Source organism: Pseudomonas zeae, from assembly GCF_014268485.2.
In the GTDB taxonomy this organism is placed as follows: Bacteria; Pseudomonadota; Gammaproteobacteria; order Pseudomonadales; family Pseudomonadaceae; genus Aquipseudomonas; species Aquipseudomonas neuropathica.
The window spans coordinates 2,500,786-2,558,456 of sequence record NZ_CP077090.1; the positions used below are offsets into that span (position 1 = coordinate 2,500,786).

The window sequence follows — 57,671 nt, forward strand, 5'->3', positions numbered from 1 at the left end:
CCACGCTCCACGGTTGCCTAATTTTGAAGTTCAACCGTTTCTGGGGGACGCATGCTGCAGAATATCAGGGACAATTCACAAGGCTGGATTGCCAAGACCATTATCGGGGTCATCGTTGCACTGATGGCTCTGACCGGTTTCGACGCCATTTTCAAGGCCACGACTCACAAGAATGAGGCGGCCAAGGTCAACGGTGATGAAATCAGCCAGAACGAGCTGAGCCAGGCCGTTGATATGCAACGCCGTCAGCTGATGCAACAGTTGGGCAAGGACTTCGATGCTTCCTTGCTCGACGAGAAAATGCTGCGCGAATCGGCCCTCAAGGGTCTGATCGATCGCAAGCTGCTGCTGCAAGGTGCAGAACAAGCGAAATTCGCTTTCTCCGAAGGCGCACTGGACCAAGTGATCCTGCAGACACCTGAATTCCAGGTGGACGGCAAGTTCAGCTCCGACCGTTTCGACCAGGTGATCCGTCAACTGGGTTACAGCCGTATGCAATTCCGTCAGATGCTGGCTCAGGAAATGCTGATCGGCCAACTGCGTGCCGGTGTGGCAGGCAGCGGTTTCGTCACTGACGCCGAAGTGCTGGCATTCGCCCGTCTGGAAAAACAGACCCGCGATTTCGCGACCCTGAACGTCAAGGCTGACCCGGCGGCGGTCAAACTGACCGACGACGAGGTCAAGGCTTACTACGACGAGCACGCCAAGGAGTTCATGACTCCGGATCAAGTGATCATCGATTACGTAGAACTGAAGAAGTCTTCGTTCTTCGATCAGGTTGCCGTCAAGGACGAAGACCTGCAGGCGGCGTATCAGAAAGAGATCGCCAACCTGTCGGAACAGCGTCGTGCCGCGCACATTCTGATCGAAGTGAACGACAAGACCACCGAGGCTCAGGCCAAAGCGAAGATCGAAGACGTTCAGGCGCGTCTGGCCAAGGGCGAGAAGTTCGAAGCGCTGGCCAAAGAGTTCTCGCAGGATCCGGGTTCGGCCAACAATGGCGGCGACCTCGGTTATGCAGGCCCTGGCGTTTACGATCCGGCGTTCGAAAAAGCCTTGTACTCCTTGTCGAAAGACCAGGTGTCCGAGCCGATTCGTACCGACTTCGGTTATCACTTGATCAAGCTGTTGGGTGTGGAAGCGCCTGAAGTGCCGACCCTGGCCAGCCTGAAAGACAAGCTCACCCGCGAGCTGAAAGCCGCTCAGGTCGAGCAGCGTTTTGTCGAGGCGACCAAGCAACTGGAAGACTCCGCGTTCGAAGCCTCTGACCTGGCTCAGCCAGCGGCGGATCTGAAGCTGACCGTGCACACCTCCAAGCCGTTCGGCCGTGAAGGTGGCGAAGGTGTTGCGGCGAACCGCGCCGTGGTTACTGCTGCGTTCAGCACCGAAGTGATCGACGAAGGTGCCAATAGCACCGCCATCGAGCTGGATCCGGAAACCGTGATCGTGCTGCGTTCCAAGGAACACCTCAAGCCTGCGCAACTGCCGCTGGAAAACGTGAGTGCGGCGATCCGCACCCAGTTGACCAAAGAGCACGCCAGCGCGGCTGCCAAGACCAAGGCCGAGAAGCTGATCGCGGATCTGCGCGATGGCAAGGCGCCGTTGGACAAGGCGGTTGAGGGTCAGAACTGGAAAGCTACCGAAGCGGCCACCCGTGGTCAGGAAGGTGTTGATCCGGCGGTGCTGCAAGCGTTGTTCCGTATGCCGAAGCCGGCTGCCAAGGACAAGCCGACGTTCACCAGCGTGACGTTGCCGGATGGCAGTCTGATGATCGTGCGTCTGAATGGTGTTAACGAAGCGGCGGCGCCGACGGATGAAGAGAAGGTTCAGTACCGTCGTTTCCTTGCTTCGCGTGAGGGGCAGCAGGACTTTGCTGCTTATCGCAAGCAGTTGGAAGCTCAGGCGGACATCAAGCGGTTTTGATGGTTGACTGAGATGTGATGAGAGCCCCGGCCTGAATAGGTCGGGGCTTTTTTTTGGGCTTTGGGGTGGGCGTGGCGGCCTTTGGGCCGGCCATGTTCTTGGGGTTTTGGGTGAATATCCGTTGCTGCGGGTGTTGCCGCTGGCGGTTTCGCCCTTACGGCGAGTCCCTTTGGCAAACGCCCCAAAGGAACCAAAGGTCTTTGCCCTGACGTTCGGCCCACTCGCTAAAGCTCGGGGTTCCTTCGCTGCGGGATTGATCCGGGCGCAGCGTCTCCGGTTTGCTTCGCTGCACCTACTCCCGCTGTGTTTGGCTTCGCCAAACGGTCGCTGCGCTCCCACGCCCGGATCATTCCCTCCACTCAGCCTGCCGACGGGCCTTCAGATCAAGATCAAGATCAAGAGCTGCAGCCGAGCTAACGCTCATCCTGTTGAGTGGTGAGGAGCAGAAGCAGCATGCGTTCTGCTGTTGCTCTTCTTTGTGCGAGCCTGCTCGCGAAGGCGGCCTGACAGCCGAGCTGTTTTTTGCGGATGTACTCATTCCAATTGTAGGAGTGAGCCTGCTCGCGATAGCGGTCTGCCAATCGACCCATTTTCCGTCGTTCATGAGCCAGCATCCATGTGCAGAGTTGACGAGGCTCAAGGCCGTTTGCGTCGCGTGCTTGATACGCATCTGGAACACACCGGACAGTTCTGGGTCCTATGGCCATCCAGTCGCCATGCCACGGCAAAGTTGCGCGTGTTCATCGATCATCTGGCATTGCGACTTTTTCCCGCAACTGAAGGTCGATAGAGTTGTAACTGCTTTAAGACACTAATCCATGCGCCGCCGGGGCGTGATCTGTTGCACAATACGCCCCGGACTGTTTTCTCTCAGGATGTTCAATGTTGATTTCCACTCCCATGCGTGTTGTCGGGTTGGCGCTGTTGTTGACCGCTGTTGCCGGCTGTTCGAAAGACAAGCCGATGTATGAGCATGAGAACTTCGATGACTCCGGTACGTTTTCGCGCAATTACCCGGTGACCGACGCGGTCAGTTGCGAAGCGGCGCGCCGTGCATTGCTTAGCCAGGGCTACATCATCACCAGCAGTGACCCGAAACTGGTCAGTGGCCACAAGAGCTTCCAGCAAACCGGCGACACCCACATGGAGATCAGCTTCAACGTGGTCTGCGCCGATGACGGCAGTGTCGGGCACCATGCGACGATGTTCGCCAACGCTTTGCAGGATCGTTATGCGCTGAAGAAGACCAACAACTCGGCCAGCCTCGGCGTGGGTGTGTTGGGCTCGGTGTCGATGCCGATCGGCTCGTCCGACGATTCGATGGTCAAAGTCGCCAGCGAGACGGTGACGGCACAGAAGTTCTACGAGCGTTTCTTTACCCTGGTCGAGCAGTTCCTGCCGACGGATGCGAAGAAAGCTGCGCACATTGAAGAGAAACCGAAGACTGACCTCGGCGTGCCTGAGGCGAAGCCTGCTCCGGCAGCGCTGGTGCCAGCGCCGACTCCAACGCCTGCGCCCGCCGCAACCCCGGCGCCTGCAGCGGAGCCCGCTCCCGCACCTGCCGAAACCGCACCCGTGACGTCTGAACCGGTTGCGCCACCGGCAGAGGCCGCGCCGATCACTCCGGCGCCGAGTGCAGAACCTGCACCGGCGACCGAAACCATCACGCCACCGGCCAACCCGGATATCCCCCCGCCATCCGAGCCGATTCCGGCGATGCCAGCGTCTGGCCAATAATCCAGCCTCACCACAACCTCTGTGGGAGCGAGCTTGCTCGCGAAAGCGTCGGAACATTCAGCACGCATGTGACTGACTGGCCGCCTTCGCGAGCAAGCTCGCTCCCACAGTAGTTTTTGGGGGGGCTTAAAATCTCGTTACATTCCCCTGACAAAAATCCTGCGATAAATTCCTGACCACCTGCTACGTTTTATTCATGAAGGCCGGGTTTCACTTTTCCTTCATACGAGCACGTTAAGCTCGAGGCACTGGGCATTTGCTCAGGCCCATTCAAGAGAGCAGCAGGGGGATTACACGATGGATGAATATCAAGAAGAGCTGCTCGAATACCAGGCCTTTGAACTGGACCAACCCGAGCCAGCCGAAGACGCCACCGAGCTTTAACTTGCAGATTGCAGCTTATAGCTCGCAGCTGCTTTCAGGCCGTTTTGCGGTGACTGCGGCGGAATTCGCCTGGCGTCTGACCGCTCCAGCGTTTGAAGGCGCGCTGGAACGCTTCGGCTGAAGCAAAACCCAGCAGGTAGGCGATTTCACCGAATGCCAATTCGGTATCGCGGATGTAAGTCATCGCCAGGTCCCGGCGAGTGTCATTGAGGATTGCGCGAAACTGCGTGCCTTCCTCGGCCAGTTTGCGCCGCAACGTCCAGGTCGGCAGCTTCAGGCGTGCCGCCACTTCTTCCAGGTCGGGTTCCCGGCCACCATTGAGCAATGGCCCCAACAGTTGAGTGATGCGTTCACGCAGGCTGCGGGTGCGAGTCAATTGCTCCAGCTCGCGTTCACACAGTTGCAGCAGATGCCGCCAGGTACTCGGGCAATGCTCGGGATTGCGCTGTGCGAGGCTGTTCAGGCTCAGGCGCAGTTGATTGCCCTCGGCACCGAACTGGATCGGGCAATCCCCCAGCAAGTCGTACGCCTCGCGGTAATCCGGCTCATCGAATTCGATTTCAATGCGTTCGGCGGGCAGCGGTTCGCGGCTGACACTGGAGAGCTGATGCAGCCATCCGGCAATGATCGAGTCCACGACAAAACGGTTATAGGCGTTGTACGGGCTGATCGAATAGAAACGCAGCCACGCGCCATGGGCATCTTCATGGAAACTGGACTGACCGCGATAATTGGAACCGTACAACGCCTCGAAACGGATCAGACAGCGCGCGGCTTCGCGCACGGTTGGCGCCTGTGCGGCGGTAACGCCGGCCAGCCCGGCCTGACTCAGGCGACTGAGCTGGCCCATGCGCAGGCCCAGCGCCGAATCGCCGGTCAACTGAATCGCCGCGTGGCCCAGGCGCATATAGCGCGGAATCGACAAACGCGCCCCGGCCTCGGCCAGTCGCGCGGCGTCCAGACCATATTGCTCCAGCAACGACTGCGGATCCGCCCCATGACTGCGCACGGCGTCGGCGAGGCTGTGAACAAAGCCTACCGACAGGTCCCCGAGGCGCATCGGCAGGGGCTTCATGGCTTACAACCAGATGTTCAACAAACGCGCGCCCCGGGCATCGCCATCGGCGAACTGCTGACCGTTGCTGCTGAGGAAACTCTGACCGGCACTGGCCTTGTCCCAGAACTGCCCGCGCAGGAACACACTGATGCCGGCAATCGCTCGACTGCTCGGTGGTTGCGCGGTCAGTGTCAGTCGATGCCAGGCTTGTCCTTCGGTGACTTCACCGGGTTTTAGGCTGACCGACCCCGGTGTGCTTGAACCTTTGTAACCGCGCCATGGCTGATTCCACGCACCTTGACCGAATACCTGCGCCGGTACCGCGACCAATTGTGCGTTTTGCTCGTCGAGTTTGCGGTAATTGTCGGGGTACCAACTGTCGCTACCAATCAATACGCCAAGGCGTCCGGCCGGGGTGTCGACCACGTTGAGCGCGTGTTTGTCTGCGCTTTCGATCACTTCACGTTGATCGAACACCGGGTGCATCTGCCGTTGCGGCTGGCCCAGCGGCACGCCATCGCGGCCGAACACCACGCTGCTGTTGAACAGGGCACCGCTACCGGGTTTGAGCTGGCCATCGCGAACGCTGGGTTCCGGTAACACGATCGAGCCGGCCACCAGGGTCACGTGAAATTCTTTGGCCAGACCACCGAACAGCGCCTGGTAATCCTTGGCCATCGCCTTGGCTTTCATCCGCAGATACGCGTCGTTGAGGCGGTCGCTGCCGTTGGCGCTGAGCCAGGCGCGGGCGAACAGCAAGGGATTGCTCGCCGCCAGCCAGTTCATTGCTTCGGCGAGGGACGGCGCCTGGTACAACTCGTCTTTCTCGCCGCTGAGCAGCAACCAGGTGCCGACGTTCTCCGGCAATACCACGACGGTTTTGTCGTTCAGCAGGCCTTGATCCTGGGCTTGCTGCAGATAGGCTGCGAGTTTGCGGTGCAAGCGCTCGGTGCTTTGATAATCGGTGGGAAACAGCTCGGGCTGGATGCCCAGCAGATTGCCACGATCGGCGGGGATGCCCTGATCGACCGCCACTTTAATGCGTAAGTCCGACAGGTAATGGCCCGCCGGCCGGTCCGCCGCCCACATGGCGTAGGTGGTCAGGGCGGCGACGAGGGCCATGGAGAAAAACAGGTACAAAAGTTTGCGCATGAAAACCAACAGCTACCGGGTACAGGGTATGGCGACTAGGGTAGGGCCCATGGAGCTGATTGCCAAGGGGCGCTGCGCATTTGGATCAATAAGTTGTCAGTTACGGTCATTGAGTGACAGCGATGCGACTCTTAGTCTGTCGAACATGACTGACGGGAGCCGCAGAGCGCCCGCAACTTTTCCGTGATTGCTTGTTGTGGAGTTACCGATGACCGCCGCTCACTACCCGCACCTGTTGGCCCCGCTGGATCTGGGATTCACCACGCTGCGCAACCGCACCCTGATGGGGTCGATGCACACCGGCCTTGAAGAAAAACCGGGCGGTTTCGAGCGCATGGCGGCGTACTTCGCCGAACGTGCCCGTGGCGGCGTTGGCCTGATGGTCACCGGTGGTATCGGCCCGAACGACGAGGGCGGCGTGTACTCCGGGGCGGCCAAGCTGACCACCGAGGAAGAAGCGCTCAAGCACCGGATCGTCACCCGCGCGGTGCACGACGCGGGCGGCAAGATTTGCATGCAGATCCTCCACGCCGGGCGTTATGCCTACAGCCCGAAACAAGTCGCGCCAAGCGCGATTCAGGCACCCATCAACCCGTTCAAGCCCAAAGAACTGGACGAGGAAGGCATCGAGAAGCAAATCAGCGATTTCGTCACCTGTTCGGTATTGGCGCAGACCGCCGAATACGACGGCGTCGAGATCATGGGCTCGGAAGGTTATTTCATTAACCAGTTCCTCGCCGCACACACCAACCACCGCACCGACCGCTGGGGCGGCAGCTACGAAAACCGTATGCGCCTGCCGGTGGAAATCGTTCGTCGTGTGCGCGAGGCGGTAGGGCCGAACTTCATCATCATTTTCCGTCTGTCGATGCTCGACCTGGTCGAGGGCGGCAGCACCTGGGACGAGATCGTTACCCTGGCCAAAGCCATCGAGCAGGCCGGCGCAACCATCATCAACACCGGCATCGGCTGGCACGAAGCGCGGATCCCGACCATCGCCACCAAAGTGCCGCGTGCGGCATTCAGCAAGGTCACCGCCAAGCTGCGCGGTTCGGTGAAGATTCCGCTGATCACCACCAACCGTATCAACACCCCGGAAATCGCCGAGCAGATTCTGGCTGAAGGCGATGCCGATATGGTCTCGATGGCGCGGCCGTTCCTCGCCGACCCGGACTTCGTCAACAAGGCCGCTGAAGGCCGCGCTGACGAAATCAACACCTGCATCGGTTGCAACCAGGCGTGCCTCGATCACACCTTCGGCGGCAAGCTGACCAGTTGCCTGGTCAACCCGCGTGCCTGCCACGAAACCGAACTCAATTATCTGCCGGTGCAGCAGATCAAGAAAATCGCTGTGGTTGGCGCCGGCCCTGCCGGTTTGTCCGCCGCGACCGTGGCTGCCGAGCGTGGCCATCAGGTGACCCTGTTCGATTCGGCCAGCGAAATTGGCGGCCAGTTCAACATCGCCAAACGCGTGCCGGGCAAGGAAGAGTTCTTCGAAACCCTGCGTTACTTCAAACGCAAGTTGCAGACCACGAATGTCGAGGTGTGCCTGAACACCCGCGTCGATGTCGCGAAACTGGTGGAAGGCGGTTACGACGAGATCATCCTCGCCACTGGCATTGCACCGCGCGTGCCGGCAATTCCGGGAGTCGAGAATGCCAAGGTGCTGAGCTACCTGGACGTGATCCTTGAGCGCAAGCCGGTCGGTAAACGCGTGGCGGTGATTGGCGCCGGCGGTATCGGTTTTGACGTCTCGGAATTCCTCGTTCACCAAGGCGTGGCCACCAGCCAGGATCGCGCCGCGTTCTGGAAAGAGTGGGGCATCGATACGCAACTGGAGGCCCGTGGGGGTGTGGCGGGGATCAAAGCCGCACCGCACGCGCCGGCCCGCGAAGTGTTTCTGTTGCAGCGCAAGAAAACCAAGGTCGGCGATGGTCTGGGTAAAACCACTGGCTGGATTCACCGTACCGGTCTGAAGAACAAGCAGGTGCAAATGCTCAACAGCGTTGAATACCTGAGCATCGATGACCAAGGCCTGCATATCCGCATCGGCGAAACCGGCGAGCCGCAAGTGCTGGCGGTGGACAACATCGTGATTTGCGCGGGGCAGGATCCGCTGCGTGAATTGCATGACGGTCTGGTGGAAGCGGGGCAGAACGTGCACCTGATCGGTGGTGCCGATGTCGCGGCCGAGCTGGATGCCAAACGCGCGATCAACCAAGGTTCGCGCTTGGCGGCTGAGCTATAAAATACGCCGCTTAACCTGTGGGAGCGAGCCTGCTCGCGAAAGCGCAGTGTCAGCCAATACACATGTCGACTGACACGACGCCTTCGCGAGCAGGCTCGCTCCCACAGGTTTTTTGTTGTTCTCAGATTCGGTGAGCACCACAAACCAATGTAGGAGTGAGCCTGCTCGCGATGGCTGCTTGTGAGCGATTAGAATACTGGCTCTGTCCAGATCGAATCGCCGCTCATGCTTTTGCCTCCCACCGATTGGCTACCCCAAGCCCCTCTCGAACACCTTCACCTCGACTGGCTCGCAACCGCCGGCATTGAAGTGGCCATCCTGCGCCTCGACCAGATCGACCCGCTGATCAGCGGCAACAAATGGTTCAAACTCGTCGAACACCTCAAAGCCGCCGACCGTATGGGTGCCGAGGGCGTCATCAGTCTCGGTGGTGCGCACTCCAATCATCTGCACGCGTTGGCGGCGACGGGGAAACGGCTGGGCTTCCAAACCGTGGGGCTGCTGCGCGGGCATGCGCAGGAAACTCCCACGGTGCTGGATCTGCAGGCGTTCGGCATGCAATTGCATTGGTTGGGTTATGGCGGTTATCGCGCGCGCAACGAGCCGGGATTCTGGCAACCCTGGCACGAGCAATACCCCAATCTGCAAGCGGTTCCTGAGGGGGGAGGTGGACTTGCAGGGGCGCTCGGCTGTGCAGCCATCAAGGAACAGGCGCAAGCGCAATTGCCTACGCTGGGCTGGAGCGACTATCACGGTTGGTGGCTGGCCTGCGGCACCGGGACAACACTCGCCGGGCTGGTCCTCGCCGAGGCGGGTGCGCACCGGGTCTATGGCGCGTTGGCAGTCCCTGAGGATCACGGCGTGGCGCCGCAGGTCGAGTCGATTATGCGGTCAGCCGGACTGGCCACTGCCGACTATGAGTTGATCGATGCCAGCCGTGGCGGTTTTGCCAAGGTCGATCCGCTGCTGCTCGCGTTCATTGAGCAGACCGAGCAGGCCAGCGGCGTCCCACTGGAGCCGCTGTACACCGGCAAGGCGTTGCTGGCGCTCAAGCAGCAGGTGGAGGCAGGCAGGTTCGCGCCCGGCACGCGGCTGATCTTCATTCATACCGGAGGCTTGCAGGGCCGGCGTGGGTTTAGCGCCAGCCGCTGATATTCAACCGCGCTTGGGCATCATCCGCAGCAGCGTGTTATCGCCCACCACATAGTGGTGATAAATCCCCGCCAGTGCATGCAGGCCGATCAACCAGTAGCCGATCGTGGCGATCAGCACATGCCAGTGTTCGACCTGCTTGGCGAAGGCTTTGTTTTCCGCCACCAATAGCGGTAGGTCAAAGCCATAGAACATCACTTGATGTCCTTCGGCGCTGGTGATCAGCCAGCCCAGGATCGGCATGCTGATCATGAACAGGTACAACGCCCAGTGCATCAGCCGCGCCAGCACGGTTTGCCATTGTGGTGAGGCGGGGAAGATTTTTGGCGCCGGACCAATGCTGCGCGCGAGCAGGCGAAACCACACCAGCACAAACACGGTCAGGCCGAGCATGTAATGCACTTCGCGGATCAGCGTGCGCCCGCCACTGCCTTTGGGAAACAGACCGCGCAACTCCATGCTGGCGTACACCAGCACCAACAGGACCAGCATCAGCCAGTGCAACAGGACCGAGACGGTGCTGTAGCGGGATTCGGAACTTGTCCACGGCATACGGTGTTTCCTCACAGATCAGGGTTCAAACCTGCCGTTCTTGGCCGACGGCATGCTTTAACTGTAATCCGCTTTGGCGGATTTGCCTGAGGCTGATCGGACTTTCAATGCTCTGAGTCAGGGCTTGCCAATAAAAAACGCCAGCGTCGTGCAGACACTGGCGTTTTTCTTTGCAGCAAGCGGCAGGGATCAGCTCGATTGCGGCATTTCGCCGTTGGCCAGACGCTTGTTGATGTCGGCAATCACTTCCGGCAAATCGGTGATGGTGTCGATCATGTAGTGCGGGCGCGAGCCTTCGAACAGCGCGTGAATGCGCTTGCGCTCGCTGGCCAGTTCATCGCTGCCCAAGGCACGGAACCCTTCGTAATCCAGACCCAGCGCATTGCCCGAGCAGATCAGTGCCACTGTCCACATCCCGGCGCGTCGACCTTCGAGGATGCCCGGCACGGTGTCATCGATCTTCACGCACGCTGCGACATCGTCGATGCCCAGCGCGATCACGTTGGCCAGCGCCTGAGCCGGCCACGGACGGCCATTTGGCACTTCGTCGGTAGCAACCACATGGTCAGCGACGTAGCCGTTGGTGGCGGCCAGCTCGACGACCTTGTCCATCACCTGCTTCGGGTAGCCGGAACAGGAGCCGATCTTGATGCCTTGCTGACGCAGATTGGCGATGGTTTCCAGTGCGCCGGGAATCAGCGCCGAGTGTTCGGCGATCTTCTCGATCTGCAGCGGCATGAAGCGGTTGTAGATGGCGGTGACGTCATCGTCGGTCGGCGTGCGGCCGAACGCCTTGCGATAACGCTCGGCCACTTGTGGCTGGTCGCAGAGGGTGCGGATGTGGTCCCACTTGCCCATGCCCATCGGGCCACGCGCTTCTTCGATGGAGACCTGCACGTCGAATTCGGCGAAGGCCTCGACGAAAATCTGCGTGGGTGCGAACGAGCCGAAATCGACCACGGTGCCGGCCCAGTCGAGGATCGCGGCTTGCAGTTTGTTTGGATTGACGTAGTTCATGTTGATCAAATTCCTGAGTTGGCAATGCAATTCAAATGTAGGAGTGAGCCTGCTCGCGATAGCGGTTGATCATTCAACATCTTTGTCGACTGACACGGCCTCATCGCGAGCAGGCTCACTCCTACAGGGGATTGGTGGTGTTCTTAGATTTCGAGGACTTCCATCTCGCGCAGCACTTCACCGATCGCGGCAACGGCCTGGCGCATTTCGCCCGGGCTGACGTGACCGATGCAGCCGACACGGAAGGTTTCGACCTGAGTCAATTTGCCCGGATAAAGGATGTAACCCTTGGCCTTCACGCGTTCGTAGAAATCCTTGAACTGGTAGCGCGGATCTTGCGGCGCATGGAACGTGGCGATGATCGGCGCTTGAATCGCCGCTGGCAGGAAGCTGCGCAAACCGAGTTTGCCCATCTCGTCCATCAGCGCCTGGCAGTTGGCGGCATAACGCGCATGGCGTGCCGGCAGGCCACCTTCTTCGTTGTATTGCAGCAGCGCTTCGTGCAGCGCCGCGACCACGTGAGTCGGCGGGGTGAAGCGCCATTGACCGGTTTTCATCATGTAAGCGTGCTGTTCGTACAGGTCCATCGCCAGCGAGTGCGAATTGCCAGCGGCTGCGGCCAAAGACTCTTTGCGAGCGAAGACAAAACCCATCCCCGGCACGCCTTCCAGGCATTTGCCGGAAGCGGCGATCAGCGCGTCGAACGGCACTTGCTGCGCGTCCACCGGCAGAGCGCCAAAGGAACTCATGGCGTCGATGATCAGGCGTTTGCCGTGTTGCGCGACGACCTGGGCAATCTCCGGCAGCGGATTGAGAATCCCGGTGCTGGTTTCGCAGTGGATCAGGGCAACGTGGGTAATATTGCTGTCGGCGCGCAGCAAGCGGTCGACGTCGGCGGCGGTGGTCGGTTCATCTTCAGCGGTTTCGAAGGTGCTGAACGAGCGACCGAGCACTTCGCAAATCTTCGCCAGACGCTTGCCGTAGGCGCCGTTGATCAGCACCAGCACTTTGCCGTCACGCGGCACCAATGTGCCGATGGCCGCTTCAACAGCGAAGGTGCCGCTGCCCTGTAAGGGTACGCAGTGGTGAGTCGCGGCGCCGTTGAGGATCGCCAGCAGTTGTTCGCAAAGGCTGGCGGTCAGTTGATTGAAGCGGTCATCCCATGACCCCCAGTCGACCATCATCGCCTGGCGGGTGCGGGCCGAAGTGGTCAACGGGCCGGGAGTGAGCAGGATGGGTTCGGCAATACTCATTCGTGTGTCCTCGGATAGCGCTGTGGGATGAAGCTACGGGGCATACGTTGCAATTCGCCGTTGCATCAATCAAATTGTTTATTGTTATGCCAACCATCAGTGAGAGTTATTCATGAACCTGTTCCAGCTCCGCGCCTTCGACGCCGTGGCCCGTGAAGGCAGCTTCACCCGTGCCGCCGCGCGCTTGTTCATCAGTCAGCCGGCGGTTACCGGGCACATCAAGGCGCTGGAGGAGCACTACCAGATCACCCTGTTGCGGCGCACCGCACGACGGGTGGAACTGACCGAGGAGGGCACCAAACTCGCGGCGATTACCCGCGCGATGTTTGGCCTGGCGGAAGAGGCGCAAACGATGCTCGAGGCCAATCGACAGTTGCTGACCGGGCGGCTGGAAGTGGCGGCGGACGGGCCGCATATGGTCATGCCAATGTTGGCGAGCCTGCGCGCGCGGTATCCGGGAATCACGGTGAACCTGCGCTTGGGCAATGCTCAGGAAACCCTCGCTGCATTGTTGTCGGAACACGCGGATGTGGCGGTGTTGACCGAGGTCGAGCCGCGCAAAGGCCTGCACCTGCAGGCATTGAGCGAATCACGGATTTGCGCGTTGGTGCCGGCAGGGCACCCGTGGGCGATGCGCGCCGGGGAAGTGAAACTCAAGGAACTGGATCAGGTGATCATGGTGCTCCGTGAGCCGAGTTCGATCACCCGGCGTACATTTGATGACGCCTGTGCGCAGGCGTCGATCCATCCGCGCGTGTTGCTGGAACTGGACAGCCGTGAGGCGGTGACCGAAGCGGTGGCGGCCGAGTTGGGCGTTGGCGTGGTGTCATCGGTGGAGGTCAGCCATGACCCGCGCGTGGTGGCGATTCCGATTGTCGGGGCAGGGCTGGTCAATCGGCACATGATCGGCTGCATGGAGCGGCGGCGGGAGTTGCGCCTGATTCAGGCGTTCTTTGGTCTGGCGCCGGCCTGATACACCGAGTCGCTCCCTTCGCGAGCAGGCTCGCTCCCACATTTGGAATGCGTAACCCCTGTGGGAGCGAGCTTGCTCGCGAAGGGGCCATCGCGGTTCACACAAGACTCTGGCGCACCATATCGAGAAAGGTCGCCACCACCCGTCGATTGCTTTGCTCGCGCAAGCACACCAGCGTCTCCGTCAACCGTCGGGTGCAGTCGACAATCGGCAACGCGCACACCCGCGAGTCCGCACCAAATTCCGCCGCCGATACCACGCCAACGCCAATCCCGACCACCACCGCCTCACGCGCCGCTTCCCGGCCCTCAACCTGAATCGCCGGACGAATGCGAAACCCCGCGCGGGCCATTTCCTCTTCCAGCGTCTGCCGGGTTACCGAACCGTGCTCACGCAACACCAGCGGCGTGTCATCCAGGTCTGCCAGGCAGATCGATTCACGCTCGGCCCAAGGATGATGGCGCGACACGAACGCGACCATCGGATCATTGCGCAGCGGCACGCTCAGCAAGCGTTCATCACTGACATCGCGGCCAAGCAGCGCCAGATCGGCCTGATAGTTGAACAGGCGAAACAACGATTCATCGGTATTGCCGGTCTCGATCTTCACGCTGATCCCCGGATAGCGCTCGCAGAACCGCGCGATCTGCGGCAGCACGTGGACCGGCGCATCCACTGCCAGAATCAGGCTGCCGGTCTGCAGGGCCTGGGATTCCTGCAACAGTTCCTGTGCTTCGGCTTCAATCACAAACAGGCGCTGGGTGATCGCCAGCAAGCGCTCGCCCAGGTCGGTCAGGCGTACGGAACGTTTATTGCGGTGAAACAGCAAAACGCCAAAACGCTCTTCGAGTTTGCGCACTTGGTCGGATATCGCCGGTTGCGTGAGAAAAAGGCGCTCGGCGGCTTTGGTGAAGCTTCCATGCACAGCCACGGCGTGGAAGGCTTTGAGTTGGGCGTGGGATACCGACATGCAGTCACCTGATCGTTTAGTCAGTAACAAGCTGAGCTTATGTGTGAAATACGATAAATCGATTTTATTTATTAAACAGTAATTGCTTTGATCGGCTCACGCCATCGCTGACTGCCCGCTCGGGCCGCACGGTAGCCATGAGCCTGTGCGTGCAACAACAGGACTCATCTGACCGATATCGCCACAGGGACGGGGTGATATCGCAGTGCTCAACAATAAAAACACAGGCGTTTTTCTTAACGATTCTGCCGGCACACTCACACCCTGAGGTCAGAACCACCATGAACAAGCACATCGGCACCATTGCGCGTTGGCGCGTGCAGATTTTCGCGATTACCTGGCTTGCGTACGCCGCTTTCTATTTCACCCGCAAAGCGTTTTCGGTGGCCAAACTCGGCATCGCCGAAGACCCGACCTTCATGCTCGACAAGATGGCCATGGCCAACCTCGATGCGATCTATCTGGCGGCTTATGCCCTCGGCCAGTTCACTTGGGGCATGCTCGCTGACCGATTTGGCCCACGGGTCGTGGTGCTCGGCGGTTTGCTGATTTCCGCCGCAGCGGCGCTGGTGATGGGCAGTTACGCGACGTTGCCAATCTTCGCCACCTGCATGTTGATTCAGGGCTTGGCGCAGTCCACTGGATGGTCGGGATTGTGCAAAAACCTCGGCAGTTTTTTCCCCTCCCAACAACGCGGGCGAGTGCTCGGGTTATGGAGTTCCTGCTACGCGTTCGGTGGTCTGGTGGCGTCGCCGTTCGCTGGCTGGTGGGCGTATACCTTGATGGGCACCTGGCACGCGGCGTTCATTTCCAGCGCGGTGGTGGTTGCTGTGGTCGCGGTGTTGTTCTTTATCTTCCAGCGCAACAAACCGGAAGACGTCGGCTTGCCGGCGGTCGAGCCGGAACCTGAACTGACGGCAGCAGAAACCGAAGCCAACAGCAAGCTCAGCGTGTGGGAGCCGTTAAAGGAAATCCTGCGTAACCGCACAGTGCTGGTACTGGGCCTGGCGTACTTCATGTTGAAACCGGCGCGTTACGCGATTCTGTTGTGGGGCCCGGTGATTGTCTTTGAACAGATGCCCAGTGTCGGCAAGGTTGGCGCGGCGATCATTCCCACCTCGTTCGAACTGGCCGGGTTGCTCGGGCCGATCCTGATTGGCCTGGCCTCGGACAAACTGTTCGGTGCCCGCCGTATGCCGGCCTGCGTGTTGAGCTTGCTGGCGCTGACCGTGACGCTGGCGCTGTTTATGGCCGCGTTGCATACCGGCAGTGTGTTGCTGGTGGTCGCGCTGCTGTTCGTCATGGGCCTGACTTTGTATGGCCCGGACTCGATGATCAGCGGTGCCGCCGCGATCGACTTCGGCAAAGCCAAGGCCGGCGCCACGGCGGCCGGTTTCGTCAACGGCTGCGGCTCGGTTGGTGCGGTACTTGGCGGTTTGCTGCCGGGTTACTTCGACTCGGTGACGGTGTTCATCGTCTTCGCCGGTTGCGCGCTGTTCTCGGCGCTGGTGCTGATTCCGCACTGGAACAGCCGCCCGGTTGGCGTGATGGAACCGCGCGCCTTTATCCCCAATTGCCCGCTGACGATCAAACCCCTGCGTTCCTGAAACCCTTGCCTCGTGGCCTGCTGCGACGCTCGCGGCAGGCTGGGTCGTGGCCATCTGACTTGGAGAAACCCCATGAGACCGTTTTGGCTGGAGCAGGCCTTGCAGGCCGACACCTCGCAAACCTGCCCGCCGTTGCAAGGCGAAGTCCGCGCCGATGTGTGCATCGTCGGCGGCGGGTATACCGGGTTGTGGACGGCGATCATGCTCAAGCAACAAAACCCCGAACTCGATGTCTTGCTGATCGAAGCGGACATCTGCGGCGCCGGCGCCAGTGGGCGCAATGGCGGGTGTGCACTGTCGTGGTCGGCGAAGTATTTCACCCTTGAACGCTTGTTTGGCGTCGAGGAAGCGGTGCGCCTGGTCAAGGAGTCGGAGCGCAGTATCCACGCGATTGGCGAGTTCTGTGAGCAGTACGGCGTCGATGCCGATTATCGGCTCGACGGCACGCTGTACACCGCGACCAACCGCGCGCAAGTCGGCTCGACCGATGCGGTAATCGCTGCACTGGAGCGCAACGGTATCAACTCGTTTACCCAGCGTCCGCTGGCCGATGTGCAGCGCATGGCCGGTTCGAGCAAGCATCTGGAAGGCTGGTTCTCGCCGGCGGCGGCCAGTGTGCAACCGGGCAAACTGGTGCGTGGCTTGCGTCGCGTGGCGCTGCAGTTGGGTGTGAAAATTTACGAAAACACGGCAATGACCGGGCTGGAAGAAGGACGCCCGGCACGCCTGCAAACACCGAACGGCAGCATTGTTGCCGATCGCGTGGTGCTGGCGATGAATGCGTGGATGGCCCGTGCCTTTCCACAGTTCGAACGCAGCGTGGCGATTGTTTCCAGCGACATGCTGATCACCGAGCCGCGCCCGGATCTGTTGCAGCAGATCGGCCTGACCAGCGGGGTCACTGTGCTCGATTCGCGGATTTTCGTGCACTACTACCACAACACTCCGGACGGCCGGATCATGCTCGGCAAGGGTGGCAACACCTTCGCCTTTGGCGGGCGCATGCTACCGGTGTTCGATCAGCCATCGCCTTATGCCGGCCTGCTGAAAAACAGCCTCGCCGACTTCTTCCCGGCGTTTGCCGATGTCAAAGTCGATGCCACCTGGAACGGCCCGTCGGATCGCTCGGTCACCGGTTTGCCGTTCTTCGGCCAGATGAGCAGCGCCGGCAATGTGTTTTACGGCTTCGGCTATTCCGGCAGCGGCGTCGGCCCGTGCCACATGGGCGGGCAGATTCTTGCTTCGTTGGTGCAGGGCCTGGACAACCCGTGGACCCGCTCGCCGCTGGTCAACGGGCCGCTGGGTTATTTCCCGCCGGAGCCAATCCGCTACCTCGGTTCGTTGATGGTGCGCAACGCCATCCGCCGCAAGGAGCGCGCCGAAGATCACGGGCGGCGTCCTCGGCATCTGGATGTGCGTCTGGCGAAATTCGCTGCGGCGGCGGGCAAGGCTGACAAAGCCTGAGGCTCGGCGTGTTGATGCAGGAGCTGCCGCAGGCTGCGATCTTTCGATCTGGTTTTTAAGATCAAAATCAAAAGATCGCAGCCTGCGGCAACTCTTACGAAGGGATCAGCGTGCGCCGCTGTCGAGTAGCCAGTCGAGCAATAGGCTGTCACGTGCGGGTGGTTCGCGAGGTGTGGGCTTGCGTGAGTTGCCCAGACACAGAATCGGCCGGTCGGGGTCGCTGTCAAGGAAACTCACCCACACTTCGCTGCCGGCGCAGGGCAGTTCCTCCCGTGCCACTCGGCCATTGGCGCGAGTCATCGCGATGGGCAGCCAGATCGCCTCGTCATCAAGGGTTTGCAGATGTTCCGAGGGCCACAGCCTGACGGCGACCCGACCCTGTTCATCGAGCTGCGCCGGTTGCCCGGCAGGTCCCAGCACCAGCGCCAGGTGATAACCGGCAATGCCGGGACGCGGTTGGTTGAGCGCCGGGCGAAAATCGCTTGACCAGGGCTGGGCGGTAAAATCGTTTTCGTAGCGGTGCAAGGGTGGGGTCGGGTCAAGAATCGACGGATGTTGCCCGTGATGACGTATCGAGGTGAGCCGCCATTGTTCGTTGAAGTGGCTGATCGGATGCGCCGACACTTGCAGCAGTTGTCCACTGAGCAAGCCGATCCGGTCGCTGCGGCCATTGATCGTGCGATGCTGGCAGCGTTGCCGTTCCAGATGTCGACGGCTGCGTTGTTCGTGGTGTCGTTGTTCGAGGGAAGATGCCTGCGGCAAGGGATTTGCCGTGATGTGGTTGGCGGCCTCGTCGCTGATCGCACGCTGCCCTCGGTTACGCACGGCATGCAGCGTGGCGACGGGCGCGGCGTGATGATGCTGGTACAGCGAAGTGATGCAGGGAGAAGGCGTTTGCTCACAGGCCTTGAACGGAACCAGTACCGGCGTTTGCGGCAGACTGAGGCTGTCATCGGCAAACACGACCACGTGTCCGTCCATCCGGTGTTCAAAGTGATAGTGAATGCCTTCCTCTTCGCAAAGTCTGTGCAGCAGCGCCAGATCACTTTCTTCGTACTGGATGCAAAAAGGCCGGATCGGGTAGCGGCCGACGGTCATTTCAATCCGGTAGCCGTCGGCGGGCAGGGCGTTTTCCGTGAGCAACTGCTGGAGAATCTGCGGCACACTCTGTTGCACGAACACTCGCCGTTTGCTCGGCTGAGCCAGCCTGTGCAAGCGCGGCACGACCGTCACGCGATAGCCGATCCGGTGCGTACCGCGATGTTCGCAACTGGCACTGTCGATCACGCCGTGGATTCCATGATGGTCGTCCAGACGCAGAAAGGCCCGTTGTTGCAGGAATGTGTCCGGCGCCACGGCGGGGGCCAAACCGATCAGTTCGATGTCGAAACGGTAGGGCTGGTTGAGCGCTTCCTCGCCGTGAAAGCGCACCACTGGCAGGCACAGACCGCTGTCGGTCAGGGTCAGGGTAAAAGGACTTTCCTTGTCATTGAGCATTCGAACAGGCTCTGTCAGGCAATACGGGCCTGAGAGGGTACGAAACCGCAGCGTTGAATGGTCATGTCAAAGGCGTTTTTCAGAATTCCCCTACAAGCTCTGGTGAAGATGTCGATTCCACATTGCGTTTTTTTGGTCGATTGCCGACTTTAGGCCGTATAAACTTGGCGCCACGCGTCGGCCAATAGATGTCTCGGCGCCACAGATCAAGAGAGTGAGTAATGGGCGCACAGTGGAAGGTTAAACACAAAGAAGCGGCAGCCAACGCCAAAGGCAAGATCTTCGGCAAATTGGTGAAGGAAATCACCATCGCTGCCCGCAACGGTGCCGATACCACCACCAACGCACACCTGCGTCTGGTGGTCGAACAGGCCAAGAAAGCCTCGATGCCAAAAGAAACCCTCGATCGCGCGATCAAGAAAGGCGCCGGTCTGCTGGGTGAAACCGTGCAATACCATCGCGTGACCTACGAAGGGTTCGCCCCGCACCAGGTGCCGCTGATCGTCGAGTGCGTGACCGACAACATCAACCGTACCGTCGCCGAAATCCGCGTGGCGTTCCGTAAAGGCCAACTGGGGGCTTCCGGCTCCGTGGCCTGGGACTTCAACCACGTCGGCATGATCGAAGCCTCGCCGGACACCCCGGACGCCGATCCGGAAATGGCCGCGATCGAAGCCGGTGCTCAGGATTTCGAGCCGGGCGAAGACGGCGCAACGCTGTTCCTGACCGACCCTACCGACCTGGATTCGGTGCAGAAAGCGCTGCCAGAGCAGGGTTTCACCGTGCTGTCGGCCAAGCTCGGCTACCAGCCGAAGAACCCGGTCAGCGGCTTGAGTGACGAGCAGATGGCTGAAGTTGAAGCGTTCCTCGAAGGCCTCGACAACCACGATGACGTGCAGGACATGTTTGTTGGCCTGGCGGGCTGATCGGCTGCGTCAGTGATGGCCTCATCGCAGGCAGGCTAGCTCCCACAGGGATTTGTGAACGCCACAGATCCAGTGTAGGAGCTAGCCTGCTAGCGATTGACCGCGCAGCGGTCACAGATCTTCAAGTTGCTTCATGACCTCAGAAAACCCCGGCCGCGCCAGCACATCCGCCTGACAGCAACGTCGCTCCAGTTCCTCAAGAACCCGACGCCGCTCATCACTCAACCCCGAGTCGACGCGCGCCAGCAATTCCCCCAGCAAAACCCCGAACGCGCGCACTTCGATGCGTTGCAACGCGCGCGTTTCCAGCGTGTCATCGACAGCATGGAACGACGCCCCGCCAAAATCCCCGAGCAGGCAATCGCCGCGCTCGTTCAACAGAATGTTGTGCCCGTAGAGATCGCCGTGGGTGATGCCTTGCTGATGCAAGTGTTCGGCTGCCGAAGCGATGCCTTTGGCAATGTTCAGCGCGACCTCGGCACTGAACCGGCAATCATCGGCGTACACATCCCGCGAGCAGGACGCCAGGCTGGGCAGGTCGGCGAGGTTGCGGAACGACGGATCGATCAATTGCATCACCAATCCTTGCTGGCCGTCGGGATGGCCACTGATGCGTCCCTCGACGCGGATCAGATTGGGATGCAGGCCGGCGGTGATACACGCATTCATTTCGTGCAGCGGCGAGCCGTCGCTGGTCATTTCACCTTTGTACAACTTCACCGCAACCGGTATCACCGAACCATCGTCGCGTTGCCAGTTCGCCCGGGAAATCACCCCCGAGGCGCCTTCACCCAAGCGTTGCTCCAGACTTAGCGCAGACCAGGGGATCTGTGCCGTCGCGTCGAGCGCGGCAGCGTCCGCCTCGGTTTCCAGCGGGTTACCGGCGTAGGCCAGCCAGGTCAGGCTCGGCAGCGCGAGCAGCCACTGCGGCAGCTCGGTCAGGCGGTTGGCGGAGATGCGTAACAGCTCCAGACGATGGCAGTTGCTCAGCGAGGGTGGCAGCGCTTGCAGACGGTTGCCGGACAGCATGAGCTTTTGCAGGGCAGGGCGCTCACCGAGTTCGCTCGGCAGGCTTTCAAGGCAGTTGTCGGTCAGGATCAGCCAGCGCAGCTGTGGTGGCAGGGCTGCAGCGGGTACGTTGACGATGCGATTGGCCCTGAAGCCGATCATCGTCAGCGCCGCACACTGGCCGAGGCAGGCCGGCAGTTCGGTAAACGGGTTGTCGGAGCAGAACAGCACCCGCAGGCGCGTCAGACGGTGCAAGTCATCCGGCAGGCGGCTCAGGGCGTTGCCGCTGAGATTGAGGATTTCCAGGGTGTCGGCCAGATCGAAAATCTCGCGCGGGAATTCGGTCAGGCCACAAGACAGATCCAGTCGAGTGATGCCCGACAACTCGCCGGCGCGCAATTGAGCAAGGGTGTGCATGTTGGGGTTCGCTATTGATCAGTGGAGCGACGCTGGGGCGCTGGGAATGGGCGACATGATAACGGCAAAGCCCGGGTTTGAATTGGATAGGCGGCGAAACTTCAGTTGCCCTTGGTGGGAGCGAGCCTGCTCGCGAAGGCGGAGTGTCAGAAGCTGATGTTTTGACTGATAGGGCGCTTTCGCGAGCAGGCTCGCTCCCACAGGGGAATGGCGTTCTCAGATCGTCCCGTGCACTTCTTGCAACTGCCCCAACCGACTGCGCGTGCGCGCCAGGTCAATGGCCTGGCCATCCAGGCTTTCGCGCAAGGGCAAACGACCGAGCAGCGTCAGGTGCTTGTCCTGGTCGTACAGCACGTCGATCAGGTTGATGAAGCGTTGTTGCGCGGCGATCGAGCACTCCGCCAGTTCCGGCAGATCATCGATGATCCAGCGGTCGAAACGGCGACACAGTTCCAGGTAATCCATCACCGCCGTTGGCTGTTCGCACAGATCGTTGAAGGTAAAACCGACACGCCGTTTCTCAAAAAAACGCGCCTGAAACTGCCGGGTGCCGACCGTTAGCGCAACGGCCGGTGCCTCTGCAGGCGGCAGATCCAGGGCCGTGCGTTGTGCTGGCGTCGCCGGCCACACGTAATGTCCCTGGGTGAATATCTGGTGCGCAGAGTGACGCGTCTGGCTGCGGTAATCGTGCGGGCCGCCGACTTCCATCACCTGCATGTGCGTATTGATCAGTTCGATCACCGGTTTGAAGCGGGCGTGATAAAGCGGATTGGGCAGCAAACCCTCAGGCGCATAGTTGGAGGTCACCAGCAGCAGAATCCGTCGTTTGAACAACGCCTTGAACAGCCGGGTGATCAGCATGGCATCGCCGATGTCATGCACATGAAACTCGTCGAAACACAGCACCCGACAATCTTGCAGCAGTTCGTCGAGAGCCACTTCGAGGGCATCGTCCTGCAGGCGATGGCTGAACATGCCCTGATGCAATTGCGCGAAAAACTGATGGAAATGCAGGCGTCGTTTCTGAGTGATCGGCAGCGCCTGGAAGAAGCCGTCGAGCAGCCAACTCTTGCCACGCCCGACGGCGCCGAACAGATACAGGCTTGGCGTGGTTCGGCTGTTGGCGGCCAACAGCAGACTGGCCTGCTGCGCCATGCACTCAATGACGCGCTGCTGGCTGTGGCTGAGGGTGTAGCCCTGACCGCTGGCCTTGTGTCGGAAGTAATCGCGGATCGACTGGGCGCTGGCGTCATGCCCGGCGCCGGCCGGCAAACCCTTGCCGAACCAGCGGCGCAACGCCGGCCAGCTCTGGATCAGTCGCGATCGTTTCGGCGGGTGGGCAGGCACTGTCGGCGTCTCCGTGTTCGTCAAAACCGGCTCCCGGGAGCGCGGCGATGTAGTGTAACCAGACGCCGAGATGACCAGCCACCGCGACGTGTCGACAGTGGGCGGTTATTGAACAAATTTGTGCGGCACGTACAGCAATTTTTAGCGACATGGCTCGCCCCGTTGTCAATCTTTCGAAACATATCCCGGCCGATCCATGGATCCAATCGACTGGCGGAATCGTCGGCCGTTGCTAACCTCAATCACAGAAACGACGTCGCAAGCGATCACTGACAAGGAATGGCGCAGTGAATGTACATGGGGTTATGGGGCTGTTGGGTGTGCTCGCTGCACCTGTCTATTCGGCGGATCTTCAGGTTGAAGTGCGCGTCGATGTGCAACGCGGCTGCCAGTTGATCGGCCAGCAGCGGCAGGCTGGTATCGAGCAATTGGGTGTGCTCGATTTCGGCAGCACCGCGCGCCTCGATGACCCGGCCGGGCCGTTGGCAGCGGCGCTGACCAATCAACGCCTGCCACGGCTGGAGTGCAATCCGGACACGCCGTACCAGATGCGTGTCGACGGCGGCTTGCATGGTGGTGTCGGCGAAGTTCGCTATATGGTCGGTTCAACAGGCAGTAAACCGATTCCGTACCGCTTGTATCAGGACGCGGCGCGCCGGGTGCCGCTGGTGGTGGATGTTCCGGTCAGTGGGCGGGTGCCGGACAGCGGCACGGTGGAGTTGCCACTTTACGCGCGGATCGAGCGCCTGGCTGAGGTGCCGCAGGTCAGCCGTTATTCGGATCTGGTCAAGGTGACGGTCACCTGGTGAGTGTGGTTTCAAGGCAGCCGCTGGACGCGGGTGCGCAAGGAAGGCGTTCGATGATGAGCGCGGTGATCGAATCAGCGTAAAGGAGCAGGGACGGGCGCAATGACAGGTAAACACTGGATGGTGGTGGCAGCGGGTACGCTGGCATTGCTCGCAGACGAGGCGCAAGCGGCGGTCAGCGGGCAAATCAATGCGCGGCTGATCCTGATTGCCGGCTGCGAAGTCACCAATACCAGCACACCCGACAGTCCGCTCAGCGCCCTCGGCACCCTCGACTTCGGCCTTCAGGGGCCCACCTGGAACGCGCCGATCAAGGCCAGTCTGGACGGCGACAGCAGCGGCAAACTCAACGTCGCCTGCAATCCCTCGGTCACCGGTTTCACCGTCACCATCGACGGCGGCACCCACGGTGACGGCAATACCCGGCGCCTGAGCAACGGTCGCCAGACCCTCCCTTATCAGCTGTTTGTCGATCCCTCCGGCGTCCGGAGTTACAGCATCGGCCAGCAACACAATTTCGCTGTCACCAGCGGTGCGCAGATACCCATTCCGGTATTTGGCACGGTGGTGGCGAATACCCGTGCGGTACCGGCAGGGGTCTATACCGACACCCTGACGGTGACGCTCGACTGGTAACCCCGTAGAGGACGGACACCATGCGTATGTTTGCATCAAGGATAGGTTTGTCGTTGCTTGGCCTGGCGCTGGTTTCCAGTGCCAACGCCGCCACCACGGTCACCGGCCAGATCACCTCCAGCCTGATTCTGATCAGCAGCTGTCAGGTCAACGGCGCTGGCGGTTCCACCGGGCTGAACTTCGGTGCGTTGAACTTCGGCACTGCCAACAGCCTGTTCACCACCGCCACCGGGCAGGTGTTGGGCGGGGGCGGCGGGGCGTTGTCGATTCTCTGCTCCAGCGGCACCACGCCGACGGTCAAGGTACGCGCGGGCTCCCACGACGGAATGTCACCGGGTGGCACGCGGGCGCTGTACGACGGCGTTGCCAATTACGTGCCGTACGACTTGTACACCGATGCCGGGCACTCGCAACTGCTGGCGATTGACGGGACGATCAACCTCGCCGCCAGTACCGGTGTCGCGCAGACAGTGAACATCTACGGTCAGGCAGTGGGCAAGGCCGGTTTGCCGGCGGGGACGTACACCGACACTGTCGCTGTTGAACTGACGTTCTGATGCCATGCGCCGCCATGGCTGTGCCGCGCTACTCCTGCTCTGCGCAGGCAGTGCGCCGCTGCCGCTGACCGCAGCAACGAGCCAGAGCTTTCAGGTCAGTGCCACGGTCACTGCCGGGTGTCTGGTGGTGGGCGGGGTGTCGAACTATGGCGGGCTGAATTTCGGTTCGCGTTCGGCACTGGCCACCGGCACCGTGCAGGTCGCGCTGACGGGTGGGGTGCAATTGCAATGCACGCCGGGCGTGACGCTGAACATGAGCGTTGATGGCGGCCAGTACAACAACAGCGGCCGGCACATGCAGGTCAACAGCGGCACTGCGCGGGTGGCGTATGCGCTGTTTAGTGATGCGGCATACAGCCAGAGCCTGGGCATCGGCCAGAGTGTGGCGGTGGCCTACAGCGATGCGAACAACATCAGCCTGCCGATTTACGGTCAGGTGCAATTGCCGGGCAATCAGCCTGGGGGGACGTACAGCGACGTGTTGCAGGTGCAACTGTCGTGGTAAGGCGAAGTTGAATGGCCGACAAGGAGCAGGTTTATGGGGTCAGTTACGTCACGGCATTCGTTCGTGCGCTGCGCGATGTGGACGCTGGTCATGCTTGGGGCAAGTCAGGCACACGCGGCGAGTTCGGTGCTGATCTGGCCGATCGATCCGGTGCTGGAGGCTGATCAGCAGGCCAGTGCGCTGTGGCTGGAGAATCGCGGCAGCGAAACCGCCAATCTGCAGATCCGCGTGTTCGGCTGGAGCCAGAGTGGTTTCGCCGAGCAATACCAGAACCAGCGCGACGTGATCGGCAGCCCGCCGGTGGCGAAAATCGAGCCGGGACAGAAACAATTGGTGCGTCTGACCCGAACCAAGGAAGTGCCACCGGGGCAGGAACTGGCCTATCGGATCATCATTGACGAAATTCCTTCCGCACAACCCGCGACCGCTGACGGAGGCAAAACCGCCGCAGCGATCCGCTTCCAGATGCGTTATTCGGTGCCGCTGTTTGCCTATGGCGCCGGGCTGTGGAGCAAGGAAGACAGCAGCCGCGCGCGTGATCCCAAGGGTGTCGGCCTGCCGCAATTGAGCTGGCGCACGGTGGCCGTGGACGGCAAGCCCTATGTCGAAGTGCGTAATCAGGGCGCGGTGCATGCGCGACTGACTGACGTGGCAATCAAACAGGCAGGGCAGAGCAGACCGCTGGCCGAAGGACTCTTGGGTTACGTCCTGCCGGGGGCGGTAATGCGCTGGCCGGCACCGGGGCCGTTGGCCAGTGATTCGGCGTTGCAGGTGCGGGTGAACGGCGCGCCGCAGGTGCAGAGCATTACACCTGCCAAGTGAGTGAGTCGTAGCGCAGTTATCTGACGTCGGCTAAAGCGGTATCAGGGAGGATTCAGTCCATTGACGGACGTAAAACGGGTATGAGCCCAGGACGGGTTCGTCGTATTCAGCGTCCGTTGTGGCTCATCACCGGCGCGTGTTGCCTGATGTTCGTTCAACCATCCGGGGCCGGCGATCTGCCGCCGCCACCGAGCGGCATGGAGGCCGTGAGTGATGCACAGTTGTTTCTGGAACTGGTGGTCAACCAGATGAATACCGGACGCGTGGTGGCGGTGCAGCAGCGCGACGGGCGCTTGTTCGTGCCAGTGACCGCGTTGCGCGAGACCGGCATGAAACTGCCCGACAGCCTCGGCGCCGAGGTCGATCTCGACAGTCTGGCGGGGCTGCACAGTGATTACGACAGTGTCGGTCAGCGCCTGCTGCTGGACGTGCCGCCGGACTGGCTGCCGGAACAGTTTATCGGCAATCGTCAGGCTTACCCGCGCACCCCGGCGCTGAGCAGTTTCGGCGCACTGTTCAACTACGATCTGTACCTCAACGACACCGACGATGCCGGCACTTACCTGGCGGCGTGGAACGAAGTGCGGCTGTTCGACAGCTGGGGCACATTGTCCAGCACCGGGCAATACCGGCGTACGTTGTCTGGTGACTCGCTCAACACGCTGGACAACGGTTACCTGCGTTACGACACCACCTGGCGTTACTCCGACGACGAGCGAATGCTCACCTACGAGGCCGGTGACGTGATCAGCGGCGCTTTGCCGTGGAGCAGTTCGGTGCGTTTGGGTGGCGTGCAGTTTTCTCGGGATTTTGCCGTACGCCCGGATCTGGTGACGTATCCGTTGCCGCAATTTGCCGGTGAAGCGGCGGTGCCGTCCTCGGTGGATCTGTTCATCAATGGCTACAAGTCCAGCAGTGCAGACTTGCAGCCGGGGCCGTACACACTGACCAATATTCCGTTCATCAACGGTGCGGGCGAAGCGGTGGTGGTGACCACCGATGCATTGGGCCGGCAGGTGTCGACCACGGTGCCGTTCTATGTCACCAGTACGTTGTTGCAAAAAGGCTTGAGCGATTTTTCCGTGGCGGCCGGTACGTTGCGCCGCGACTACGGCTTGAAGGATTTCAGTTACGGCCCGGGTGTCACCTCCGGCAGCCTGCGTTACGGCGTCAGCGACAGTTTCACCCTGGAGAGCCATGCCGAAGCGGCCGACTCGCTGACACTGGGCGGCCTCGGCGGCAACCTGCGGCTGGGCAATTTCGGCGTACTCAATAGTGCCGTGAGCCAAAGCCGTTTCGACGGCGAGGGCGGTCACCAGGTCAGCCTGGGCTATCAATACAGCAACCAGCGCTTCAGCTTTTCCTACCAACGCCTGCAACGTCACGATCAATATGCCGACCTGACCGTGGTCGACAGCCCCTACATCAGCCTCAGTCGACGCAGCGAACAGGCGACCCTGAGCCTTAACCTTGAGCGTTGGGGCAGCCTCGGCGCCGGTTATTTCGATGTTCGTGCGGCGGACGACTCGCGCACGCGGCTGCTCAACCTCAGCTGGAGCAAACCGCTGTGGCGCAACAGCAGTTTTTACCTGTCGGCCAACCGCGAAGTCGGCGACAGCAACTGGGCGGTGCAGGCGCAACTGGTGATTCCGTTCGATCTGCGTGGCAGCCTGGCGATCAGCAGCGATCGCAGTAAAACCGGGCAGAGCCAGCAGCGGGTCAACTACAGTCGTGCGGTGCCGACTGAGGGCGGCGTGGGTTTCACCCTCGGCTACGCCAAGGGTGATGGCGCCGATTATCGCCAGGCCGACGTCACCTGGCGGCTGCAATCGGTGCAGTTGCAGGCCGGTGTCTACGGCACTTCCGAGGCTGAAACCCGTTGGGCCGACGCCAGTGGTTCGCTGGTGTGGATGGACCGTCAGGTGTTCGCCGCCAACCGCATCGACGATGCGTTTGTAGTGGTCAGCACCGATGGTTTCGCCGACATTCCGGTGCGCTACGAAAACCAGCAGGTCGGTCAGACCGACAAGAACGGTCATCTGCTGGTGCCGTGGAGCAGCGCCTATTACCGAGGCAAGTATGAAATCGACCCACTGAATCTGCCGGCCAATGTGCGCAGTCCCAATGTCGAACAACGCATCGCTGTAAGGCGCGGTAGCGGATATCTGCTGGAGTTTCCGCTGGCCCGAGTGATTGCCGCGAGCATCGTGCTGGTCGACACGCAACAGCGCGAACTGCCGCTGGGCGCGGGTGTGTTGCATGAGCAGAGCGGCACACGGACGGTGGTCGGTTGGGATGGGCTGGTGTATCTGGAAAACCTGCAGGCGCAGAACTCGCTGCAGGTCACGCTGGCCGACGGCAAGACCTGTCAGGCGCAGTTCAGCGTCGATATGAATCAGGACCAGGTGCCGCTGATTGGCCCGTTGGTGTGTCAATGATCGGCGCACGCTTGCTTCTGTTGCTGGCGCTGATGCTGCCGGGGGCGGCGCAGGCTGCGTGCTCGGTGGTCAGCACCACGCCGGCATCATTCGGTACGCTCAGTTCGATCGCCGTGCGCACGACGTCGCAGCCCAGCTCCACGCTGAATGCAGGTTTGAGCTGTACCGGTTCGCTGCTGTCCCTGCTGACCAGCAACGACCACTTCTGGGGCACCGTTTCTTCGACTCAAAGTGGTCTGGTCGGGCCGACCGGAGATGTCATCAGTTACACGGTCTACGCCAACAACAGCACCAGCTACCCGCTGACGCGTGGCACGGCCTACGACTTTGCGCGCAACGGCATCATCGATGCCTTGGGCCTGCTCAACGGTACAACGCCGAAAACCGTGCCGCTGTATCTCGGCACAACCATTGGCAGCAACGTCGCCGCCGGGGTGTACACCGAGACCCTGAGCATTTTCTGGAACTGGAATTACTGCTCGGGGATTGGTATTGGTTCTGTCTGTCTTGGGCGCGACATCGCCAGTGGCACGACCTCGTTGACGGTGAACATGACGGTGTCCAACGACTGCACGATTACTGCGCCGAACATTGCGTTCGGCAGCGCTCCGGTGATCAGCGCGTTCACCCCGGTGACCGGGCAAACCATCAATCTGGCCTGCACCAAGGGCAGTGCCTATACCGTGGGGCTGAGCGACGGGCAGAACGCAGTGAGTGTCGGCGGCCGGCGACGGATGATTTCCGGGAGCAATTATCTGGCCTACGACATTTTCAAAAGTGCCGGCACCACGCGCTGGGGCAGTGTCGGCGCGGCGCGGCGGGCGAGTAGCGATGCCGAGGTCAATCCGGGTAACGGCTTGGGCACGGGCAGCCAGATCTTCAACTACAACGCGAAAATCTACACCGACCAGAGCACGCCGCCTGCAGGTACTTATCTGGACAATGTGGTGCTCGACGTAGGTTTCTGAGCCTGACGCTGATCCCTCGTGGGAGCAAGCTCGCTCCCACAGGGGAAAGGTGGTGTTCTCAGAATGGCAGTGATTGCTTGAGCTGTTGCGCCGCCGGTGTATCGACCGGGCTGACCATCGCGTAGTTATAGCCACCACCTGACCAGTACTGGGCCTGCAAATCTCCGTCACTGCGCGTGCCACGCGGCAAAAAGGTGTTCTTCGGCCCCGGCGGGCGCACGTAGAAACTCACCTTGTGGCCGCTGCCATCCTCATACATCACCATCGCCGCCGGACCTTCATCAGTGCTGAGCAAGCGTCCACTGACCGGTTCAAACCCGGCCGCCTTCAGATCTGGTAAACGACTGGCCCGAGTGAAATAACGATCGAGCCAGCGCTGCATGTCGCCATCACTGTCGACCTTGTAATCGGCTGGCAACATGCCTTGCTGGGCAATCAGGCGATAGGCTTGCAGGGCGTCGGTCATTGGCAACATGGCCGGGCGCACAAGGGTCATTTCCCGGGCCTGCCAGCCACTGAAACCGCCGAGGCTGACCGCGATCAGCAACACCGCAGCACTGGCCAGATGACGACGCGACTGGCGCTGACGGCGCTGGCGAATCATCGCTGGGTCAAGCGCTGGGTTGGCCGGTTGCTGCAACGCGCCGCTGAGTGCCGCGCGCAATTGCTGGGCATCCAGTTGCCAGGCGCGAACCTGCGCCGCTTCGTCCGGGTGACTGGCCAACCAAGTCTCCAGCACACGCCGGTCGGCGTCGCGGAGCTGGTGGTCGACATAGGCGTGCAGATCACGCTCGGTGGGAGGCAGGCTGATCATTTGAGTATCCGCAAAGAAGGGCTGCTGATTTCGCCGTCGCTGAGTTGGCGCAGGGCCTGGCGGGCGCGGGACAGGCGCGACATCACGGTGCCGATCGGGGCGCCGAGAATCTCGGCGACCTCTTTATAGGAAAGGCCTTCCACTGAAACCATGAGCAGCAGCGCGCGCTGTTCGCTGGGCAGTCGGTGGAAGGCTTGCAGGGTCGACTGAGCGATAACGGTGCGCTCCACCGAGGGTTCGGCGTCGTCGCGACCGGTGAAGAATTCGAGCATTCGCGCATAACGCCGGGAGCGCCGGTGGGCGTCGAGAAACTGCCGATAGAGGATCGCGAACAGCCAGGCACGCAAGTCGCCGTCGGCGCGTTTGTCGCCCCAACTCGACAGGGCACGCTCCAGACAGGCCTGCACCAGATCGTCAGCACTACTGCTGTTGCGCGTCAACGACACGGCAAAGCGGCGCAATCTGGGAATGATTTCTCTCAACTGTTCGTCGAATTCGCTCATGAAATTCTGCTAGTCACTACGCTGTGGACTAGGGAGACGCCCGCCGTTGGAGGTTATTCCACGTTCGGAAAAATAAATACCGTTGTGTGGAATAAACCCGGATGAGGCGCGTCTTGCTGATTCTTCCTACTTGTGGCCATTGGCCCTGGAGTCCTTCATGGTTGATCGCACCTCACCCAACGCTTCACCGCCCGGCGGGCCGCAGCGCCCGCCACTGAGTGCCGCGAGCCTGATATTGCGTCTGGGCGGCATTGCCGTGGTAGTCGCTGCGGTGGCCGGGGCGTTTGCCTACGTTCACGGTAACTTCGACCCACAACGCCTGACGCCAAAGGCGCTGGTCGATGTGCTGGAGAAGAACAATGGCGTGCATCCCGGGTTTCGTCGTAATCACGCCAAAGGCGTGTGCGTGATCGGGCATTTCGAAAGCAGTGGTGAGGCACGGGTATTCTCCACCGCGCAGGTGTTCAACGAGCCGCAGACTCCAGTGGTCGGGCGTTTTGCGCTGCCGGCGGGCAATCCCTATGCACCGGACAGCAGCGTGCCGATTCGCAGTCTGGCGTTGCGGTTCACCCAGGCTAACGGGCAGCAATGGCGCACCGGGATGAACAGCATGCCGGTGTTCCCGGTCGGTACGCCTGAGGCGTTTTATCAATTGCAGCAGGCGCAATCGCCAGATCCGGCCACCGGTAAACCTGATCCGGCGAAGGTTCCGGCGTTCTTTGCCGCGCACCCGGAAACCGTGCCGTTTTTGACCTGGGTGAAGACGGCCAAACCGTCGGCCAGTTATGCCACCGAAACCTATAACAGCGTCAACGCGTTTTATCTGGTCGACGCCAGCGGTAAAAAACAGGCCGTGCGCTGGAGCATGACACCGTTGGCGCGCGATGCTGCGGGCGCCAGTGCGCCTGAGGGCGGTGATTTTCTCGAGAAAGATCTGGTGCAACGGTTGTCGTCTGCACCGCTGCGTTTTCAATTGAATATCACTCTGGCCAATCCCGAGGATCCGGTGAACGACGCCAGCAAGACTTGGCCGGCCGGGCGCAAAGTATTGAACGCGGGCACACTGGTGCTGGAAAAGACCCAGCCGCAATTGAGCGGCGAATGCCGGGACATCAACTATGACCCGCTGGTGCTGCCGGCCGGTATTCAAGGTTCCGGCGACCCGTTGCTCGCCGCCCGTTCCGCCGGTTACGCCAATTCCTACTTGCGTCGCACCAGCGAAGTCAGTCAGTTGCCCGCCGCCAAACAGGAGGCTCGTCCATGAGCACTCAACCGACGCATTTCGCCCTGTTGGCGCGGCTGCTGCACTGGCTGATGGCGCTGATGATCATCGCCATGCTGTTTATCGGCGCCGGCATGGTCACCTCGGTGTCCGAGCGGCATGAATGGCTGATCCATCTGCACAAACCGCTGGGCATTGCGATTCTGGCGCTGGTGATCGTGCGTTTGCTGGTGCGGCTCACCACGCGCCAGCCACCGTTGCCCGCCGATCTGCCGGGCTGGCAAGTACTGGCGGCCAAGGCGTCCCATCTGCTGCTTTACGCGTTGATGCTGGTGTTGCCGTTGCTCGGTTGGGCGATGATCAGCGCTTCTGGTGAACCGGTGATGCTCAGCACAACGTTGCAGTTGCCAGCGATCGTTCCGGCCGATGCGCAGTTGTTCGCGTTTCTGCGCAAGGCTCACGGGTATCTGGCCTATCTGCTGTTCCTGACGGTGCTGCTGCACCTGGCGGCGGCGTTGTTTCATGGCTGGGTCCGCCGCGACGAGGTGCTCGACAGCATGTTGCGTGGTCGCGATCGCAGCTAACCCGTTTGCGTGGCGCATCGTAGCGATGCGCCGCGTTTCAGGGTCAGCCACCAGTACGCCAGCGCCACGGCGTTGATGCTGGCGCCGAGCAGGCACACGCCGATCCAGCCGGCCCACGCGTACATCGCGGTCGAGCCGATGGAACCGAGCGCGCTGCCGATCGAGTAGAACAGCATGTAACCGGCGGTGAGACGGCTTTGCGCTTCGGGGCGCACGCTGTAGATCATGCTCTGGCTGGTGACGTGCACGGCTTGCAGACCCAAGTCCAGGGTGATTACGCCGAGCAGCAATGCCCACAGCGAGGATTGAGTCAGGGCGATCGGCAACCATGAAGCGAGCATCAGCAACAGCGAAAGACCGCTGACCCATTGCCCCAGACCACGATCAGCCAGATGACCGGCCCGTGCGGCTGCCAGTGCACCCGCAGCGCCGGCCAGTCCGAACAGCCCGATTTCACTGTGCGACAACGACAACGGTGGCGCGGCCAGCGGCAGCACCATCGGCGTCCACAGCACCATCGCACTGGCAAAAGTCAGCAATGCGAGGATCGCGCGTTGGCGCAGTACCGGTTCTTCTTTGAACAGGCTGAATACTGAGGCGATCAGGGCGGCGTAAGTCGTAATCGGTTGCGGGACCTCATCCTTCGGCAGAACACGCAACAGCAGCAACGCCATCAACAGTGTCAGCCCGGCTGACAGCAAGTAAATCGCTCGCCACCCAGCCAAATCGGCCATACCGCCGGCAACCGTGCGTGCCAGCAAGATGCCGACAACGATGCCGCTGGTGACCACTCCGACCACGCGCCCGCGTTGGGCCGGGATTGCCAGCGTCGCGGCATAAGCTACCAAGACCTGCGTCACTACCGCGAGCAGCCCTGTCAAGGTCATGCCAAGCAGCAGCCACGCACTGTTGGGCGCCAGCGCGATCATCAACAGCGCCGCTGCCGACAGCAGGGTTTGAGTAACGATTAATCGGCGCCGATTGAGCAGATCACCGAGAGGGACCAATAGCACCAGTCCGATGCCGTAGCCGATTTGCGTCAGGGTGATGACAATGCCGATGGTCGCCGGCGACATCGCGAACGCCTCGGCCATCGCGTCCAGCAATGGCTGGGCGTAATACACATTGCCCACGGCCAGACCGCAGGCTACGGAGAAAAGCAAAACGGCACTGCTCTTTAGAGGTTTCATTTCCCGCATCCTTTTAGGTTTCAAAATAAAACCTTTAGTACGGTATTGATTCGGGTTTTATTTTGCAACCGGTTTGCGCGAGATGGTGAATGGCGGAAAGCAAAAGATCGCAGACAAGCTGCGATCTTTTACAGAACGGAGGAGGGGATCAGCGCAGGGTATCAACCATGTCAGCGATGGTGGTCAGCACGTCTTTGCCCAGCTGTTTAGAGCGTTTGCCCGACCAGCCGGTGACGTTGTCGGGATGGTCGTCGTGATCCTTGAACGGCATTTCCAGCGTCAGCGACAGGCAGTCGTATTTCTGGCCGACGCTGTTGCACGCCAGGGTCATGTTGGCCTGACCCGGTTCGTCGCGGGTGTAGCCGTACTTGGTCTGGAAATCTTTGGTGGTGTGTTTCAGGTGATTGCGGAAATGCTCTTCGAGCTTCTCGATACGCGGCGTGTAGCCCGGATTGCCTTCGCAGCCGGCGGTGAATACGTGAGGAATGGTTTCATCGCCATGGGCGTCCAGGAACAGATCGACGCCGTACTTTTCCATTTGCTGCTGGACGAAGAGCACCTCGGGACTGATCTCCTGGTTGGCGTTCTGCCAGGCCCGGTTCAAATCCTGGCCCATGGCGTTGGTGCGCAGATGGCCATGGAACGCGCCGTCCGGATTCATATTCGGCACCAGGTACAGATCGGCACTGGCGAGCAGCTTGTTCAGCACCGGATCATCGTGCCTTTCCAGGCGCTCGATCACGCCTTCCATGAACCATTCGGCCATGTGCTCGCCGGGATGTTGCTGAGCGATGATCCAGATCTTGCGCTGGCCTTCAGCGCCAGTGCCTTTGCGCAGCAATTGAATGTCGCGACCTTCGACACTTTTACCGGTCGCCAGTAATTCGGTGCCGGCCTTGCTTAGCGCCTGCTCGATCAGCCAGTCGTGACGGCCACGGCTATAGGGTTCGAAGTAGGCGAACCAGGCATGGGTCTGCGTGGCCTCGAGGCAAAAGCGCAGGCAGTCGCCCTCGTAAATAGTCGGCACGCGGAACCAGTTGACGTGATCGTAGGACGCTACGGCCTGATAACCGGGCCAGCCCTTGCTGTACGTGGATTGGCTGGCATTGTTCAGGCGGAACCAGTGTTCCTGGCCGACATGCAGGCCGCTGGCCTTGAAGTGAAACCACTGGAAATGCGCGCTGCGAGTATCTGGACGAATGGCCAGAACCGGATTGAGTGGATTGCTGATGTCGATGACTTGGATGTTGCCGCTGTCGAAGTTGGCGCTGATGTCGAACGAAGATTTGGCCACGGTCATAATCGATTCCTGAATATGATTTTTATGGCCGTTACTGTACACGCAGGCAGGGCTGAAACCGAGGGGAATTGCGGTGTGTGGCGGGGGGCGTCCTCCATGACGCGCAAGCAGCTTAGAGACTGTGCGATTGATTCTCAAGTGCTAATTGGCATTAGTTTGCCCCAATGCGGCCGGGCTTCGCTTGCCAACCAATATTCTTTTGATATTATCCGCGCCATCGAATTTGCAGCACCTAAGGACTTCATTAGCCTGAAGCCATAAGCCTGAAAAACGGGCAAAAAAAAGACCCGGCAAAAAGCCGGGTCAAAAACCGTGATTAGCCTGATGAGGAGATAGTCCAGAAGACCGACCTAAGGTCTCTGGTCCATCGACTGATCTCGCGACCAGTTGCTTGCAATAATAATCATTATCATTTGCAAGTCAAATGTTTTTACCTGCTCGATTGGAAAATTCTTTCCCGTCCGCCCGCATTTCCGTTTCTCAGGCTTCATCGCCATCGAGTGAATGGTCGACCATCGCCCGCGCCATATCCACCATATGCACCACTGAAAATGCCAGATCGCGACTCGCGCCTTGCAGGTTTTCGGCTGCCTTGAACGCCGTGGCTGCCGCGCAGCGCAACAGGTCCGAGGCGTGCACCAGGGCTTCCTCGCCACTGAGATGGCGCCTGACATCGAAAAAGCGCTCGTCGACCTCAGGTTCTGACACAGCTGGTTTCAAGTAATAGTCCAGCGCTCGTTGCGCCGCCGCATTGCCTTGGGGCGAGGTGAAGGTGGTGTCCATTTGCAGATCGGGCAAGTCTTTGCTGCTGATATTCATGATGAGGGGGCACTCCTTGGTCGATTGAAAATCCGTGCCTTCAGAATAGTACTCTGTGTAGTTGTGACGAGAATTTAAATACTACAATATGTGTTTTGCTGGCCGAAGGCGTCCACGTAAGGTGCTGCACATGGATAAATGGATTGAGTTGGTCAAGGCCAAGATGAGTGAGCTCAAAATCACTCAAACAGAGCTCGGAGAGCGCGTCGGCATGTCCCAGGGCGGGATCGGCCATTGGCTGAACAAGCGTCGCGAACCCGGTATCACTGAAATGAACCGGGTGCTGCAAGCGCTGGGCATGGATTTCCTCGAAGTGGTGCTGGTGATCCGTGAACCGCAACCCACGTCCGAGGACGAGATGCCGCTGGCGCAGAAGTACAACCCGTACTTCCGTTACCCGGTCAGCGATTGGCAGACGACGTGCGAAGTGCGTGAAAGCGATCCGGCGTCCTACGACAAGGCAGCAGGCAAGCAGCGCTTCGAATTGACGGATTACCACGCGCGAGGCCCGGCGTTCTGGTTGACGGTGACGGGAGATTCAATGACCGCACCCAGTGGCCAGAGCATTGCCGAAGGCATGCTGATTCTGGTCGACCCGGCCGCCGAAGCGCTGCCCGGTAAACTGGTGATCGCCCAGTGGCCCGACAGTACGGAGGCGATTTTTCGCAAACTCGACGAAGAGGGCGGCCAGCGTTACCTGGTGCCGCTCAATCCGACGTGGCCGAAAGCCCTGCTGACCGATGAGTGTCGAATCATCGGTGTTGTGGTGCAGGCAACGGCGCGTTACTAGTCAGATCGATCTTCGCCAGGCGCAGGATCGATCCTCCCGTTCATACTTCTTCCAGCTCAACCAAAGCGCTGCCTTCGCCAACCATTTCACCTTCCTGGCAATACAGCGCTTTGATCACCCCGGCATGCGGCGCACGGATGCTGTGTTCCATCTTCATCGCTTCCAGCACCACCAGTTGCGCACCGGCCTCAACCGATTGCCCGGCCTCCACCAACACGCGGACGATGCTGCCGTTCATCGGCGCGGTCAGGCCGCCCTGATGACTGTGGCTGGCTTCGATGGCGCTGATCGGATCGTATGTTTCGATACGGCGCAACTCACCTTCCCATTGCAGGTACAGCGCATCGCCCTGGCGAATCGCACGCAACGTACGATGAACGCCTTCGTGCTCGACGATAAGTGCTTCGCCGGACAGTCTGGCGTGGTCGGCAGCATTCAGCGTCAAGGCGCGATCCTGCCCCTCGCAACTCAAATGCAGGGTGATTTCCGGCGGCAGCCCAGCACGCAAACCGCTATTGAGTGACCAAGGCGAAGCAGGGTCATCCTGGCGTGCGAGTTGTGGCAGGCTCTGCACCACCGCTTGAGCCGCCGCCGCCCAGAACGCATCGCTCAGCGTGCCCGGTGCAGGCAGCAATTGCTCCTGGTAACGCGGAATAAACCCGGTATCCAGTTCCGCCGCCGCGAACGCCGGGTGCGCAATGATCCGCCGCAAGAAGTTGATGTTGGTTTTCAAACCGCCAATCGCAAACTCGTCGAGCATGCTCAACAAGCGCAACCGAGCCTGTTCGCGATCCTCGCCCCAGGCAATCAGCTTGCCGAGCATCGGGTCGTAGAACGGCGAAATTTCATCGCCTTCTTCAACCCCGCTATCCACCCGGCGCCCTGGCCCTTCGGCCGATTCGCGATACAACGCCAGACGTCCGGTCGCCGGCAGGAAGTCATTCGCAGGATCCTCGGCGTACAAGCGCACTTCAATCGCATGGCCGTTCAACGGCACTTGTTCCTGGGTGATCGGCAGTGCTTCACCACGAGCAACGCGGATCTGCCAGGCGACCAGATCAAGACCAGTAATCGCTTCAGTCACCGGGTGCTCGACCTGCAACCGCGTGTTCATCTCCATAAAGAAGAATTCACCGCGCGCATCCAGCAGGAACTCCACCGTACCGGCGCCGACGTAACCGATCGCCTGTGCCGAACGCACCGCTGCTTCACCCATCGCCCGCCGCAGTTGCGTGGACAGACCGGGTGCCGGCGCTTCTTCGACGACTTTCTGATGGCGCCGTTGAATCGAGCAATCCCGTTCATTGAGGTACAGGCAGTTGCCATGCTGATCGGCGAACACCTGGATTTCCACGTGACGTGGCTTGAGCAGGTATTTCTCCACCAGCATGCGCGAATCGCCGAACGACGACTGCGCTTCACGCTGAGCCGAGGCGAGGGCTTCGGCCAACTGGCTGACGTCCTCGACCACTTTCATGCCTTTGCCACCACCGCCGGCCGTGGCTTTGAGCAGCACTGGATAACCGATGCGTTCGCAGGCATCGCGGAAGGTGTCGAGGTCCTGCGCTTCGCCGTGATAACCCGGCACCAGTGGCACACCGGCGGTTTCCATCAGTGCTTTGGCGGCGGATTTGCTGCCCATGGCATCGATGGCCGAGGCGGGCGGGCCGAGGAAAATCAGCCCGGCCGCTTCTATGGCACGAGCGAACCCGGCGTTTTCCGAGAGAAACCCGTAACCCGGATGAATCGCCTGCGCGCCACTGGCCTTGGCCGCTGCGATCAGTTTGTCGATCTGCAGATAACTGTCGGCAGCTTTGCTGCCGCCCAGGTCCACGCGAATATCCGCTTCCCGGCTGTGCCGCGCCTCACGGTCGGTGGCGCTGTGCACGGCAACCGTGGTCAGGCCCAAGGCTTTGGCGGTGCGCATCACGCGGCAGGCGATTTCGCCACGGTTGGCCACCAGCAGGGTGGTGAGAACAGGTGCGCTCATCAACGCGGCTCCTTGGTGGTGGTTGCGGCTTGCCAGCTCGGCGGACGTTTTTGCAGAAAGGCGCGCAAGCCTTCCTGACCTTCAGGGCTGACGCGGATACGGGCGATGGCATTTTCGGTGTAGCGGCGCAGCGCTGGGGTCAGCGCGCCGTTACCGACTTCACGCAGCAAATCCTTGCTGGCGCGCATGGCGGCGGGGCTGTTGAGCAGTAAATTGTTGATCCACTGTTCGACTTGCTGATCAAGTTCTGCCGCCGGATAGCTCTCGGACAACAAACCGATTTCGCGCGCACGTTGTCCGCCGAAACGCTCGGCGGTCAGCGCATATCGACGCGCAGCGCGTTCGCCGATGGCCTGCACCACGAACGGACTGATCACCGCCGGCGCCAGACCGATGCGCACTTCCGACAAGCAGAACTGCGCGTCATCGGCGCCAATCGCCACGTCACAGCAACTGATCAGCCCCAGCGCGCCACCGAACGCCGCGCCTTGCACCACGGCCACTGTGGGGATCTTCAGCTTGGCTAGGTTGTACATCAGCTCCGCCAATTCGCGAGCGTCGTCGAGATTGGTGTGGTAATCGAGCTCGGCCGATTGCTGCATCCACGCCAGATCAGCGCCGGCACTGAAGTGCTTGCCACGACCACGCACCAGCAGGAAACGCAGGCTGGCGTCGCTGGCGACTTTGTCCAGCGCGAGGATCAGCTCGCGGATCATCTCGGCGTTGAAGGCGTTGTTCTTTTCCGCGCGGTTGAGCCACAGCGTTGCAAAACCGCGTGGGTCGCTGTGCAGTTCGAGGGTGTTGAAATCGCTCATATTCATCCGTCTCCACGGTTCTTGTGGGAGCGAGCCTGCTCGCGAAAGCGTTGTATCAGTCGACCTATCCGCTAGCTGATAAACCGTATTCGCGAGCAGGCTCGCTCCCACAAAAAATCACATCCGGAACACGCCGAAGCGGCTCGGTTCGATTGGCGCGTTCAGCGACGCGGACAAGGCCAGGGCCAGCACATCGCGGGTCTGCGCCGGGTCGATGACGCCGTCGTCCCATAGCCGTGCGCTGGAATAGTAGGGGTGACCTTGCTCTTCATACTGGTCGAGGATCGGTTGCTTGATCTCGGCTTCCTGCTCGGCACTGAAGGCCTGGCCACTGCGTTCAGTCTGTTCGCGTTTGACCTGCACCAACACGCCCGCCGCCTGCTCGGCGCCCATCACGCCGATCCGCGCGTTCGGCCACATCCACAGGAAACGCGGGTCATAAGCGCGGCCGCACATGCCGTAGTTACCGGCGCCGAAGCTACCGCCGATGATCACGGTGAATTTCGGCACCTTGGCGCAAGCCACCGCTGTTACCAGTTTCGCGCCGTGTTTGGCGATGCCGCCGGCCTCGTATTTCTGACCGACCATGAAGCCGGTGATGTTCTGCAAAAAAAGCAGCGGAATACCGCGCTGGCAGGCCAGTTCGATAAAGTGCGCACCTTTCTGCGCGGCTTCGGCGAAGAGGATGCCGTTGTTCGCCAGAATCGCGATCGGGTAGCCGTGCAGATGCGCAAAGCCACACACCAGCGTGGTGCCGAACAAAGCCTTGAATTCATCGAACACCGAACCGTCGACCAGTCGCGCAATCACTTCGCGCACGTCGAACGGCTGCTTGGCGTCGGCCGAAACTACGCCGTACAACTCGTCGCTGGCGTACAGCGGCGCAATCGGCGCGCGTTGCTGCACGTCACCGAGTTTGCGCCAGTTAAGGTTGGCAACGCTGCGGCGGGCGAGGGCGAGGGCGTGTTCGTCGCTCTCGGCGTAATGGTCGGCGACCCCGGAAATCTTGCAGTGCACATCGGCGCCGCCCAGATCTTCGGCGCTGACCACTTCACCGGTCGCGGCCTTCACCAGCGGCGGGCCGGCGAGGAAAATCGTCGCCTGATTGCGCACCATGATCGCTTCGTCCGCCATCGCCGGCACATAGGCGCCGCCGGCAGTGCACGAGCCCATGACCACGGCGATCTGCGGAATGCCCATCGCGCTCATGTTGGCCTGGTTGAAGAAGATCCGCCCGAAGTGCTCACGATCCGGAAACACTTCGTCCTGACGCGGCAGGTTGGCGCCGCCCGAATCGACCAGATAGATACACGGCAGACGATTCTGTTGCGCGATGGTTTGTGCACGTAGATGTTTTTTCACGGTCAGCGGGTAGTACGAACCGCCCTTAACCGTCGCGTCGTTGGCGACGATCATGCATTCGACGCCTTCAATCCGGCCGATCCCGGCAATCACACCAGCGGCCGGAACGTCTTCGCCATACACGGCGTGGGCGGCCAGTTGGCTGATTTCCAGAAATGGCGAACCTGGATCAAGCAAGCGGTTGATGCGTTCACGAGGCAACAGTTTGCCGCGTGAGGTGTGGCGTTCCTGGGCTTTCGCGCCGCCGCCCTGCGCCACTTGGGCGAGCAGGGTGTGCAGGGCGTCGACCTGTTTGAGCATCGCCGCGCTGTTGGCGGCGAACTCCGCTGAACGAGGGTTGAGCTGAGTGTGCAGGGTAGCCATGGCCAGCTCCGTTTAGCGGGTTTCGTTGAACAGTTCGCGACCGATCAGCATGCGACGGATCTCACTGGTACCGGCGCCGATTTCGTACAGCTTGGCGTCACGCAGCAAGCGGCCCGCCGGGAATTCGTTGATGTAACCGTTACCACCGAGAATCTGGATCGCGTCGAGGGCCATTTGCGTGGCGCGCTCGGCGGTGTAGAGGATTACCCCGGCGGCATCCTTGCGGGTGGTTTCGCCGCGCTCGCAGGCCTGGGCCACGGCGTAGAGGTAGGCGCGACTGGCGTTGAGCTGGGTGTACATGTCGGCCACTTTGCCCTGGATCAGCTGGAACTCGCCGATGCTCTGGCCGAACTGTTTGCGGTCGTGGATGTATGGAACGATCAGGTCCATGCACGACTGCATGATCCCGGTCGGGCCGCCGGAGAGCACGACGCGTTCGTAATCGAGGCCGCTCATCAACACTTTGACGCCGCCGTTGAGCACGCCGAGGATGTTTTCTTCCGGCACTTCGACGTCATCGAAAAACAGCTCGCAGGTGTTGGAGCCGCGCATGCCGAGCTTGTCGAATTTGTTGCTGCGGCTGAAGCCTTTCCAGTCGCGTTCGACGATGAACGCGGTGATGCCGTGCGGGCCTTTCTCTAGATCGGTCTTGGCGTAGATCACGTAGGTGTTGGCGTCAGGGCCGTTGGTGATCCAGGTTTTGCTGCCGTTGAGGACGAAACGGTCGCCGCGTTTGTCGGCGCGCAGTTTCATCGAGACCACGTCGGAACCGGCATTCGGTTCGCTCATCGCCAGCGCGCCGACGTGTTCGCCACTGATCAGCTTCGGCAGGTATTTGCTTTTCTGTTCGTGGTTGCCGTTGCGGTTGATCTGGTTGACGCAAAGGTTGGAATGCGCGCCATAGGACAGCGCTACAGAGGCCGAACCACGGCTGATTTCTTCCATCGCCACCACGTGCGCCAGGTAACCCAGGCCAGCGCCGCCGTACTCTTCCGGCACGGTGATGCCGAGCAGGCCCATGTCACCGAATTTGCGCCACATGTCGGCGGGGAACAGGTTGTCGCTGTCGATCTGCGCGGCGCGCGGAGCGATCTCCTTGGCGACAAAGGACTGAACCTGATCGCGCAACATGTCGATGGTTTCACCGAGGGCGAAGTTCAGGGAGGGATAGCTCATGGGTCACCTTTTGGCTTTTTTGTAGGGTGGGGAGGGCGGTTACTCAGCTCTCACCTTTACGTTAACGTAAGCCTGCGATGGATGGCTGTCAATCATCCTTTACGTTAACGTCAACTTAGGCGAGAGTAGGGGCAGTTCAAGATTGAAACGGAGTAGGCCTCGTGGGAGCGAGCCTGCTCGCGAAAGCGTCAGATCAGTCAACGTGGATGTTGAATTCACTGGCCTCTTCGCGAGCAGGCTCGCTCCCACAGGGTTAAATCCGGCAAAACCCACTAATAAAGACAATAGGGGTCGTCATGGATCAACCCAGTGCAAACCCGCAGCGCAGCTATACCCGTGGTTCTCAGGACAAAGCCTTGCTGGCGCTGACCATCGGGCAGAAGTTCGATCACACCGCCGCGCAATACCCTGACGGTGAAGCGCTTGTCGTGCGCCATCAGCAACTGCGTTACTCCTGGCGACAACTGGCCGACGCGGTCGATCTGCATGCCAGAGCGCTACTGGCCTTGGGTTTGCAGGCCGGCGATCGCCTCGGTATCTGGGCGCCGAATTGCGCGCAGTGGTGCATCACCCAAGTTGCAACGGCAAAAATCGGCGTGATCCTGGTCAACATCAACCCGGCCTATCGCAGCTCCGAACTCGAATACGTGCTCAAGCAATCCGGCTGCCAATGGCTGGTCTGCGCCGGAGCGTTCAAGTCCTCCAACTACCACGCCATGTTGCAAGGGTTGGTGCCGGAACTGGCCGAGCAATCCATCGGCCAACTGTGTAGCGAACGCCTCCCCGAACTGCGTGGGGTAATCAGCCTTGACGCGCAACCACCGTCAGGTTTTCTGCCGTGGTCGCAACTGGCCGATCTGGCCACCAGCATCTCTCCCGATCAACTGCGCGAACGCAGCGACAGCCTGCACTTCGATCAGCCGGTGAACATCCAGTACACCTCCGGCACTACCGGTTTCCCCAAAGGCGCAACCCTCAGCCACTACAACATCCTCAATAACGGCTACATGGTCGGTGAAAGCATCGGCTTGACCCCGCGCGATCGTCTGGTGATCCCGGTGCCGCTCTACCACTGCTTCGGCATGGTCATGGGCAACCTCGGCTGCATCACCCACGGCAGCACGATGATTTACCCCAGCGATGCCTTCGATCCATTGCTGACCCTGCAAACCGTCGCCGAGGAAAAGGCTACCGGCCTGTACGGCGTACCGACCATGTTCATCGCCATGCTCGATCAGCCACAACGCGCAGAGTTCGACCTGTCGAGCCTGCGTACCGGGATCATGGCCGGTGCGACGTGCCCGATCGAAGTGATGCGCCGGGTCATCAGCGAGATGCACATGAGCGAAGTGCAGATTGCTTACGGCATGACGGAAACCAGCCCGGTGTCACTGCAGACCGGACCGACCGATGAGCTGGAATTGCGCGTGACCACCGTCGGCCGCACCCAGCCACAGCTGGAGAGCAAGATCATCGACGAAGCCGGCAACCTCGTGACGCGCGGCACTATCGGCGAACTGTGCACCCGTGGCTACAGCGTGATGCTCGGTTACTGGAACAATCCGCAAGCCACCGCCGAAGCCATCGATGACGCGGGCTGGATGCACACCGGCGACCTGGCGAGCATGAACGAGGAGGGTTACGTCAACATCGCCGGGCGCAACAAGGACATGATCATTCGTGGCGGCGAGAATATTTACCCGCGTGAGCTGGAGGAGTTTTTCTTCACCCATCCGGCCGTGGCGGATGTGCAGGTGATCGGCATTCCGTGCTCGCGTTACGGTGAGGAGATTGTTGCCTGGATCAAATTCCACCCCGGCCACAGCGCCTCGGAGCTGGAGCTGCAAACCTGGTGCAAGGAACGTATCGCGCACTTCAAGACGCCACGGCATTTCAAGTTCGTTGAAGAGTTTCCGATGACGGTGACGGGCAAGATCCAGAAATTCAGGATGCGTGAGATCAGTATCGAAGAACTACGCGAAAAGCAGGCCTGACACAAAACCCCTGTAGGAGTGAGCCTGCTCGCGATAGCGGTGTACCAGTCAATATTTTCATCGACTGACACGACGCTATCGCGAGCAGGCTCACTCCTACAAGGGATATGTGTTGGAAAGAGGAATCACAGAAAGCACAAAGGGGAGCCGAAGCTCCCCTTTAATTTTGTCGTCGCGTGCTCTTTTTTATTATTGAGGGTCGGTCTGTTGTTGTTTTTGGCAACCGTGGCCCTTTACCGCTGTTTTTGGCGACCCCCATCCGGGGTCAAGAGCAAACGTATTTTTTTGAGCGCTGATCTACTTTCTCGCTAAGCGATCCAACCGATTCGGGAGCTACCTGAAGGTAGTTTTATTGTTCTCTGCCCGGTTGCGGGTCACTCCTGAGAGCACCCTGAAAAGCACACCTTCTCCAAAAAAATCTGTTAGCTGCGTCTCTGCCGTGTTGTTTTTGTTATGTCAGAGTCGGTACGTCTTATTTTTATTGGTTTGCTGCTTTTTATTCTTGTTATGCCATAGAGATAGCAGAAGCCGTGCCAACTTTTAAAAATCCTTATAAATCAATGACTTGAGAATTTAAGCAAATTTTCACTCTAGCGAAACCAGACAATTTGTTTCCGTGTTACTCGCTTGAACCCACATTCCGGACACAGCGGTAACACCTTCCCCCCTCACTGTGCGCTACGAGCCTTGGCCACGCGCGAACCGCTCGGGCGACCCAGCACCGCACTGATCTGCTGACCCGCAGCAATCAAGGCGTCCAGGTTGATACCGGTCTCGATACCCAGGCCGTTGAGCAGGTACACCACATCTTCAGTAGCAACGTTACCGCTCGCGCCTTTGGCGTACGGGCAGCCGCCGAGGCCCGCGATAGAGCTGTCGAACACCGAGATGCCCTCGAGCAGGCTGGCGTAGATATTGGCCATGGCCTGCCCATAGGTGTCGTGGAAGTGCCCGGCCAGTTTGTCCCGTGGTACCTGCGCCGACACCACTTCGAACAAGCGCCGAGTCGCGCCCGCAGTGCCAGTGCCAATGGTGTCGCCCAGCGAGACCTCGTAGCAGCCCATCGCATACAACTCGCGCGCGACCATCGCCACTTGTTCCGGCGCGACCGTGCCTTCGTACGGGCAACCGAGCACGCAGGACACGTAACCGCGCACGGTAACGCCGTGCTGCTTTGCGGCTTCCATGATCGGTGTGAAGCGCGCCAGGCTTTCGCTGATCGAGCAGTTGATGTTGCGCTGCGAGAATGCTTCGGAGGCGGCCGCGAACACGGCGACTTCCTTGACCCCTGCGGCGATGGCATCTTCGAAGCCACGCAGGTTCGGCGCCAGTGCGCCGTAGGTCACGCCCGGCTTGCGCTGGATCTGTGCAAACACTTCGGCCGAACCCGCCATCTGCGGGACCCATTTCGGTGAAACGAAACTGCCGACTTCTATATAGCCAAGACCGGCAGCGCTGAGTGCATCGACCAGTTGCACCTTGTCGGCGACGCTGATCGGTTGGGCTTCATTCTGCAGGCCATCGCGCGGGCCGACTTCGATCAGGCGTATTTGGGAGGGGAGGGACATGGCGGTTGACCTGCTCTTTTGAATTCGTGGAGAACCCCTGTAGGAGTGAGCCTGCTCGCGATCGTGGAGTGCCAGATGAAAATTGCTTGACTGATACACCGCTATCGCGAGCAGGCTCACTCCTACAGGGGATTTGTGTTGTTTGTCAGATAGCCTGCTGGCTCTTGAGCGTTTGCTCCAGCGCCTGCACGCAACGCTCTTCGGCGGTATCGAGTTCCAGTTTCATCTGTTCGATATCCAGCAACTGCTGTTCCAACTGCTCGCGGCGCTCAGTGATTTTCGCCAGCATGCTGTTGAGCTGTTTGGTGTTACCGCTGGAAGGGTCGTAAAGCTCGATCAGTTCACGGCATTCGGCCAGCGAGAAACCGATGCGCTTGCCGCGCAGGATCAGCTTCAGACTGACCTTGTCGCGTGGCGAATAGATACGTTCCTGGCCACGGCGCTCAGGGCTGAGCAGGCCTTGCTCTTCATAAAAGCGGATCGCCCGGGTGGTGATGTCCAGCTCGCGGGCGAGGTCGGAGATGCTGTAAGTCTGGCTGCTCATGGAAGCGCTCGGAAAAAGGTCTTGGCGCTAAGCTAATGGCAGGTTGACGTTTACGTCAAGAAGGATGATTTTGTGTTGCATTTGATTGCCTCTTCGCGAGCAGGCTCGCTCCCACATTCGACCGCATTACTTCAGTCGGAGAGCAATCCTCTGTGGGAGCGAGCCTGCTCGCGAAGAACGATAATGCGGTGTAATTCTTACACCTTATCCAGCTTCTTCTCCTGCGCCGTCACCTGCTGGCACAACTCGATCATCTGCTCGCGCATCCAGCGATTCGCCGGATCCTGATCGGTGCTTTCATGCCAATACAGATGCGTCTCCACCGGCGGCACATCATTCACCGGCAAATTAAACGCCTGCAGTTCATGCCGACGGGCAAAGCGCTCCGGCACGGTCATGACCATGTCGGTTTGCTGCATCACCTGCGACGCCATCAAGTAATGCTGCGAACGCAGGGCAATCTTTCGCTGAATACCCATTTTGCCCAGCGCCAGATCGACATAACCCAAGCCACTGCGGCGACTGGAAATATGGATATGCGTCAGCGACAGATAGTCATCCAGTGAGAGTTTTTCCTTGCCCGCCATCGGATGGCCCTTGCGCATCGCACACACGTAACGGTCTTCCATCAGCTTGACGTGACGCACCTGTGGGTCGGTGTTAAGCGGTGCATCCACGGCAAAATCCAGGCGCCCGGCCGCCAGTTCCTTGGTGGTTTCCCGGCGCTTGGACAGAAAACTTTCGATGATCACCGTTGGCGCCAAGCGGCGCAGGCGCTGAAACAGCGGCGGCAGAATCACTGCCTCGGTGAGGTCGGTCATGCTGATGCGGTAAGTCTTGACCGCTTGCGCCGGGTTGAAAATGCGGCTTTCCTGAACCGACACACGCAGCAGCGACAAAGCGTTGCGCACCGGGCCGATGATGTTCTGCGCCATCGGCGTCGGCACCATGCCCTGAGCCGTGCGCACGAACAGCGGATCGTTGAAGGTTTCGCGCAACCGCGCCAAGGCGTTGGACACCGCCGGCTGGGTGATACCGACAATCTGCCCGGCGCGGGTCAGGTTGGCTTCGGTGTAGATCGCGTCGAAGACGATGAAAAGGTTGAGGTCGACCTTACTCAGATTCATAACGCGGCTTCTCTTGTTATTTAGGGCAGTGTTTTAAGGGCTGGCAATCAGCCGATCATATATCGGTGATGAATGTTTATACACGCCGAGAATAGGCTAGGTAAATTATCAACGCTGTTCTAGCATCGATTGCATGACTTAAACAACCTCTGCCCAAGAAGGTAATTGATCATGGATTTCGCTTATTCGCCCAAGGTGCAAGAACTGCGTGAGCGCGTGACCGCGTTCATGGACACTTACGTTTACCCGGCCGAGGCGGTGTTCGAACGCCAGGTTGCCGAAGGCGATCGCTGGCAGCCGACGGCGATCATGGAAGAGCTCAAAGCCAAGGCCAAGGCCGAAGGTCTGTGGAATTTGTTTCTGCCTGAGTCGGAACTCGGTGCCGGTCTGACCAACCTCGAATACGCGCCATTGGCGGAAATCATGGGCCGCTCGCTGCTCGGGCCGGAACCGTTCAATTGCTCGGCGCCGGACACCGGCAACATGGAAGTGCTGGTGCGCTACGCTAACGAAGAACAGAAACAGCGCTGGCTCGAACCGCTGTTGCGCGGTGAAATCCGCTCGGCATTCGCCATGACCGAACCGGACGTTGCCTCTTCGGACGCGACCAACATGGCCGCCCGCGCCGTGCGTGATGGTGACGAGTGGGTGATCAACGGTAAAAAATGGTGGACCTCCGGCGCCTGCGATCCGCGCTGCAAAATCCTCATCTTCATGGGCCTGAGCAATCCTGATGCGCCGCGCCATGCGCAGCACTCGATGATCCTCGTGCCGGTCGACACCCCCGGGGTGAAAATCGTCCGTCCGCTACCGGTGTTTGGCTACGACGACGCTCCGCACGGCCACGCCGAAGTGCTGTTCGACAACGTGCGTGTGCCGTACGAAAACGTTTTGCTCGGTGAAGGCCGTGGCTTCGAGATCGCTCAAGGTCGCCTTGGCCCAGGCCGGATTCACCACTGCATGCGCTCGATCGGCATGGCTGAACGGGCCCTGGAATTGATGTGCAAACGGGCGGTGAGCCGCACCGCGTTCGGTAAACCGCTGGCGCGTCTGGGCGGTAACGTCGACAAGATCGCCGACTCGCGGATGGAAATCGACATGGCACGTCTGCTGACGCTGAAGGCGGCGTACATGATGGACACCGTCGGTAACAAAGTGGCGAAAAGCGAGATCGCGCAGATCAAAGTGGTTGCGCCGAACGTCGCGTTGCGGGTGATCGACCGAGCGATTCAGATGCATGGTGGGGCCGGGGTGTCGAACGATTTCCCCCTGGCCTACATGTACGCCATGCAACGCACCCTGCGCCTGGCCGACGGCCCGGACGAAGTGCACCGCGCGGCGATCGGCAAATTCGAGATCGGCAAATATGTGCCGAAGGAAATGTTGCGTAGCGAGCGCTGATCCACCTGATCGTTCCCACGCTCTGCGTGGGAATGCATCCTGTGACGCTCTGCGTCACAGTGGACGCGGAGCGTCCATGGCGGCGTTACCACGCAGAGCGTGGGAACGATCGGGTAGGGCTAATACACCCAAACCTCAACCCGCCGATTCTTGATCCGCCCCTCATCGACATTGTTCGCCGCCACCGGCATCAACGCACCAAAGCCACGAACCTCACGCAATACCACGCCGTTCTTCACCAACTCCCGTCGTACCGCCATCGCCCGCAGCTTTGACAGCAGATCCGCGCGTGCCGGGTCGTCCTTGGCATCACCAAACCCGACCAAGGTCACCGCGCGTTCAGTCTTGTCATGACGCTTTATATAGTCGAACACTCGCGCCAGATCCTGATGCGCCTTGTTATCCAGCTTCGCACTGCCTTCTTCAAAACGGAAATTCACCGTCAGACGCTGGGCGTGACGGCTGAGGGATTGATAGCCCTCGGGCATCAGTGCATTCGGCGCGACGCTCATCGCATGCACGGTCTGGCTGATAAAACCGTTTGCCGCGACAATCGCCTGGCCCTGACGGCTCTGCGCAAACGTCACCAAGGCTTTCGCCCAAGGATTGTTGCTTTCGGGCGGTAGATAGAAGAACAACCGCCGCGACAGTGGATAGTCTTCGGTAGCGATCAGGCTGTTGAGCGGCAGCATCGACTGCGATGCGCCATCAGCAATGGCCACGGCTTTGGCCTGACGCACGTAGGGCAAACCGATGAAACCGATGCCTTGCGGATCGCTACTCACCGCGTCGGACAACTGTTCGCTGGACTCAAACCTTTTCGCCGCGTTGCTCAGACTTTTCCCACGACGACTCAGGACCAACTCCTTAAACGTGTCGTAAGTGCCGGACTGATCATCGCGCGCATATAAATGAATAGCACCGCCACGCCCGCCGAGGTCTTCCCAGGTTTTCACATCGCCAGCGAAGATCCGCGCCAGTTGCTCGGTGTCCAGTTGCTGCAGCGGATTGTCGGGATGAAGGATGATCGCCAGGCCATCAATGGCGATGACTTGCTCGGCGGCGGGGCTTTTCAGGTCGCCCAGTGATTGCAGGGTCTGTAACTCACTGTCCTTGATCTCGCGGGAAGACGCGGCGAGGTCGGCGCTGGCATTTTTCAACGCGGTGAAACCGGTGCTGGAACCGTGGGCGGCGACTTCAACGACCACGCGTTTACCTTCGCTGGTCTGGCCGACGATGCGCAGTTCGTTGGCGGTGTCCGGGGTTTCGCGGTGGATTTTCAGCAGGCCTTGCTCTTGCAGCAGGCCCTCAACGAGTGCTGGGCCGAGTTCGGCGCCGATGGTGTTGGAACCCTGGATGCGCAGCGCCGGGCCGTTTTCAGGGAGGGGCAGGGTGGCGGCAGAAACCGTCAGCCATGCACTCAAGAGAAACACGCACAAAACACGCAGGGTCATGCCGGCACCGAATCAAGCCAAGGGGATTGCCGGGGAGATTAAGTCAGGCGCATGACCGAAAGATGACACCGATTCAATGTAGGAGTGAGCCTGCTCGCGATAGCGGTGTACCGGTCAACATTTATGTCGTCTGATTCACCGCTATCGCGAGCAGGCTCACTCCTACAGGTATTGCGTAAGGCTAGGGATCAGCTGAGTTCCAACCAGATCGGCGCATGATCGGACGGTTTTTCCATCCCGCGCAATTCATAGTCGACACCCGCTGCCTTCACCCGCGGCAACAAACCATGCGACGCCAGAATCACATCGATGCGCAGCCCGCGCTTCGGTTCATCCTCGAAACCACGGCTGCGGTAATCGAACCAACTGAACATGTCAGTCACATCCGGGTTCAAGTGGCGATAGCTGTCGGTCAAACCCCAGTTTTTCAGGCGCACCATCCACTCGCGCTCTTCCGGCAGGAAGCTGCATTTGCCGGTTTTCAGCCAACGCTTCATGTTGTCCGGGCCGATGCCGATGTCGCAGTCCTCCGGGGAAATGTTCACATCGCCCATCACCACCAGCGGCTGCTCGTTGTGGAACTGGCTTTCCAGCAGCGCTTGCAGATCGCTGTAGAAACGCTGCTTGGCGGGGAACTTGGTTGGGTGGTCGCGGCTTTCACCCTGAGGGAAATAGCCGTTCATGATGGTCACCGGTACGCCATTGGCGTCGGCGAACGTGCCCCAGATAAAGCGACGCTGAGCGTCTTCTTCGTCGGTGGCGAAACCTTTATGGATGGCGATCGGCTCCTTGCGCGAGAGCATGGCCACGCCGTAATGGCCTTTCTGGCCATGGAAATACACGTGGTAGCCGAGGGCGCGGACTTCTTCGAGCGGGAACTGGTCGTCGTGGACCTTGGTTTCCTGCAGACCGATCACGTCCGGCTGGTGTTTTTCGATCAGCGCTGCCAGCTGATGCGGACGGGCGCGCAGTCCGTTGATGTTGAAGGAAACGATCTTCATGGTCGGCAGTCCTGGCAAAAAGGCGATGCTAGCTGACATGGGGGAGATGGGCCAGTGTGGGAGAAATCATTTTGGTCTGTGGGATTTGTGTCGCTTGTAAGTGCCTCTTCGCGAGCAGGCTCGCTCCCACATTTTGATCGCGTTCCCCTGTGGGAGCGAGCCTGCTCGCGAAGGGGGCGGCAAAATCGCTGAAGATCCAAGGTTGGTCTATACCTGTGGGGAACCACGCCACCCGCAAAAGGTTCGTACCAACAAGAGCGCCGCCATTTGCACGCGCCCCGGGGAGATTCACCGTCATGCCTGAAACACAGACCGCCATCGCCGACATTCATATGCTCGATCGCGGCTACTCGCGCGAAGCCCGCTCGCTGCTCTATCAGGCCTATCGCCACGAACCGACCTTCGGCTACCTGTTCGAAGCCGAACGCCCCGGCTACGAGCAACGGGTGCGGGCGACGGTGCGGGAACTGGTCAAGCAACACTTTCTGCAGGACCTGCCCGCCATCGGCCTGTTGGTCAACGACCGCCTGATCGGCATCGCCCTGATCGCGCCACCGCAACGACGCCTGGGCATCACCGAAAGCTGGGCGTGGCGTTTGCGCATGGTGCTCAGCACCGGTTTTCGCTGCACTCGGCGCTATCTCGAATACCACGACGCCGTCGCCGCGTGTGTGCCCAGCGATTCCGTGCACATGCTTCCCTTGTTGGGCATTCACCCGCAGTTCCAGGGCAAACACTTCGGCGAGCAACTGCTGACCGCCGTACACAACTGGTGCGCCGTCGACGAAACCTCGCAAGGCGTAGTGCTCGACACTGGCAACCCACGATATCTGGAATTCTACAAAAGACAGGGTTACGAAGAGATCGGCGAAGTTGCCGTCGGCCCGGTGCGCGAACACGTATTTTTCCACGCCAATCCGCAGGTGTTACAAACTGCAACAGCATGACAATCGAACTTCTTGGGAAATTTCCTGTTCTATCACGCTCCCAAGCCCGTGATAGCATCCGCGCCTATGAAGTTTCCAGGAAGATTTACCAGTGGCGTGCTCTTGCTGTTATCCAGCTGTGCGGCACTGGCGCAAAGTGAATTGGATGTGCGGATCAAACCGTCCAACGATGAACTCAAGGCCAATATAGAAGGCTATATCGGCAGTCTCGGCGACCGTGACGAAGAAGCCCTGCAGCGCTTCAGTCGCGGTGCCGAAGAGCAGGCGCGCAAAGCGGCTCAGGCGTTGGGCTACTACCAGCCGCAGATCGAAAGTGGCGTCAAGGGCGGCGAAAAACCGCGCCTGGTGTTGAACATCGATCCCGGCGAGCCGATTCATCTGCGCAACGTCACCATTCGTGTCGACGGCCCGGCTGCCTCCCTCAAATCCTTTCGTGTACCGAAAAGCGACGCGCTCAAGTCCGGCGCGGTGCTCAACCATGGGCGTTATGAAGACGCCAAAAGACTTATTCAGAATCAGGCCTCGCGCTTCGGTTTTTTCAGTGGCCATTTCACCCGTCAAAAACTCATGGTCGACCCGCGTGCCGGGGTGGCTGACATCGAACTGATCTACGACAGCGGCCCGCGTTATGCGCTGGGCAAAGTCAAATTCGAAGGTGACACGCCGTTCGACGAAGACCTGCTGCAACGCATGGTGCCGTTCAAGGAAGGCGAGCCTTACGATTCCGAGCTGATCGCAGAGCTGAACCGTGATTTGCAATCGAGCGGTTATTTCGAAGGCATACGCGTCGATGCCGCACCGACCGCCGCGAAGAACGATGTGATCCCGGTCGACGTCAAACTCGACACGCGCAAGCCACGGACCATGGGCCTGGGCCTTGGTTATTCGACCGACGTCGGCCCGCGCATCAAAGCCAACTGGACGCGCCATTGGGTCAACCCGCAGGGCGACAGCTACGGCTGGGAAGCCGAACTCTCGGCACCTCGGCAAAACGTCGGGCTGTTCTACGACATCCCGCTCGACCCGCCACTGACCGACAAACTGCGTTGGGCCGGCGGCTATCAATTCGAAGACATCGACGGCTCCGACACCCTGAGCAAACTGCTGACCTTCGGCCCGGAATGGCACAGCAAATTACCGAGCGGCTGGCAGCGGGTGATCTCGCTGAAATGGCAGCGTGAAGAATATGAACTCGGCGATGACTCCGGCCTGAGTACCTTGCTGATGCCCGGCATCAGTTACTCGTACCTGAAAAGCGACAACCGCATCGACCCGCACAACGGCTATCGCCTGAGCTTCGAAAGCAAAGTGGCGAAGGAAGGCCTCGGTTCGGACAACAACCTTTTATATGGCACCGCGCTGGTCAAAGGCCTGACCACGGTGTTCGACAAACATCGCTTCCTTGGTCGCGTGCAGGTCGGTGGCAGCGCCACCAACGGCTACAACTCGGTGCCGCCGTCGCTGCGCTTCTTTGCCGGCGGCGATCAGAGTGTGCGCGGCTATGACTATCAGAGCCTGTCCCCGGAAAACTCCAAGGGTGATCGCATCGGTGGCCGCTACATGGTCGCCGGCAGCGTCGAGTATCAATACTCGATCGCCGAAAAATGGCGTGTGGCGACCTTCGTCGACCAAGGCAACTCCTTCAATAAACTCGAACTGCCGAACCTCAAGACCGGGGTCGGCATTGGTGTGCGCTGGGTCTCGCCGGTGGGGCCGATCCGCCTCGACCTGGCCCACGCACTCGACGACGATGGCGGCATCCGGCTGCACTTTTCCATGGGGCCTGAGCTGTGAAGCGTGGTTTGAAAATTACGGCGCTGGCGTTGTTGGCGCTGGTGTTGTTGATTGTATTGAGTGTCACCGCCGTACTCGGCACGGCGGCCGGCAGCCGCTGGGTGCTGGGGCTCGTGCCGGGGCTGACGGTGGAGAATTTCCAGGGTCGCCTCGGCGGGCAATGGAGTGCCGATCATCTGCTGTGGCAGCAGGACAGCAGCCGCGTCGAGCTGAACAAGGCAATCTTCGCCTGGTCGCCGCTGTGCCTGACGCGCATGACCCTGTGCATCGAACAGCTCAAGGCTGATCAGGTCATCCTGCAATTTCCACCGAGCGAAGAAACCACCGAAAGCGGCCCGATCAAACTGCCGGATCTGCAATTGCCGGTGGCCATCGAGCTGGGCGACGTGCAGGTCGGCAGCCTGTTGTTCAACGGCAGCGAACAGCTCAAGGGTTTGCAACTGGCAGCGCACTGGACTGCCCAGGGCATGCAGATTGAAAGCATCAAATTGCAGCGCGACGACCTCAGCCTGAACCTGTCCGGCACACTCGCGCCGACCGGCAACTGGCCGCTGAACATCAGCGGCGACCTGACATTGCCGTCGCCGGGCACGGGGCCGTGGACGCTGGCGTTGAAGATCGACGGTGACCTGTTGAAAACCCTCAACCTGCATGCCGACAGCCGGGGTTACCTCGACGGCCAGTTGAGTGGTGAATTGCAACCGCTGGCGGAGAACCTGCCAGCCAAGGTGCGCATCACTAGCGAGGCGTTCAAACCGAGCGCCGACCTGCCGGACACCCTGCAACTCAACCAACTGGTGCTGACCGGTGAGGGTGACCTGAAAAGCGGTTACCAGCTCAACGGCAACGCCACGCTGCCTGCCGACAAAGGTCCGGTCGCGCTGTTGCTGCAAGGCAAAGTCGACGCCAGTGGCGCGCAGATTGCCGGTCTCGACCTGACGGCCAACGACAAGCAAAGCCTGAAACTCACCGGCAGTGTTGACTGGAGCAAAGGCCTCAGCGCCCAAGCCAACATCAACTGGCAGGACTTTCCGTGGCATCGGCTCTACAACGAAATCGACGAACCTGAGGTCGCTTTGCGTACCTTCACGGGCGAAGTCTCCTACACCGACGGTCAGTACCTCGGCAACTTCGCCGCCGCACTGGATGGCCCGGCGGGCGCGTTTACCCTGAGCAGTCCGTTCAGCGGCAGCCTTAAACAGATCGCTTTGCCGCAATTGAAAATGCAAGCCGGGCAGGGCAAGGCTGAAGGGCACGTTAATGTGCAGTTCGCCGATGGCATCGCTTGGGACACAGCGCTGGAACTGTCGGCGCTCAACCCGGCGTACTGGGTCGCCGAGTTGCCGGGCACTTTGGCCGGGCCGCTGAAAAGCCAAGGCGAAATGAAGAATGAACGCCTGAGCCTGACCGCCGACCTCGACTTGAAAGGCAAACTGCGCGGGCAACCGGCGATCCTCCAGGCCAAGGCCGATGGCGCTGGCGAACAGTGGAATCTGAATGCCCTGCAAATCCGCCTCGGCGACAACAGCATCAGCGGCAAGGGCAGTCTGCAACAGAAACTCACCGGGCAGATCGATATCAAGCTGTCGCGACTGGCCCAGCTCTGGCCGCAATTGCGCGGGCAGGTCAACGGTCAGGTCAATGTCGCCGGCACGTTGAAAGCACCGCAGGGCAAACTCGATCTGCAAGGTTCGCAATTGGCCTTCCAGGACAATCGCCTGCAAAGCCTCAACCTCGATGCGACTCTCGACAGCGCACAGCGGGCAAAGATCGATCTGAAAGGCAGCGGCATTCAGGCCGGCGACACCAATCTGGGTGTGTTGACCGCCAGCGCTCAAGGCGACATCAAAAAGCAGAAACTCGACCTCGATCTGATCGGGCCGAAACTGAAACTAGCCCTCGGTCTGGATGGCAATCTGGACAAGGGCAACTGGCGTGGTCGTCTGGGCAGTGGCGATATTCAGGCCGGTGGCCAGGACTGGAAACTGCAAAGCCCGGCCAAGCTCGAACGTCTGGCAGACGGCAAAATCAACTTTGGCGCGCATTGCTGGATGTCCGGCGACGCCAGCCTGTGCGGTGAAGATCAACGGCTGATGCCGGAGCCGAAACTGCGCTACCACCTCAAGCAATTCCCGATCGAAAGCCTCGCGCAGTGGTTGCCGAAAGACTTTGCCTGGAAGGGTAAGCTCAACGCCGATCTGCAACTGGATCTGCCAGCGAGCGGCCCGAACGGTGTTGTCAGCATTGACGCCAGCGGCGGCACCTTGCGCATGAAGGAAAAGGATCAGTGGCTGGACTTCCCGTACCAGACCCTGAAACTCACCAGTAAACTCACGCCAAAACGCGTCGACACCGAGCTGAATTTCGTCGGCGGCAAACTCGGCGAATTGATGCTGCAGGCGCAGCTCAATCCACTGCCGAAAAACAAACCACTGAGCGGCTCGTTCCGCCTCAGCGGGCTGGATCTGTCGGTGGCGCGGCCGTTTGTGCCGATGGTTGAAAAACTCACCGGCCGCCTGAATGGCAGCGGCACGATTTCCGGCGGATTGCTCGCGCCGCTGGTCAACGGCACCGTTCAACTCAGCGATGGCGAAGTGTCCGGCGCCGAGTTGCCGATGGAGCTGCAGAATCTGCAACTCACCGCCCTGATTGCCGGCGAATCGGTACGCCTCGACGGCGGCTGGAAAAGCGGCAAGAGCGGGCAGGGCAGCTTGAACGGTAACGTCGCCTGGGGGCAGGCGCTGGTGGTCGATCTGGCGCTCAAGGGCACGCAATTGCCAGTCACGGTCGAGCCGTATGCCAAGCTGGAAGTGGCCCCGGATCTGAAGATTTCCATGGCCGGCGATGAGTTGGCGATTGCCGGTAAGGTGCAGGTTCCGCGAGGCGAAATCACCGTGCGCGAATTGCCGCCATCAACGGTCAAAGTCTCCGATGACACGATCATCGTCGGTGCGCAGACCGAAGAGGGCAAACCGCCGATGGCGATGAAAATGGACATCGACGTGGTGGTCGGCGAAGACAAACTGGCTTTCGCCGGTTTCGGCCTGACCGCCAACGTGAAAGGCCATGTGCACATCGGCGACAACATGGACACCCGTGGCGAACTGTGGCTCAACGACGGCCGCTACAGTGCCTACGGTCAGCGCCTGCAAGTGCGCCGTGCGCGTCTGTTGTTCGCCGGCCCCCTCGATCAGCCGTATCTGGACATCGAAGCGATCCGCCAGACCGACGACGTGATCGCCGGTATTCGCCTGAGCGGCAGTGCCGAGCAGCCGACTACGCAGATCTTCTCCGAGCCGGCGATGAGTCAGGAGCAGGCGTTGTCGTATCTGGTCCTCGGCCGTCCGCTGAGCACCAACGGCGAAGACAACAACATGCTCGCGCAAGCAGCGCTGGGTCTGGGCTTGATGGGCAGTTCCGGGGTCACCAGCGGTCTGGCCAAGGATCTGGGCATTCAGGATTTCCAGCTCGACACCCAGGGCAGCGGCAACACCACC

The 57,671-nt window shown here is 60.3% G+C and carries 47 protein-coding genes and 1 pseudogene (1 of these 48 running past the window's edge); 25 read left to right on the forward strand and 23 right to left on the reverse strand.

Features of this window, described 5'->3' with window-relative positions; genetic code table 11:
- The first annotated feature begins 51 nt into the window (after positions 1-51).
- From HU754_RS11020 to HU754_RS11025, 3 genes and pseudogenes are all read left to right on the forward strand, one after another.
- A complete protein-coding gene (locus tag HU754_RS11020) occupies positions 52-1,923 on the forward strand; it encodes a SurA N-terminal domain-containing protein (RefSeq protein ID WP_186622648.1) in 1,872 nt (623 codons plus the stop codon).
- 625 nt (positions 1,924-2,548) lie between these two features.
- A pseudogene (locus HU754_RS29415) lies at positions 2,549-2,713 on the forward strand (LysR family transcriptional regulator); the annotation flags it as partial.
- Positions 2,714-2,805: 92 nt separating this feature from the next.
- Entirely contained in the window at positions 2,806-3,660 is an 855-nt protein-coding gene (locus HU754_RS11025) for a DUF2242 domain-containing protein (protein ID WP_099756694.1), read from the forward strand.
- A 418-nt stretch (positions 3,661-4,078) separates the two neighbouring features.
- Here HU754_RS11025 and HU754_RS11030 read toward each other — a convergent pair whose 3' ends face one another.
- Positions 4,079-5,119 (reverse strand): AraC family transcriptional regulator, encoded by a 1,041-nt coding sequence (locus HU754_RS11030; RefSeq protein WP_186622647.1) that lies wholly within the window; start codon positions 5,117-5,119, stop codon positions 4,079-4,081.
- Positions 5,120-5,122: 3 nt separating this feature from the next.
- On the reverse strand, positions 5,123-6,253 hold the full coding sequence (locus HU754_RS11035) for a carbon-nitrogen hydrolase family protein (protein WP_186622646.1): 1,131 nt from the start codon (positions 6,251-6,253) through the stop codon (positions 5,123-5,125).
- A gap of 208 nt (positions 6,254-6,461) precedes the next feature.
- Here HU754_RS11035 and HU754_RS11040 point away from each other — a divergent pair, with 208 nt between their 5' ends.
- Together HU754_RS11040 and HU754_RS11045 are read left to right on the forward strand one after the other, a co-directional pair.
- A complete protein-coding gene (locus HU754_RS11040) occupies positions 6,462-8,501 on the forward strand; it encodes an NADPH-dependent 2,4-dienoyl-CoA reductase (protein WP_093434064.1) in 2,040 nt (679 codons plus the stop codon).
- 225 nt (positions 8,502-8,726) lie between these two features.
- On the forward strand, positions 8,727-9,653 hold the full coding sequence (locus tag HU754_RS11045) for a 1-aminocyclopropane-1-carboxylate deaminase/D-cysteine desulfhydrase (protein WP_186622645.1): 927 nt from the start codon (positions 8,727-8,729) through the stop codon (positions 9,651-9,653).
- Between the two features lie 3 nt (positions 9,654-9,656).
- Here the strand turns inward: HU754_RS11045 and HU754_RS11050 are convergent, their stop codons facing one another.
- From HU754_RS11050 to HU754_RS11060, 3 genes are all read right to left on the reverse strand, one after another.
- Positions 9,657-10,205, reverse strand: a complete 549-nt coding sequence (locus HU754_RS11050; RefSeq protein WP_093434069.1) for a cytochrome b — start codon at positions 10,203-10,205, stop codon at positions 9,657-9,659.
- Between the two features lie 189 nt (positions 10,206-10,394).
- Positions 10,395-11,222 carry a phosphonoacetaldehyde hydrolase gene (phnX, locus tag HU754_RS11055; protein WP_095050807.1) on the reverse strand — a complete coding sequence of 276 codons (828 nt, stop codon included), beginning with the start codon at positions 11,220-11,222 and terminating at the stop codon, positions 10,395-10,397.
- A gap of 143 nt (positions 11,223-11,365) precedes the next feature.
- Entirely contained in the window at positions 11,366-12,475 is a 1,110-nt protein-coding gene (locus tag HU754_RS11060; protein ID WP_186622644.1) for a 2-aminoethylphosphonate--pyruvate transaminase, read from the reverse strand.
- Between the two features lie 112 nt (positions 12,476-12,587).
- On the opposite strand from HU754_RS11060, the gene HU754_RS11065 reads away from it, so the two are divergent.
- Positions 12,588-13,448, forward strand: coding sequence for a LysR substrate-binding domain-containing protein (locus HU754_RS11065; protein WP_186622642.1), 861 nt, complete (start codon positions 12,588-12,590; stop codon positions 13,446-13,448).
- A 97-nt stretch (positions 13,449-13,545) separates the two neighbouring features.
- On the opposite strand, the gene HU754_RS11070 is transcribed toward HU754_RS11065, so the two are convergent.
- Entirely contained in the window at positions 13,546-14,418 is an 873-nt protein-coding gene (locus HU754_RS11070; RefSeq protein ID WP_186622640.1) for a LysR family transcriptional regulator, read from the reverse strand.
- Positions 14,419-14,699: 281 nt separating this feature from the next.
- On the opposite strand from HU754_RS11070, the gene HU754_RS11075 reads away from it, so the two are divergent.
- Entirely contained in the window at positions 14,700-16,025 is a 1,326-nt protein-coding gene (locus HU754_RS11075) for an MFS transporter (protein ID WP_186622638.1), read from the forward strand.
- Positions 16,026-16,097: 72 nt separating this feature from the next.
- Entirely contained in the window at positions 16,098-17,489 is a 1,392-nt protein-coding gene (locus tag HU754_RS11080; protein ID WP_186622636.1) for an FAD-dependent oxidoreductase, read from the forward strand.
- A gap of 105 nt (positions 17,490-17,594) precedes the next feature.
- Here HU754_RS11080 and HU754_RS11085 read toward each other — a convergent pair whose 3' ends face one another.
- Positions 17,595-18,986, reverse strand: a complete 1,392-nt coding sequence (locus tag HU754_RS11085; RefSeq protein WP_186622634.1) for a type VI secretion system Vgr family protein — start codon at positions 18,984-18,986, stop codon at positions 17,595-17,597.
- A gap of 221 nt (positions 18,987-19,207) precedes the next feature.
- Between HU754_RS11085 and HU754_RS11090 the strand changes: the two genes are divergently transcribed.
- Positions 19,208-19,912, forward strand: coding sequence for a YebC/PmpR family DNA-binding transcriptional regulator (locus tag HU754_RS11090; protein ID WP_099756686.1), 705 nt, complete (start codon positions 19,208-19,210; stop codon positions 19,910-19,912).
- 111 nt (positions 19,913-20,023) lie between these two features.
- On the opposite strand, the gene HU754_RS11095 is transcribed toward HU754_RS11090, so the two are convergent.
- On the reverse strand, positions 20,024-21,337 hold the full coding sequence (locus HU754_RS11095; protein WP_186622623.1) for a leucine-rich repeat-containing protein kinase family protein: 1,314 nt from the start codon (positions 21,335-21,337) through the stop codon (positions 20,024-20,026).
- Positions 21,338-21,553: 216 nt separating this feature from the next.
- A complete protein-coding gene (gene zapE, locus HU754_RS11100) occupies positions 21,554-22,684 on the reverse strand; it encodes a cell division protein ZapE (protein WP_186622621.1) in 1,131 nt (376 codons plus the stop codon).
- A gap of 305 nt (positions 22,685-22,989) precedes the next feature.
- On the opposite strand from zapE, the gene HU754_RS11105 reads away from it, so the two are divergent.
- The 7 genes from HU754_RS11105 (at position 22,990) to HU754_RS11135 (ending at position 29,416) form a co-directional block, all read left to right on the forward strand.
- A complete protein-coding gene (locus HU754_RS11105) occupies positions 22,990-23,493 on the forward strand; it encodes a Csu type fimbrial protein (protein ID WP_186622649.1) in 504 nt (167 codons plus the stop codon).
- Positions 23,494-23,592: 99 nt separating this feature from the next.
- The gene (locus HU754_RS11110; protein ID WP_093434107.1) at positions 23,593-24,126 is read left to right on the forward strand and encodes a Csu type fimbrial protein; all 534 of its coding nucleotides are present in this window, start codon (positions 23,593-23,595) and stop codon (positions 24,124-24,126) included.
- A 20-nt stretch (positions 24,127-24,146) separates the two neighbouring features.
- The gene (locus HU754_RS11115; protein WP_064389251.1) at positions 24,147-24,683 is read left to right on the forward strand and encodes a Csu type fimbrial protein; all 537 of its coding nucleotides are present in this window, start codon (positions 24,147-24,149) and stop codon (positions 24,681-24,683) included.
- Positions 24,684-24,687: 4 nt separating this feature from the next.
- Positions 24,688-25,188 (forward strand): Csu type fimbrial protein, encoded by a 501-nt coding sequence (locus HU754_RS11120; protein ID WP_099756683.1) that lies wholly within the window; start codon positions 24,688-24,690, stop codon positions 25,186-25,188.
- 33 nt (positions 25,189-25,221) lie between these two features.
- Positions 25,222-26,010 carry a fimbrial biogenesis chaperone gene (locus tag HU754_RS11125; protein WP_186622612.1) on the forward strand — a complete coding sequence of 263 codons (789 nt, stop codon included), beginning with the start codon at positions 25,222-25,224 and terminating at the stop codon, positions 26,008-26,010.
- A gap of 80 nt (positions 26,011-26,090) precedes the next feature.
- Positions 26,091-28,448 carry a fimbria/pilus outer membrane usher protein gene (locus HU754_RS11130; protein ID WP_186622610.1) on the forward strand — a complete coding sequence of 786 codons (2,358 nt, stop codon included), beginning with the start codon at positions 26,091-26,093 and terminating at the stop codon, positions 28,446-28,448.
- Positions 28,445-29,416: a Csu type fimbrial protein gene (locus HU754_RS11135; RefSeq protein WP_186622608.1), complete on the forward strand. Its 972-nt coding sequence runs from the start codon at positions 28,445-28,447 to the stop codon at positions 29,414-29,416. The genes HU754_RS11130 and HU754_RS11135 overlap by 4 nt, the downstream gene beginning before the upstream one ends.
- A 58-nt stretch (positions 29,417-29,474) precedes the next feature.
- Here the strand turns inward: HU754_RS11135 and HU754_RS11140 are convergent, their stop codons facing one another.
- Together HU754_RS11140 and HU754_RS11145 are read right to left on the reverse strand one after the other, a co-directional pair.
- A complete protein-coding gene (locus tag HU754_RS11140) occupies positions 29,475-30,230 on the reverse strand; it encodes an anti-sigma factor family protein (protein WP_186622606.1) in 756 nt (251 codons plus the stop codon).
- On the reverse strand, positions 30,227-30,733 hold the full coding sequence (locus HU754_RS11145; protein ID WP_186622598.1) for a sigma-70 family RNA polymerase sigma factor: 507 nt from the start codon (positions 30,731-30,733) through the stop codon (positions 30,227-30,229). Before HU754_RS11145 ends, HU754_RS11140 begins: the two co-directional genes overlap by 4 nt.
- Before the next feature lie 157 nt (positions 30,734-30,890).
- Here HU754_RS11145 and HU754_RS11150 point away from each other — a divergent pair, with 157 nt between their 5' ends.
- Positions 30,891-31,997 carry a catalase family peroxidase gene (locus HU754_RS11150; protein WP_186622596.1) on the forward strand — a complete coding sequence of 369 codons (1,107 nt, stop codon included), beginning with the start codon at positions 30,891-30,893 and terminating at the stop codon, positions 31,995-31,997.
- On the forward strand, positions 31,994-32,539 hold the full coding sequence (locus HU754_RS11155) for a cytochrome b (protein ID WP_093434126.1): 546 nt from the start codon (positions 31,994-31,996) through the stop codon (positions 32,537-32,539). The genes HU754_RS11150 and HU754_RS11155 overlap by 4 nt, the downstream gene beginning before the upstream one ends.
- On the opposite strand, the gene HU754_RS11160 is transcribed toward HU754_RS11155, so the two are convergent.
- Together HU754_RS11160 and HU754_RS11165 are read right to left on the reverse strand one after the other, a co-directional pair.
- Positions 32,536-33,729, reverse strand: a complete 1,194-nt coding sequence (locus tag HU754_RS11160; RefSeq protein WP_099756677.1) for an MFS transporter — start codon at positions 33,727-33,729, stop codon at positions 32,536-32,538. The two genes, HU754_RS11155 and HU754_RS11160, sit on opposite strands and share 4 nt — an antisense overlap.
- 148 nt (positions 33,730-33,877) lie before the next feature.
- Positions 33,878-35,029 (reverse strand): M14 family metallopeptidase, encoded by a 1,152-nt coding sequence (locus HU754_RS11165; RefSeq protein ID WP_093434131.1) that lies wholly within the window; start codon positions 35,027-35,029, stop codon positions 33,878-33,880.
- 96 nt (positions 35,030-35,125) lie between these two features.
- On the opposite strand from HU754_RS11165, the gene HU754_RS11170 reads away from it, so the two are divergent.
- Positions 35,126-35,290: a hypothetical protein gene (locus HU754_RS11170; RefSeq protein WP_156685516.1), complete on the forward strand. Its 165-nt coding sequence runs from the start codon at positions 35,126-35,128 to the stop codon at positions 35,288-35,290.
- A gap of 219 nt (positions 35,291-35,509) precedes the next feature.
- Here HU754_RS11170 and HU754_RS11175 read toward each other — a convergent pair whose 3' ends face one another.
- The gene (locus HU754_RS11175) at positions 35,510-35,848 is read right to left on the reverse strand and encodes a DUF6124 family protein (protein ID WP_093434137.1); all 339 of its coding nucleotides are present in this window, start codon (positions 35,846-35,848) and stop codon (positions 35,510-35,512) included.
- Positions 35,849-35,978: 130 nt separating this feature from the next.
- Here HU754_RS11175 and HU754_RS11180 point away from each other — a divergent pair, with 130 nt between their 5' ends.
- On the forward strand, positions 35,979-36,638 hold the full coding sequence (locus tag HU754_RS11180; RefSeq protein WP_093434139.1) for a LexA family protein: 660 nt from the start codon (positions 35,979-35,981) through the stop codon (positions 36,636-36,638).
- Between the two features lie 40 nt (positions 36,639-36,678).
- Here HU754_RS11180 and HU754_RS11185 read toward each other — a convergent pair whose 3' ends face one another.
- The 4 genes from HU754_RS11185 to HU754_RS11200 form a co-directional block, all read right to left on the reverse strand.
- Positions 36,679-38,628 (reverse strand): acetyl/propionyl/methylcrotonyl-CoA carboxylase subunit alpha, encoded by a 1,950-nt coding sequence (locus HU754_RS11185; protein ID WP_186622595.1) that lies wholly within the window; start codon positions 38,626-38,628, stop codon positions 36,679-36,681.
- Positions 38,628-39,443, reverse strand: coding sequence for a gamma-carboxygeranoyl-CoA hydratase (locus HU754_RS11190; protein WP_186622592.1), 816 nt, complete (start codon positions 39,441-39,443; stop codon positions 38,628-38,630). Before HU754_RS11190 ends, HU754_RS11185 begins: the two co-directional genes overlap by 1 nt.
- 117 nt (positions 39,444-39,560) lie before the next feature.
- A complete protein-coding gene (locus HU754_RS11195; protein ID WP_186622591.1) occupies positions 39,561-41,168 on the reverse strand; it encodes a carboxyl transferase domain-containing protein in 1,608 nt (535 codons plus the stop codon).
- Positions 41,169-41,180: 12 nt separating this feature from the next.
- Positions 41,181-42,344: an isovaleryl-CoA dehydrogenase gene (locus HU754_RS11200; protein ID WP_007917237.1), complete on the reverse strand. Its 1,164-nt coding sequence runs from the start codon at positions 42,342-42,344 to the stop codon at positions 41,181-41,183.
- Positions 42,345-42,640: 296 nt separating this feature from the next.
- Between HU754_RS11200 and HU754_RS11205 the strand changes: the two genes are divergently transcribed.
- Positions 42,641-44,338 (forward strand): AMP-binding protein, encoded by a 1,698-nt coding sequence (locus HU754_RS11205; protein WP_186622589.1) that lies wholly within the window; start codon positions 42,641-42,643, stop codon positions 44,336-44,338.
- 668 nt (positions 44,339-45,006) lie between these two features.
- On the opposite strand, the gene HU754_RS11210 is transcribed toward HU754_RS11205, so the two are convergent.
- The 3 genes from HU754_RS11210 to HU754_RS11220 all read right to left on the reverse strand — a co-directional run bounded on the left by HU754_RS11210 (position 45,007) and on the right by HU754_RS11220 (position 47,577).
- On the reverse strand, positions 45,007-45,906 hold the full coding sequence (locus tag HU754_RS11210; protein ID WP_186622587.1) for a hydroxymethylglutaryl-CoA lyase: 900 nt from the start codon (positions 45,904-45,906) through the stop codon (positions 45,007-45,009).
- A gap of 145 nt (positions 45,907-46,051) precedes the next feature.
- Positions 46,052-46,450, reverse strand: a complete 399-nt coding sequence (locus tag HU754_RS11215) for a MerR family transcriptional regulator (protein ID WP_007917234.1) — start codon at positions 46,448-46,450, stop codon at positions 46,052-46,054.
- A 197-nt stretch (positions 46,451-46,647) separates the two neighbouring features.
- Complete coding sequence (locus HU754_RS11220; protein ID WP_016986544.1) at positions 46,648-47,577, reverse strand: LysR family transcriptional regulator; 930 nt, start codon at positions 47,575-47,577, stop codon at positions 46,648-46,650.
- A 171-nt stretch (positions 47,578-47,748) separates the two neighbouring features.
- Between HU754_RS11220 and HU754_RS11225 the strand changes: the two genes are divergently transcribed.
- Positions 47,749-48,978 carry an acyl-CoA dehydrogenase gene (locus tag HU754_RS11225; protein ID WP_134178261.1) on the forward strand — a complete coding sequence of 410 codons (1,230 nt, stop codon included), beginning with the start codon at positions 47,749-47,751 and terminating at the stop codon, positions 48,976-48,978.
- 119 nt (positions 48,979-49,097) lie between these two features.
- Here HU754_RS11225 and HU754_RS11230 read toward each other — a convergent pair whose 3' ends face one another.
- Both HU754_RS11230 and xthA read right to left on the reverse strand, forming a co-directional pair.
- Entirely contained in the window at positions 49,098-50,432 is a 1,335-nt protein-coding gene (locus tag HU754_RS11230) for a substrate-binding domain-containing protein (protein WP_186622585.1), read from the reverse strand.
- A gap of 188 nt (positions 50,433-50,620) precedes the next feature.
- Entirely contained in the window at positions 50,621-51,433 is an 813-nt protein-coding gene (xthA, locus tag HU754_RS11235) for an exodeoxyribonuclease III (protein WP_186622583.1), read from the reverse strand.
- Positions 51,434-51,729: 296 nt separating this feature from the next.
- Between xthA and HU754_RS11240 the strand changes: the two genes are divergently transcribed.
- The 3 genes from HU754_RS11240 to HU754_RS11250 all read left to right on the forward strand — a co-directional run.
- Complete coding sequence (locus HU754_RS11240; protein WP_007912451.1) at positions 51,730-52,380, forward strand: GNAT family N-acetyltransferase; 651 nt, start codon at positions 51,730-51,732, stop codon at positions 52,378-52,380.
- Between the two features lie 66 nt (positions 52,381-52,446).
- Positions 52,447-54,174, forward strand: a complete 1,728-nt coding sequence (locus HU754_RS11245; RefSeq protein ID WP_186622581.1) for an autotransporter assembly complex protein TamA — start codon at positions 52,447-52,449, stop codon at positions 54,172-54,174.
- On the forward strand, positions 54,171-57,671 hold the 5' portion of the coding sequence (locus tag HU754_RS11250; protein ID WP_186622579.1) for a translocation/assembly module TamB domain-containing protein. The gene runs 174 nt beyond the window's last position; 3,501 of the gene's 3,675 nt are visible here — the first part of the coding sequence; the start codon lies at positions 54,171-54,173; its stop codon lies beyond the right edge, outside the window. Before HU754_RS11245 ends, HU754_RS11250 begins: the two co-directional genes overlap by 4 nt.

Coding starts and splice junctions, on each gene's coding strand:
- HU754_RS11020 (WP_186622648.1), top strand. CDS start 52: ATGCTGCAGAATATCAGGGACAATTCACAAGGCTGGATTGCCAAGACC.
- HU754_RS11025 (WP_099756694.1), top strand. CDS start 2,806: ATGTTGATTTCCACTCCCATGCGTGTTGTCGGGTTGGCGCTGTTGTTG.
- HU754_RS11030 (WP_186622647.1), bottom strand. CDS start 5,119: ATGAAGCCCCTGCCGATGCGCCTCGGGGACCTGTCGGTAGGCTTTGTT.
- HU754_RS11035 (WP_186622646.1), bottom strand. CDS start 6,253: ATGCGCAAACTTTTGTACCTGTTTTTCTCCATGGCCCTCGTCGCCGCC.
- HU754_RS11040 (WP_093434064.1), top strand. CDS start 6,462: ATGACCGCCGCTCACTACCCGCACCTGTTGGCCCCGCTGGATCTGGGA.
- HU754_RS11045 (WP_186622645.1), top strand. CDS start 8,727: ATGCTTTTGCCTCCCACCGATTGGCTACCCCAAGCCCCTCTCGAACAC.
- HU754_RS11050 (WP_093434069.1), bottom strand. CDS start 10,205: ATGCCGTGGACAAGTTCCGAATCCCGCTACAGCACCGTCTCGGTCCTG.
- phnX (WP_095050807.1), bottom strand. CDS start 11,222: ATGAACTACGTCAATCCAAACAAACTGCAAGCCGCGATCCTCGACTGG.
- HU754_RS11060 (WP_186622644.1), bottom strand. CDS start 12,475: ATGAGTATTGCCGAACCCATCCTGCTCACTCCCGGCCCGTTGACCACT.
- HU754_RS11065 (WP_186622642.1), top strand. CDS start 12,588: ATGAACCTGTTCCAGCTCCGCGCCTTCGACGCCGTGGCCCGTGAAGGC.
- HU754_RS11070 (WP_186622640.1), bottom strand. CDS start 14,418: ATGTCGGTATCCCACGCCCAACTCAAAGCCTTCCACGCCGTGGCTGTG.
- HU754_RS11075 (WP_186622638.1), top strand. CDS start 14,700: ATGAACAAGCACATCGGCACCATTGCGCGTTGGCGCGTGCAGATTTTC.
- HU754_RS11080 (WP_186622636.1), top strand. CDS start 16,098: ATGAGACCGTTTTGGCTGGAGCAGGCCTTGCAGGCCGACACCTCGCAA.
- HU754_RS11085 (WP_186622634.1), bottom strand. CDS start 18,986: ATGCTCAATGACAAGGAAAGTCCTTTTACCCTGACCCTGACCGACAGC.
- HU754_RS11090 (WP_099756686.1), top strand. CDS start 19,208: ATGGGCGCACAGTGGAAGGTTAAACACAAAGAAGCGGCAGCCAACGCC.
- HU754_RS11095 (WP_186622623.1), bottom strand. CDS start 21,337: ATGCACACCCTTGCTCAATTGCGCGCCGGCGAGTTGTCGGGCATCACT.
- HU754_RS11105 (WP_186622649.1), top strand. CDS start 22,990: ATGGGGCTGTTGGGTGTGCTCGCTGCACCTGTCTATTCGGCGGATCTT.
- HU754_RS11110 (WP_093434107.1), top strand. CDS start 23,593: ATGACAGGTAAACACTGGATGGTGGTGGCAGCGGGTACGCTGGCATTG.
- HU754_RS11115 (WP_064389251.1), top strand. CDS start 24,147: ATGCGTATGTTTGCATCAAGGATAGGTTTGTCGTTGCTTGGCCTGGCG.
- HU754_RS11120 (WP_099756683.1), top strand. CDS start 24,688: ATGCGCCGCCATGGCTGTGCCGCGCTACTCCTGCTCTGCGCAGGCAGT.
- HU754_RS11125 (WP_186622612.1), top strand. CDS start 25,222: ATGGGGTCAGTTACGTCACGGCATTCGTTCGTGCGCTGCGCGATGTGG.
- HU754_RS11130 (WP_186622610.1), top strand. CDS start 26,091: ATGAGCCCAGGACGGGTTCGTCGTATTCAGCGTCCGTTGTGGCTCATC.
- HU754_RS11135 (WP_186622608.1), top strand. CDS start 28,445: ATGATCGGCGCACGCTTGCTTCTGTTGCTGGCGCTGATGCTGCCGGGG.
- HU754_RS11140 (WP_186622606.1), bottom strand. CDS start 30,230: ATGATCAGCCTGCCTCCCACCGAGCGTGATCTGCACGCCTATGTCGAC.
- HU754_RS11145 (WP_186622598.1), bottom strand. CDS start 30,733: ATGAGCGAATTCGACGAACAGTTGAGAGAAATCATTCCCAGATTGCGC.
- HU754_RS11150 (WP_186622596.1), top strand. CDS start 30,891: ATGGTTGATCGCACCTCACCCAACGCTTCACCGCCCGGCGGGCCGCAG.
- HU754_RS11155 (WP_093434126.1), top strand. CDS start 31,994: ATGAGCACTCAACCGACGCATTTCGCCCTGTTGGCGCGGCTGCTGCAC.
- HU754_RS11160 (WP_099756677.1), bottom strand. CDS start 33,729: ATGAAACCTCTAAAGAGCAGTGCCGTTTTGCTTTTCTCCGTAGCCTGC.
- HU754_RS11165 (WP_093434131.1), bottom strand. CDS start 35,029: ATGACCGTGGCCAAATCTTCGTTCGACATCAGCGCCAACTTCGACAGC.
- HU754_RS11170 (WP_156685516.1), top strand. CDS start 35,126: ATGACGCGCAAGCAGCTTAGAGACTGTGCGATTGATTCTCAAGTGCTA.
- HU754_RS11175 (WP_093434137.1), bottom strand. CDS start 35,848: ATGAATATCAGCAGCAAAGACTTGCCCGATCTGCAAATGGACACCACC.
- HU754_RS11180 (WP_093434139.1), top strand. CDS start 35,979: ATGGATAAATGGATTGAGTTGGTCAAGGCCAAGATGAGTGAGCTCAAA.
- HU754_RS11185 (WP_186622595.1), bottom strand. CDS start 38,628: ATGAGCGCACCTGTTCTCACCACCCTGCTGGTGGCCAACCGTGGCGAA.
- HU754_RS11190 (WP_186622592.1), bottom strand. CDS start 39,443: ATGAGCGATTTCAACACCCTCGAACTGCACAGCGACCCACGCGGTTTT.
- HU754_RS11195 (WP_186622591.1), bottom strand. CDS start 41,168: ATGGCTACCCTGCACACTCAGCTCAACCCTCGTTCAGCGGAGTTCGCC.
- HU754_RS11200 (WP_007917237.1), bottom strand. CDS start 42,344: ATGAGCTATCCCTCCCTGAACTTCGCCCTCGGTGAAACCATCGACATG.
- HU754_RS11205 (WP_186622589.1), top strand. CDS start 42,641: ATGGATCAACCCAGTGCAAACCCGCAGCGCAGCTATACCCGTGGTTCT.
- HU754_RS11210 (WP_186622587.1), bottom strand. CDS start 45,906: ATGTCCCTCCCCTCCCAAATACGCCTGATCGAAGTCGGCCCGCGCGAT.
- HU754_RS11215 (WP_007917234.1), bottom strand. CDS start 46,450: ATGAGCAGCCAGACTTACAGCATCTCCGACCTCGCCCGCGAGCTGGAC.
- HU754_RS11220 (WP_016986544.1), bottom strand. CDS start 47,577: ATGAATCTGAGTAAGGTCGACCTCAACCTTTTCATCGTCTTCGACGCG.
- HU754_RS11225 (WP_134178261.1), top strand. CDS start 47,749: ATGGATTTCGCTTATTCGCCCAAGGTGCAAGAACTGCGTGAGCGCGTG.
- HU754_RS11230 (WP_186622585.1), bottom strand. CDS start 50,432: ATGACCCTGCGTGTTTTGTGCGTGTTTCTCTTGAGTGCATGGCTGACG.
- xthA (WP_186622583.1), bottom strand. CDS start 51,433: ATGAAGATCGTTTCCTTCAACATCAACGGACTGCGCGCCCGTCCGCAT.
- HU754_RS11240 (WP_007912451.1), top strand. CDS start 51,730: ATGCCTGAAACACAGACCGCCATCGCCGACATTCATATGCTCGATCGC.
- HU754_RS11245 (WP_186622581.1), top strand. CDS start 52,447: ATGAAGTTTCCAGGAAGATTTACCAGTGGCGTGCTCTTGCTGTTATCC.